Below are 55569 nucleotides of genomic sequence, written 5' to 3'. Positions count from 1 at the left end.
CGCCCGCCCGTCGTCGCCTTGCTTGGTGCGCCGGACCAGGCCCTCCTGCTCCATGCGGGTGACGAGACGGCTGACGGCGCTCTGGCTCATGGTCAGCGCGTTGCTGAGGTCCTGCTGGACCACCGCCCGCCCCTCGTTGGCGGTGAGGACCGCCAGCGCCTCGAACCAGCGCAGAGGCATGCCGCACTCGCGTTGCAGATTCTCGTCCAGCGTGCGGGTCACCGCCGCGTGTGCCCGGGAGAACTCCTGCCAGGGCTGATATCCCAGGGTTTCCAGCGCTGCAGACTCCATGGGGTCATCGTAGTGCTTGTGCATGCATCCATCCAGGCTGTACGGTTCGGCGTTATGTGCAACCGCATGCATCTTGTTTGTCCCTGGGGCCGGTGAGCCGCCGACCGACGCCGTGCCTCACCTTCGACCGGGAACCCGTGCCGCCGGACGGCCCCCTGACGAAGCGGGCGGACGTGCTGCTCACGCCACACGTGGCCTTCCACTCCGAACAATCCTTGATCGAACTGCGCCGCCGTGCGGCCGAAAGCGTCGTCGAGCACGCTCGACGGAAAGGGACCTGACCCATGCGTATCGGAAATCTGGCGGGCGTGCCGGTCCTGCTGAGCGAGGCCGGCGCCTTCGACCTCGCCGCCGCCTCGGACGGCGCGTACCGCGACGCCCAGGCGATCCTGGACGACTGGGACGGGTTCCGCACCTGGATCGACGGGCGGTCGCCGAGCTGGGAACCGTACGACGCCGAACTGCTGGAGGCGCCGGTTCCCCGCCCGGGGCAGGTCTTCGGGGTGGGGCTGAACTACGCCGGCCACCTCGCCGAGGGCGGCCACGACACGACCCACCGGTCCCTGCCGCAGGGGTTCACCAAGTTCCCCAGCTGCGTCACCGGGCCCTACGGCCAGGTGGAGCTGCGCGGGGACACCGTCGACTACGAGGTGGAGCTCGTCGCCGTCGTCGGCCGTCACGCGGACAACGTGCCCGCCGCCCACGCGCTGGAGCACGTGGCCGGATACCTCGTGGGGCAGGACATCAGCGACCGGGCGGTGCAGGGCTCCGGCCAGCTCAGCCTCGCCAAGTCCTTCCGCACCTACGCCCCGACGGGACCGTGGCTGGTGACGAGCGACGAGATCCCCGACCCGCAGGCGCTGAGGCTGCGCTGCCGGCTCAACGACGAGCTCGTCCAGGACGGCACCACCGCCGACATGGTCTTCGGCGTCGCCGAACTCGTCGCGCTGCTCTCGGCCGTCACGCCGCTGCGCCCCGGCGACCTCGTCTTCACCGGCACCCCCGCCGGTGTCGGCGTCTTCCGTGACCCGCCGGTGTTCCTCCGCGCCGGCGACGTCGTGCACACCGAGATCCCCGGCATCGGATCGCTGCGCAACGTCTGTGTCACGGCGCCGGATCCGGCCGACGACCTCGGCCGGATGTGGCGCGACCTCACCCTCCGGTAGTGACAGGAGGCACATCCCACGGACATGACGCCGGTCCTGGCCGGGCCGCGCCCCTCCGGGGCGCCCTCCTGGGCGCGCCGGGAAGGTGAGCCTAGGAGGAGGCCGGGGCCGGGCGCAGCACCCGGGCGGCGCCCGCGATCAGGGCGGTGGCCAGGATCCAGCCGGAGACGACCAGGGTCCAGGCCAGCCATCCGGTCCAGCCGACCGGCTCCCACGCTCCGCGCTGCTCGAAGACGCTCACCGGGGAGAGCAGGTCCAGCGTGTAGACGAACGGCTGGAAGCTCCTGATCTGGTCCGGGTCGATCTGCCGGGGAGGAACGGCGGAGAAGGCCAGGGTGCCCGAGGTCAGCAGCACCACCGCCCACAGGCCGGCCAGCCAGGGGCGGTAGCCGTACCCCACGACGAGGTCGAGCAGCCTGCCCCAGATCCTGCCGATCGGCCTGAGCGTGGGGCGGCGCCGGCGCTGCTTGGCCAGCAGCACCCGCCGGGCGTCGGGCTCGTGGCCGATCCGGCGGAACCAGGCGGCCAGCTGCTCGTACGGCTGCGGGCGGTAGCCGTAGGGATCCTTGTCCACCCATGTGAGGCGGTCGGCCACCGTCCAGTCGGCGCCGCGCAGCGCCTCGTAGACCAGCCCGTTGAGGTACACCCCGTCCGGGTAGCCCGACGGGCTGTCGAGCAGGACCCCGATGCGGGAGTAGGCGAGGTTGACCTCCCCCTTGATGGAGGCGGGCCGCAGGATCAGCTCCTCCACCTGGGCGTGGCTCAGGTGGAGGACCCGGCCGGGGGCCTCCAGCGTCGCCCCGTCGAAGGACAGGACGCCGTTGATGCGTGAGCTGCGCATCCGGACCGTGCCCGTCGCGGTGAACCCCGCGCTGAACTCCGCGGCCCCCGACTCCACGAAGTCCGCCTGGACGGCGTACTGTCCCGTGGCGGTGATGACCGACCTCTGCAGGTAGATGCCGCCGCGGAACTTCGCCCCGATGAACCGCAGGCCGCCCTCGATGGTCATGTCCTGCATGAAGGCCCCGCCCTCGACGGTCAGGCCGCCCGCCCACAGCGCCCACCGGCTCCGGCCGGGCCGCGGCTCCTGCGGCTCCGTCTCGCGGGGGGTCCTGCGCACGTCCTGCAACTTGCTCTCCGACCCCCGCGGTTCTTGCGGCGGGGCCGACAGCCGCACTCCGTTGAGCTGGAACTGACCCTTGACCTGGGCGTTGTCCAGCCGGATCCCGCCGTGGACCGTGGAACCGTCGAAGTCCATCAGGCTGTTGACCGTGCACCTGGCCGCCCTGACCCGCCCCATCTCGCATCCCCGGAAACGCACGCCCGAGGTGGTGGCGTCGGTGAGGGAGACCCCTTCGGGGAGGTGACAGTTGAGCAGGTGCAGCTTGCCGGTCAGGGTGGCGTCCGACATGTCCAGCAGCCCCGTCACCCGGGCGCCCGCCAGCCGCAGCCCGGCGGTCCTGCCGGGCTCGGCCTCCCGCGCGCCGAGCAGCAGCGCCGCGAGGATCTCCGCCCTGACCGTCCGCTCGGGGCCCCACTCCGCCCCGTTCACCGGGTCGTCGGCGCCGGGTTCCCCGGTCCGCAGGTCGACCCAGGCGCCCGACGGGTAGGCGTCCCAGACCCGCCGTTCGGCGGGGCTCAGCCGCCGGAAGGGGCGCGCCAGTCGCATGGGGATCTCCTCGGGGGGTTCGCGGGCGCGGCGGCCGTCGCGGGGGGTGGGAGCGGTCGGGGCGGGTGGACGGCTCCCCGGGGATCCGGCCTCTCGCGGTGCGGGGGCGGCCGGTGCCGCGGTGGGACGTCCCGGGAGAATCTATCCCGTGAAGATCTCCGATGGTTTTGAATTGTCCGTCGGCGACCACGTCGCCACGTTACGGATCGACCGTCCCGGCAAGCGCAACGCGCTGAGCGCGGCCATGTGGCGGGCACTGCCCGGCATCGTCGCGCCGCTGGCGGCCGATCCGGCCGTACGCGTCCTCGTGCTCACGGGCGCCGGCGGTACCTTCTGCTCGGGAGCGGACATCTCGGAGATCGCCGGGCTGGCCGACGGCGACGACGACACCGGTCTGACCGTCCTCGCGGAACGGGCGCTGGCGGAGTTCCCCAAACCGACGATCGCGATGATCGAGGGCTTCTGCGTGGGCGGCGGCTGCCAGCTCGCCGTCGCCTGCGACCTCCGCCTCGCCGCCGAGGACGCCCGCTTCGGCATCACCCCCGCCAAGCTCGGCGTCGTCTACCCGCTGAGCTCGACCCGCCGCCTCGTCGACCTCGTCGGCCCGTCGACCGCCAAGCTCCTGCTCTACTCGGCGGAGTTCGCCGACGCCGCCACCGCGCTGCGCACCGGGCTGGTCGACGAGGTGCACGCGCCGCGGGCGCTGCGCGAGCGGGTGTACGGCCTGGCCCGCACCCTCGCCGGTCGCTCCCAGCTCACCCTGGCCGCCACCAAGGAGGTCGTCGACGGCCGGGCCGACGAGGCGCGGTTCCGCCACTGGCAGCGGGAGTCGCGCGAGGAGACGGCCGAGGGCGTCGCCGCCTTCCTGGAGGGGCGGCCCCCGCGGTTCCCCTACCGGCTCCCGGGAGGTCACTCGGAGGACATGACCTCGTAGAGGTTGCGGACCTCGTCGACGAAGAACAGCCCGCGGGGGCGGAGCGGGTGGTCGATGCGGCCGTTGTCGGGGTGGGCCGGGTGGTTGCCGTACGGCACGCCGCGCTCCCGGAGACGGGCGAGGATCCCGTCGAAGGTCGCAGGGTCCACGTCGAAGGCCAGGTGGTGCCCCCGGGGATCGTCGACGGTCATGTAGTCGAGGGTGAGGGAGGTGTTCACCCGGACCGGGGCGAAGTGGCCGCGGGCGCCCGCGGGCGGCAGGCACTCCAGCCCCATGATGTCGGCGAAGAACCGGGCGGCCCTCTCGTTGTCGGCGGCGGGGACGATGGTGTGGTTCAGCGTGACGGGCATGACGGTCCTCTCAGTTCGCGGCTCGGTTCAGGGCGCCGTGGACGAACACGTCCACGAGGTCGGCGGTGCTCAGCTCGGGGTCGCCCGCCGGGTGGCGGGTGGCGGAGAAGACCAGGTTCAGGAAGAGCGCCGCCAGACGGTCGGGGTCGAGGCGCAGCTCGTCGCGCTCGGGTTCGAACAGCTCGGCCAGCGCCTCGCGGGTCTCCTTGAACGAGGCGGCGCGGTCCAGGGGGGACGTGCCGAGGCGGCCGGGGGAGGGGAGGCGGCCGCGCCGTTCTCCGGCGGTCTCCGGAGCCGGGCCGTCCGGCGCGCTCTCCCGGGCGGAGTCCTGAGCGGAGTCCCGGGCGGGGTCCCGGGCGGGTTTCCGGGCGGGGTCCGGGACGAGGCGGTCGCGGGAACGGCGCCCCGACGCGTGCAGGGCGCCCAGGACGGCGCCGATCCGCGTCGCGTGCGCCCGCATGGCGTCGGTGGCCTCGGCCAGGCGGGCCGTCAGCGGCCGGTCGAGGGGGATGGCGGCGAGCTGCTCCAGCACGTGGTCGGGGCGCAGTGCCTCCACCACGCAGGCGTCCAGCAGCTCGTCCTTGTCGGTGAACACGCGGAAGATCGTGGCCTCGCCGATCCCGGCGGTCCTGGCGATCTGCGCGGTGGTGACCGCCGCGCCGTGCTCGGCGACCAGCGGGAGCGCGGCCAGGACGATCATCTGACGGCGTTGCTCGGGACTCATTCCCGGCGCGCGCCGCCGCGGCTGTGGTGTCGTCATGCCACCCATGATGCGAAGTGAGTACTCACTCCGTCAACGGGTTTTGGGGGAACGGCGAACGGCCGCCCCTCCCGCGAGGGGAAGGACGGCCGGTCCGAGACGGTTCCGCCACCGGGTGGCGCGCCGCCGGTGTGTTCTAGCGGTCGACGATCTCGTTCTTGCCGATGACCACGATGCCGTTGCCGGTTACCGCGAAGCGGCTGCGGTCGTACTCGGGGTCGAATCCGATCCGGGCGCCGTCCGGGATGACCACGTTCTTGTCGATGATGGCCTTGCGGACCATGGCGCCCCGCCCGATCTTCACGTTGCCCATCAGCACCGAGTCCTCGACCCGGGAGTGCGAGTGCAGCACCACGCCCGGGGACAGGATCGAGCGTTCGGCCAGGCCGCCGGAGACGATCACGCCCGCCGAGACGAGCGAGTCGATCGCCCGGCCCACCCGGTCGCCGTCGTTGTGCACGAACTTGGCCGGGGGCAGCGGGTCGTGACCGGTGTAGATCGGCCACTGGCTGTTGTAGAGGTTGAAGACCGGGTGTGCCGCGATGAGGTCCATGTGGGCGTCGTAGTAGGCGTCGAGGGTTCCGACGTCCCGCCAGTACGCCCGGTCGCGCTCGGTCGAGCCGGGCACGACGTTGTCGGCGAAGTCGTAGACCTCGGCGGTGCCCGACTTCACCATCATCGGGATGATGTTGCCCCCCAGGTCGTGCTTGCTGGTGGGGTCGAGCGCGTCCTCCCGCAGCGCGTCGAGCATCGCCTGCGTCCTGAAGACGTAGTTGCCCATCGAGGCGTAGATCTGGTCGGGCGCGTCGGCCAGGCCGACGGCGTCCTTGGGCTTCTCGCGGAAGGCGACGATCCGCCGTCCCGCCGGGTCCGTCTCGATGACGCCGAACTGGTCGGCCAGCGATATCGGCTGCCTGATCGCCGCCACCGTCACGTCGGCGCCGGAGTCGACGTGCTGCGCCACCATCTGCCGGGGATCCATCCGGTAGATGTGGTCGGCCCCGAACACGATGACGTGCTCGGGCATCTCGTCGTAGATCAGATTCAGGTTCTGGAACAGCGCGTCCGCGGATCCGGAGAACCAGTGCGGCCCGAGCCGCTGCTGCGCGGGCACGGGTGTGACGTAGTTGCCCAGCATGGACGACAGCCGCCAGGTCTGGGAGACGTGCCGGTCGAGGCTGTGGCTCTTGTACTGCGTCAGCACGACGATCTGCAGGTAGTGACCGTTGGCGAGGTTAGAAAGCACGAAGTCGACGAGCCGGTATATCCCCCCGAAAGGTACCGCGGGCTTGGCCCGGTCAGCCGTCAGCGGCATCAGCCGTTTGCCTTCGCCGCCGGCGAGCACAATCGCGAGGACTCTCATATCAGGACCCTAACCAGACGCGCGGAAACGAAACACTAGGGTGATCGTATGCGCGTTGATCTGCTGAGCCGTGAGTATCCCCCGGAGGTCTACGGCGGGGCGGGGGTCCATGTCGAGTACCTCGCCCGGGAGCTGCGGCGCCTCGCGGAGGTGCGCGTCCGCTGCTTCGGCGCGCCGCGTGCCGAGGACGGCGTCGAGGCCTACCGGGTCCCCGGCGGCCTGGCGGCGGCCAACGCCGCGCTCCAGGTCCTGGGCGTGGACCTGGAGATGGCGGCGGGCTGCGAAGGCGCCGACCTGGTGCACAGCCACACGTGGTACGCCAACTTCGCGGGCCACGTCGCCAAGATGCTCTACGGCACGCCCCACGTGGTCACCACCCACAGCCTGGAGCCGCTGCGGCCGTGGAAGGCCGAGCAGCTCGGCGGCGGCTACACGCTGTCGTCGTGGGCCGAGCGCGGCGCCCTGGAGACCGCCGACGCGATCATCGCCGTCTCCGAGGGGATGCGGCGCGACGTGCTCGCCTGCTACCCGGGGATATCGCCGGAGAAGGTCTCCGTGATCCACAACGGGATCGACACCGGCGAGTACGCCCCGGACCGGGGCACCGACGCCCTGGCCGGGCACGGGATCGACGCGGGCAGGCCGTACGTCGTGTTCGTCGGCCGGATCACCCGGCAGAAGGGCCTGGTCCACCTGCTCCACGCGGCCAAGGACTTCGCGCCCGGCGCGCAGCTCGTGCTCTGCGCCGGAGCGCCCGACACCCCGGAGATCGCCGCGGAGGTCACCGGGCTCGTGCGGGAGCTGGAGCGGGAACGGGAGGGGGTCGTCTGGATCTCGGAGATGCTCCCGCGCCCCGAGGTGATCCAGATCCTCACTCACGCCACGGTGTTCGTCTGCCCCTCGATCTACGAGCCGATGGGCATCGTGAACCTGGAGGCGATGGCCTGCGAGACCGCCGTCGTGGCCACCGCGACCGGCGGCATCCCCGAGGTGGTCGCCGACGGTTCGACCGGCCTGCTGGTCCCGATCGCGCAGTCCGCGGCAGACGGCACCCCCGACGACCCCGCGCGGTTCGCCGCCGACATCGCCGAGCGGGTCAACCGGCTGCTGGACGACCCGGCGCTGGCCGCCGAGATGGGCGTGGCCGGGCGGGCCAGGGCCGTCGAGCACTTCTCCTGGGCCCGGATCGCCGAGCGGACGATGGAGCTGTACCGCTCGGTCGGCGGACTCTGACCGATCGGCCGCCCGTTCCCCGTTCCCCTGTTCCCCGTTTTCCCCGTTTCGCCCGCCCGTTCCCCGTGCCCGGCCGACCGGCGGGCGCGGACCCACGGTCCCACCGGGTGGACCCTGTCCCTCCGCGTCCCTCCGCGTCCCTCCGCGTCCCTCCGCGTGCCCGGCGTTCTCCCGCGTGCCCGGCCGACCGGCAAACTCCGGGTGGACGGTGCTTGCCCGCGCGTGTGACCTGCGGCGGATGTCCTGGTGAAGCCTTCAGGGTTGGGGAGGTTTTCCGAGAGCGGGATCAGCTCAAGATCCACGATATGGCGACGGCTGAGTTTTTCCGCGGGATGACAGTGCGGGACCCGCTCTCGTGTGGACGTGCCGACGGCTCCCGCGCGAGGACTCACGGGGGCCCGCGGGGGCGGGGGAGAACGCCCTGCCGTCCCGCGGGAGCGCGCCTCGCGGCGGCCCTCGGACTGCTGGCGGCCCTCGCCGCGCTCGAGGTCCCGGCGGTCGCGGCGGTCGCGGCGGCCCGGCCGGCCGCCCCCTCCACGGTTCCCGTCATGGCGGCACCCGGCTCCGCCGCCCTCTCCGCGGCGGCGTGCGATGCCTCCGGACGGGGAGGAGCAGGCGGGGGAGGCGGCGATCAGGGCGTCGACGTGTGCGGCGGCGGCGTACCGTCCCGCAGCGCGCAGATCTCCAGCGGCTGGACGGTGCCCTGGGGGGTCGCGTGGCTGCCCGACAGGCGCACCGCCCTGGTGACCGAACGCGACAGCTTCCTGGTCTTCAGGGCCACGCTCACCGGTGCCAGGAGGGAGGTGGGAGAGGTTCCCCAGACGGTGACGACCGACGGCGAGGGCGGCCTGCTCGGCGTCGCGGTCGATCCGGCCTGGACGAGCAACCACTACGTGTACTTCATGCACACCGCGCAGGAGGGCAACCGGATCGTCCGGATGACCTACGACGGCGAATCGCTGAGCGGTTACACGGTCCTGGTGCGGGGCATCGCCAAGAACCGCTACCACAACGGCGGACGCCTCGGCTTCGGCCCCGACGGCTACCTGTACGCCACCACCGGCGACGCGCAGAACCCCGCCGACGCGCAGGACCCCGACTCGCTCAACGGCAAGATCCTGCGGATGACCACCGCGGGCGCGCCCGCGCCCGGCAACCCCTTCGGCACGCTCGTCTACAGCTACGGCCACCGCAACCCGGAGGGCATCGCCTGGGACTCCCGGGGCCGCCTCTGGGAGGCGGAGTTCGGCGCCAACGCCTTCGACGAGCTCAACCTGATCAAACCGGGGCTCAACTACGGCTGGCCGATCTGCGAGGGCTACTGCGACACCCCCGGCATGACCAACCCCAAGCGGACATGGCCCGTCTCCACGGCCTCGCCGAGCGGCATCGCGATCGTCCGCGACGTCGTCTACATGGGGGCCCTGCGCGGCCGGCGGCTCTGGCGCATCCCGCTGTGCTCGGGCGAGGGCACCGCCACGCCCGAGGCCTACTACGTGGGCACCTACGGCAGGCTGCGCACCGTGAGCAAGATCCCGGGCGCCGACCGGCTCTGGATGACCACGAGCAACACCGACGCCAACGGGGGACGACCGCCCGGCTTCGACCGGATCATCCGGGTCACCATCTCCTGATCCGCCCTTCGTCCCCCGGGCGGAGCGGCCGGATCACCGTCCCCCGATCCGGCTCCACTCGGTCCCGCCGCGGCCCCGGCCGGGGCTCAGGCGCCGCTGATGAAGTGCAAGATCACGTTGTGCACGTGGTGGGCCTTGTCGTTGCCCCGGAACTCCACCTCGTAGGTGTGGGTCCCCACGTGGATGGCGATCGCCCCCGAGGAGAAGAACGAGCCCGCGAAGGACTTGTTGCTCACCACGCTGACCGCCGAGACCTTGCTGTACGGGATGCTCGTGATCGCGACCCGCTTGCCCACGAAGGACTTGTCCTGCACGATCACGCGCTTGTCGGTCAGTCCCAGGAAGCCGGTACCGGCGCCGATCGCGTCGTAGACGGCGATGATCTGCTCGCCCGGGAGCAGTCCGCTCTCGATCTGCTGAAGCTGTTCTCTCCGGTCATATGCGACCTTTGTCATGACGCTCCCAATCTGCAGGGGATCTGTCGCTTCACATAACGAGTGCGCCGAGAAGGCGGTTCCGTCGATCGGTAAGGTCGGGGCCGTGAACTTTCAGATGAGGATCACCAACCGCCACGGCGGTACCAGTGCGGAGCCGTACGGCAGCCGCAACCTCGGAGGCCTGTGCGGCGACGACCCGGAGGCGGTCGCCGCCAACCGGGCCAAGACCGCGGCCGAGTTCGGCCTGGACCGGACCGTGTTCATGCGGCAGGTGCACAGCGCCGACGTCCGCTACGTGACCGAGCCGTTCGGCGACGACCCGCCGCCGCTGGACGGCGTCTTCACCGACGTCCCCCACCTCGGCCTGGCGGCGCTCTGCGCCGACTGCGCCCCCGTCCTGCTGGCCGACCCGGTGGCGGGCCTGGTCGGGGCCGCGCACTCCGGGCGGGTCGGCACCGTGCTCGGCGTGGTTCCCGCCCTGGTCGAGGCGATGGCCGGACACGGCGCGGACCCGGCGAGGATGACCGCCCTGATCGGCCCGATGGCCTGCGGCAGCTGCTACGAGGTGCCCGCCGGGATGCGCCGCGAGGTCGCGGAGGTCCTGCCCGAGGTCTGGTCGATCACCCGCGACGACACCCCGGCGCTCGACCTGCGGGCCGGGATCACCTCGCAGCTGGCCAGGGCGGGGGTACGCGACGTCACCCACGACACCCGCTGCACCATCGAGACCCCGGACCTGTTCTCCCACCGCAGGGACGGGCGCACCGGCCGCTTCGCCGGTTACGTCTGGCTGGAGGCCTGAGCCTCCCGGCCGGCCGGGACCGCGGGCGCGCGACCGGCCTTGCACCGGCCCGCGTGTCACCCCCATCGTCGTGGGGACACGAGGGTCACGAAGGGACCCGCTCCAGCACGACCACCGGGATCTCCCGGTCGGTCTTCGTCTGATATTCGTCGTAGGGAGGCCAGGCCGCGGTCATGATCGGCCAGAGCTCGGACTTCTCCCCGGGGGTCGCCGTGCGCGCCCTCGCCCTGAACCGGTCGCCCAGCACCTGCACCTCGACGTCGGGATCGGCCCGCAGGTTGAGATACCAGGTCGGCGGGGCGTCCGCACCGCCGTTCGACGCCACGACGAGGTAGTCGTCGCCGTGACGCTGGTAGATGAGCGGCGCGTCGCGTTTCTCGCCCGTCCTGCGTCCCGTGGTGGTCAGGATCAGGGCCGTGGTGCCCTGCCAGTCGTGTCCCTCGGCGCCGTCGGTCGCCCGATAGCGCTCGACGTGCTCTTTTCCGAACAGCATGATCGATCCCCTCTGGTGGTGGCCGTACCAGGCGAATACCCGCCCGAGGGGATCTCTCACGTCAGCCCGCGGCCAGGACGCTCCCGTAGGCGCGGGCGGCCAGGTCGGCGATGAGCCCGTGCGAGCCGAGCGGGTCGGCGCAGTCGGCGCCGATCCGCGACGCCGCGGCCTCCGCCAGGCCCGGGGCGATCTCGGGACCGATGGCGCACGGGGACAGTGCGATGCGCAGCGCGCCGATACCGCGCAGCCGGTCGGCCGCGCCCGTGACGTCGGGCGCGCTGTCCAGCGAGGCGACCAGGACGGGCAGCGTCAGCCGGGAGGCGAGGAGCACGGCCGTCGGCTGCGCCTCGGCCGCCGCGTTCTCACCGCCGATGGTGACCATGACGACCGCGTCGACGGGGCTGGAGACGTTGAGCAGCCGCATCCGGTCGGCCCGGGCGAGATCCTTCTCGGCGAGGCGGATGTGCAGCGCCTCGGCCAGCAGCGGGTGCGGTCCCAGCGACTCCGTGACCGTCACCGTGACACCGCTCGCCGCGACGGCCCTGGCGATCAGGCGGTCGGCCACCGGGTGCGGCCCGGTCAGCAGAGGCACCACGACGGCGGCGGTGCCGTCCGCAGGACGCACCCGCGCGGCGTCCTCCAGCTCGGCGGTCAGCTCCTTGCCGTCCTCGCCGAGGCCGGCGAGGCGAACCTCGATCTGCGGGTTGTCCCCCTGGACCAGGGCCGCGAGCTCGGCGGCGACTCCCGAGGCGTCGCCGAGCGTGGCCAGCACCAGCGCGGGTGCCTCGGGCGGGAGGTGGGAGGGCACGGGTCTGCGGTGCCGCCCTGAAGGCCGCACGGCGCGTCCGCGCACGGGGAGGATGGAACTCTCACTCACATGCGCGGACTCTAGGCCCATTTCACGCTCTTTGGAGCCGAAAAAGGCGGCAATTCCGTCACGACATCTCCGGAAGGGGATTTCCGGCTCCGTGGCGGGCCCGTAGATCCCTGAGCTGAGCCAGGCTCAGCTCCTTCCAGTAGGTCAGACCGAGCGCGCGGTGCGTTTCGAGGGCGGTCTCGGCGTGCTCCAGCGCGGCGGCGGTACGGCCCAGCCGGTCGGCCAGCCCGGCCAGCACGTGGTGCGCCGAGCCCCAGCCCACGCAGCCCATGCCCGCGACGATCAGCTGGTCCGCCTGCGGCAGCAGCCTGTCGTAGAGGGGCGCGGGATCGGGGACGCCGAGCCCGGCCGCCACCAGCCCCCAGACGGGCAGCAGGAAGTCGGCGATCCAGTTCTCTCCCACCTCGCCGCCCCAGCGCCCGGCCAGCTCCCGCGGGAGGTCCTCCCGGCCCGCCTCGAACGCGGCCAGCACCGTGACCGGCCGCAGCGGGACCATCGAAGACGGCGATCATCTTGCCGTCCACCGTTCCGTAGGGACGCCGGTTCCACACGGTGAGCCCGCCGAACACGGTGACCGCGGAGGCAAGCGCCGCGCGGTCGCCCGTGCGCAGGGCCAGGTCGATCGCCTCGTCCAGGTCACGGAAGGCGCGCTCGGGGTCCCCCAGGGTACGGCGGGCCTGCCCTGGTTCGGTCAGCACGGCGCACCTGCCCGCCTCGTCGGCAGGGGGCAGGCAGGCCGGCGGGAGTCGGCACCGGTGGCCGGTGGGCGGGCCGTCCGGTGCCGGGACCGGGGCTCTCGGCCGCTCAGACGAGCCGGTATCCCTCCCACTCGTCCTCGAGCGCGGAGTGGACGACGGAGTCGCGCCAGGCGCCGCGGGCCCGCACGTGGTGCCTGATCCTGCCCTCCTCGACCATTCCGGCGACCAGCATCGTGAGCTGGGCGGCGGTGTTGGCGGGGGAGCGGGCGCCCCAGACGCGGTGCAGGCGCAGGTGCCGGAAGCCGAGCACCAGGATCAGCCTGACCAGGTCGGTGCCGATGCCCCGGCCCCAGTGGTCGGGGCGCAGGCCCATGCCGATCTCCGCGCTGTGCGGGTGGTCGGCCTCGATGTGCAGCCTGGCCACGCCGATGGTCCGCTGCTCCTCCAGATCGACCACCGCGAGCACGTACAGCCGCCGGGGCTCGGTCTCGGCGGCCCGGATGGCCTCGGCGACGATCCCCTCGACCTCCTCGCGGGTGCGGGGGTCGAACGGCAGGTGCTCGGTGGCCGTGGAATCGCCGTAAACGGCGTGCAACGCGTCCACGTCGTCGACGGTGACCTCCCTCAGACGGAGGCGGGTACCGGAGATCTCAACGTGGCGCATGCGCAGACGGTAACGCCTCGGGAAGTTTTCCCGCTAGGGATCGTTCCGTATGACAACTGTCCCGCGGGTAACAAATACGGTCGGCCGCCCGGCGATTTTTTGCCAAAAAGGACAAGCTACTTGAAACGATGGCAGAGGCGTAAGTTTCTCTGCAATCTCCGCGTCTCATGGCCAGACGGCGCTGGTGGGCCTTTCGGCCGCCCGGGTTCCGGCCGCCCGGGTTCCGGTCGCCCGGGTTCCGGTGGCGCGGGCTTTGGCGGGGCGGGTTCCGATGGTGCGGGCTTTGGCGGGGCGGGCGCGGAGGCGGACGCCGCCCCGGGAGGTCAGCCGTCCTGTACAGGGGAGAGCGGGCGCCAGGGGACCGGGCTGGACAGCACCATCATGCTCGACGGGTGACCGTACGGCGCGAGCTTGTCGATCAGCTCCTCGAAGGCGATCATCGAGGAGGCGGCGACCCGCAGCAGGCAGCACGTGTCACCGGTCACCCGATGCACCTCCAGGATCTCCGGCCAGGCCAGCGCCTGCTCGTCGCGGAGCACGCAGCGCGGCCCGTAACACGTCATCCTGATCAGCGCGGCCACCCCCCGCCCCGCCAGCGCCGGGTTGACCCGCGCGTGGTAGCCGGTGATCACCCCGGTCTCCTCCAGCCGCCGCACCCGCTCCGCGACCGCCGGGGCCGACATGTGCACCCGCCGGGCGAGCTCGTTGTAGGACAGCCGCGCGTCGCCCTGCAGCTCGGCCAGGAGGGTCCAGTCCATCGCGTCCACTATCACGCTCCGCTATCCGCCAACCAGATCAACTCCGGAGCCTTCTGTTCCAAAGGCCCCAAGCCCGAATCGCCTTCCTAGCATATTTCCATACGGGTCAATCGGTCGCCGGTCACGGATGTCCCTCGCGGCCGGCCGGCCGCGGTGATCCGTGCCCCAAGGCGCGGCAAAGCGACACGACACAGCCTTCCTATCACATAAAGTGATCGAATGATGACTCTAAGCCTCTGTCGGGGGGAAGGCGCGGGCGGCGGTCAGCCGGAGATCGACGAGCGCAGGGCCCCGGTGAAGGCGGCGAGCGCGGGATGGGCGGCGGCCCCCCTGCGGAAGGCGATCTGCGTACGGCGCCGCATGGACAGCTCGGTGAGCCGGACGTTCTCCGGGGGATCGGCCGCCCCCAGCTCGGGCACCATCGCGACCCCCTGACCCGCCGCCACCATCGCGAGCACGGCGGCGAAGTCGTCGATGTGGTGCCGGATCCTCGGGGCGAACCCGGCGGCCTGGCAGGCCCGCACGGTCATCTCGTAGCAGAGCGTGCCGGGCTTGGAGACGATCCAGGAGGTGTCGCGGCACCGTACGAGCGAGTCGCGGCCGTCGCCGGAGGCGAGGTACATCGGCTCCTCCAGCAGCGGCTCGGTGTCCAGGGCGAGGTCGGGGGCCGCGGGCACGAAGTCGTACTCGTGGACGAGGGCCACGTCCAGGTCACCGGCCCGCAGGCGGGGGGCAACCTCGGCGGGGTCGATCTCGTCCACCATCGGTTCGAGACCGGGGTGGTCGCGGCCGAGGGCGGCCAGGGCGGCGGGCAGGATGGTGCGGGTCGCGGTGGGGAAGGCGCCGATCCTGATCGTCCCGACCAGGCCGGTGCGGGCGGTGGCGAGCTCGGCGGAGGCCTGCTCCAAGCGCTCCAGCACCGCCTCCGCGTGCCCGACCAGCGCGATCCCCGCCGGGGTGAGGGTCACCCGCCTGCCCGTCCTCTCCAGCAGCGCGACTCCGGCCTCCCGCTCCAGGGCGGCGAGTTGCTGGGAGACGGCCGAGGGGGTGAACAGCATGGCCTCGGCGACCGCGGCGATCGTGCCCCGGTAGGACAGTTCGCGGAGCAGGCGGAGACGTCGCACATCGAGCATCAGTCCAGCTTAATGGTTTCGGAAGAAAACAGAACTGGACCTGCACGGTCGTCGACCGCGACCCTGGAAGCATGACTCTCAGCGGTGTTTACCTTCCTCTGATCACCCCGTTCGCCGAGAACGGCGAGATCGCCCTGGCGGCGCTCGAAGACCTCGCGCACACCGCGCTCGAGGAGGGTGCCGCCGGACTGGTCGCGCTCGGCACCACGGCCGAGGTGGCCATGCTCGCCGAGGAGGAGCGGCGGGCGGTCGTCGAGCTGTGCGCGAAGGTGTGCCGGGGGCGGGGGGCCGAGCTGATGGTCGGGGCCGGGTCGAGCGACACCCGGACCTCCGCCGAGGCGCTGCGCGCCCTGAAGGCCTGGCCCGAGGTGACGGCCGCGCTGGTCACCGTGCCGTCCTTCGTCCGCCCCTCGGAGGCGGGTGTGCTCGCCCACTTCACCGCGCTGGCCGAGCAGACCCCGGTGCCGATGGTGGTCTACAACATCCCCTACCGGACCGGGCAGTCCGTGGGCGCGGCCACCCTGCGACGGCTGGGAGAGCTGCCCATGGTCGCCGGGGTCAAGCACGCGGTCGGCGGCGTCGACCAGGACACCGTCGCGCTCCTGGCCGACCTGCCGGAGGACTTCGCGGTGCTGGCCGGGGACGACCCGTTCTTCTCCGCGCTGCTGGCACTCGGCGGCTTGGGAGGCATCCTCGCCTCCTCCCACCTGCACACCGGCCGCTTCGTCGAGCTGGTCGAGGCGTGGCGCTCCGGAGAGGTCGCCCACGCCCGCGCCCTGGGCCACCGCCTGTCCGTCATGTCGGCCGCCATGTTCGCCGAGCCCAACCCCACCGTGATCAAGGGAGTGCTGCACGCCCAGGGCCGCATCCCCACCGCCTCGGTCAGGCTCCCGCTGGTCCCGGCGAGCCAGGACTCCATCGAGGCGGCGGCGCGGCTGCTCTGACTGGGGGGTCCGGCGGCGATCAGGCGGCCTGGCAGCCCGGGCACCAGAAGAGGTTGCGGCCCGAGACCACCCCGGTCCTGACCTCCGAGCCGCACAGGAAGCAGGGCATTCCGGAGCGCCGGTAGACGTACACCTCGCCGCCGTGCTCGTCGACCCGGGGCGGGCGGCCCATCGCCTCCGGGGTGTGCTCCGGCCTGACCGTGTCGATCCGGCCGACGCGCACCCCGTCGGCCATGAGCAGCACCAGGTCGTCCCAGATCGCCGTCCACTGCTCGCGGGTGAGGTCGCGTCCCGGACGCGCGGGGTCGATCCCCTGCCGGAACAGCGCCTCGGCGCGGTAGATGTTGCCGACCCCCGCCACGACCGACTGGTCCATCAGCAGGATCCCGATCGGGGTACGGCTGCGCCCGATCCGTCGCCAGGCGAGGTCGGGGTCGGCGTCCGCGCGCAGCGGATCGGGGCCGAGCCTGGCGTGCAGCGTCTTCTTGTCGGCCGGGTCCAGCAGCTCACAGGTGTTGGGACCGCGCAGATCGGCGTACTCCTCGGCGCCGCTCAGGCGCAGCCGTACCGCGCCCGTCGGGGGCGGGGCGGGCGCCGGGCCGAAGGCGTACTTGCCGTAGATGCCCAGATGGATGTGGAGCCAGCGGTCGTCGTCGAAGCCGAGCAGCAGGTGCTTGCCGTGCGCGTCGGTCTCCTGGAGCACCCGCCCGTCGATCTGGCGCGCCCCGGCGGCGAATCTCCCCTGCGGGCTCTCGGCGTGGACGACCTCGCCGCGGAACATCCGCCGGTGCGCCTCGGCCAGCCGGTGAATGGTGTGTCCTTCAGGCATGGTCCGCTCATGATACGGCCTGCCCGCCGGTCGTCCCGGCGCTTCGGCGGACGCGACGGGTACGGCGGGCGAGCGCGTGTGCCGCCGCGGCCAGCGCGGCTCCGGCGGCGTAGGCGGCCAGGTCACCGACGCCGAACGTACTGCCGAACACCAGCCTGGCCAGCACACTGGCCTCCGACAGCGCCGCGGGGACGGGGGTCAGCTGGGCAAACTCGATCGTCCAGCTGACGGCCAGGGCCCAGGCGGCGGCCAGGCCCGGTGACAGGCGCGGCCGGACGAACAGGACCAGGGCGTAGACGAGCACGGTGTAGAGGGCGTCCCCGGCGTACTTGGCGAACCAGCCGCCGGTCACCGCGCGGACCGTCAGCCCGGCGGCGACGGTCGCGACGGCCGCCGACGCGGCGGGCAGCCGGTCGCGGACGGCGGGTGGCAGCCGGGTGAGGAGGGGTTCGGGCACCCGCCCACGATAACGATCGGACACGCCGCCGCCGAACCCGTTCCGCCCGGGGAGAGACCGGAGGCGGCGCCCACGCCCGCCGTCCCGGTCACGCGGTCCCGGTCAGGCCGCCGGGCCGTCTCGGTCAGGGCAGCGGCGGGAGGCGGGAACCGTACAGCCACGAGGTGAACAGCCCGTCGAACGAGTGCGTCGTGTACTGCAACGCCAGGTCGAGGAACATGTCCGTGGTGACGTTGCGGTGCCGGTTCGCCGTCGTCCACTCGCGCAGCAGCGCGAAGAACGCCAGGTCGCCGAGGACCCGCCGGAACGCGTGCAGGGTGAGCGCGCCGCGCTTGTAGACGCGGTCGTCGAACAGGCGCCGCGCCCCGGGGTCGGCGAGCACGAAGTCCTGGGGGAGCGCGGACAGGCGCCGGTGCCAGCGCACCGCGTGCTGGTCGGCCGGCTCCCCGCCGGAGGCCTCCGACCAGATCCACTCCGCGTAGGAGGCGAAGCCCTCGTGCAGCCAGATGTCCCGCCAGTCGGAGATCGTGAGACTGTTGCCGAACCACTGGTGCGCCAGCTCGTGGGCGACCAGCCGTTCCTCACCCCGCCTGCCGTCCACGTGGTTGAGGCCGAAGATCGACATACCCTGCGCCTCGACCGGGATCTCCAGCTCGTCGTCCACGACCACCGCGGTGTAGGAGCCGAACGGATAGGCGCCGAACCGCTCGCTGAAGACCGCCATCATCTGGTTCTGCCTGCCGAAGTCGTTGCGCACCTTGCTCGCGAGCCCCGCGGGGAAGGCCAGCCGAGTCCGGGCGCCCAGCTCGGCCTGCTGGTAGCGGCCGATCTGGACGCTCGCGAGATAGGAGGCCATCGGCTCGCGCTGCTCGTAGACCCACGTGGTCGCCGACGCCGCCCGCCGTTTCGCGGTCAGCTCGCCGTTGGCGATCACGGTGTACGGCGACGCCGCCGTCACCGAGATCCGGTAGACGGCCTTGTCGTCGGGCCGGTCGTTGCAGGGAAACCACGACGAAGCCCCGATCGGCTGGCTGGCCACGATCACCCCGTCGGTGAGCTGTTCCCAGCCCAGCTCCCCCCAGTGGCTGGTGACGGGCCGGGGCGAGCCCGCGTAGCGGACCTCGACGGTGAACGGCCCCGGCTCCACCCGCCGCGCGGCCTTGTGGGAGACGTGGAGCTTGCCGCCGCGATGGACGAACCTCGCCGCCCTGCCGTCGAGCAGCACCCCGTCGACCCGGAAGGCGCCCAGGTCCAGCGACAGGCGGTTCAGCGGGCGCAGCGCCCTCCCCGAGAGCCGGGCGACCCCGCCGAGCCGGTTGGGGCCGACCCGGTAGTCGAGGGACAGGTCGTAGTGCTCGACGCGGTATCCGTCGTCACCGTGCGCGGGGAAGTAGGAAGGGCGGGAGGTGCTGGGAACCACGTGTTTCCTCTACGACGTACTGCTGTGTGCTGCTATGTGCGTTTGTGCCATGCCGCGATCGGGTTGCCGAACCAGCGGGTCCCCGGCGGCACCGACTCGCCGCGCATGACCAGGGACGCCGGGCCGACCGTGGTGTTCTCCCCGATCACCGCCGCGGGCAGCACCACCCCGTGCGGGCCGAGCGTCGATCCGTCCCGCAGGACGACAGTATCGATGCTCATGACCCGGTCATGGAACAGGTGGGTCTGCAACACGCAGCCCCGGTTGACCGACGCCCCGTCGCCCAGGGTCACCAGGTCGATCTCCGGCAGCCAGTACGTCTCGCACCACACGCCGCGGCCCACGCGCGCGCCGAGCGAGCGCAGCCACAGGTTCAGCGGCGCCGTGCCCAGCCACGGCTGGGCGAACCAGGGGGCGGCCAGCACCTCCATGAAGTTGTCCGCCAGCTCGTTGCGCCACACGAACGAGCTCCACAGCGGCCGGTCGCCGGCCGAGATCCGGCCCAGCAGCGCCCACTTGGCCACCGTGGTGACCGCCGCGGCCAGCACTCCGGCGCCGGACAGCACCACGCCGCTCAGCAGCGCCGCGACGGCGAAGCCGTACGCCCCGGCCAGCCACAGCAGGCAGACCGCGACGAGCACGCCGACCGCGACCGTGCACATCGCCGGGACGATCCGGCACATCTCGACGGCGGCGCGGGCGGCCCTCAGCCGGAACGGCGGGTCGTAGGTGCGGCTGCGGTCAGCGTCCTCGGCCGTACGGCGCAGCTCGACCGGCGGCATGCCCAGGTAGGACGAGCCGGCCTTGGCCTTCTTCGGCGCGGCCGACAGCACCGCGACCAGGCCGTCCTTGGGCACCTTGCGCCCCGGCGCGGTCATCCCCGAGTTGCCGAGGAAGGCGCGCTTGCCGATCCGCACGTGCCCGACCCGGAACCGCCCGCCGTCCAGCTCGTACGGCGCGACCATCGTGTCGTCGGCCAGGAACGCGCCGTCCCCGACGGAGGTCATCGACGGCAGCGCCAGCACCGTGGACAGCTCCACGTCCCTGCCGACCTTCATGCCCAGGGCGCGCAGCCAGACGGGGGTGACCATGCTGGCGTACAGCGGGAACAGCCAGACCCGCGCCATCGACATCAGGCGCCCGGTGGACCACGCCTGCCAGGCCTGGCGGCTGTGCACCGGATGGTGACCGGGGCGCAGGCCGATCGCCAGCAGCCGGACCAGGACGAGGATCGTCAGCGCCAGGGCGGCCATCGAGGTGACGGTGGCCAGCGGCACGCCGTACAGCAGGCCGGTCAGGGAGGTCACGTCGCCGCGCAGGAGCACGGCCAGGCCTGGCAGCGCCGCGGCCACCGGGACGAGGCCGAGGACGAGCGCGGACAGACCGTAGATGGTGACCCAGCGGCGCGAGCGCGGCGGCCGGTCGGCGGGCTGGCGGGCCTTGCCCATCCGGATCGCCGGAGCCCCGGCCCAGCGCTCTCCGGACGGGACCGCCCCCGCGACCGCGGAGCCGGGCGCGACCTGCGCGTTCTTGCCGATCCTCGCGCCCGGGAAGAGGGTCGTGCGGGCGCCCACCGTGGCGGAGGCGCCGATCTTGATCTCGCCGACGTGCACCTGGTCGCCGTCGATCCAGTAGCCGCTCAGGTCTACCTCGGGCTCGACGGCGGCGTTCTTGCCCAGCTTGAGCATCCCGGTGATCGGCGGCGCCGAGTGCAGGTCGGCGTCCGCGCCGACCTGCGCGCCGAGTGCCCGCGCGTAGTGGGTGAGCCAGGGAGCGGCCGACAGCTCGGCCACGCCGAGACGCTCGGCGAACCGCTCGGCGAACCACAGCCTCAGGTGCGCCGAGCCGCCCCGGGGATAGGTTCCCGGCCGCAGCCCGCCCAGCAGCAGCCGGGCCGTCCCGGCCGACAGCGCGATCCGTCCCGCGGGGGAGACGAACACGAGGGCGCCCAGCAGTACCGCCCACCACGACACCGTGGGCACCCCGGGCAGCGCGACCAGGTTGGCGAGCACGGCCAGGCCGACCAGCCAGCGCAGCGCGCCCGCGGCGAGCAGCGGCACGGTGAGCGCCGCCTGCGCGAGTGCGGCGCGGCGCGGCATCGGCGCGACGGTCCGTCCCGTCGTCACGACCTCCGTCGCGTCCAGCGCGGACAGGTACGCGGCGAGCTCGCGCAGCGTCGGGTGGTCGTAGACGTCGCCGACGGTGACGGACGGGTGGCGGGTGCGCAGCGCGGAGACCAGCCGGGCCGCGGCGAGGCTGGTGCCGCCCTCGGCGAAGAAGTCGCCCTCGGTGCCACCGAGGACGTCCTGCCAGCACTCGGCGACCCACGGGTCGACGTCCGGCCGCTCCTCCGTCCTGTCCTCCGCCTTGCCGAGCCGGGGCAGCGGCCACGGCAGGGCGTCGCGGTCGATCTTGCCGGAGGTACGGGTCGGCAGTTCGTCGATCAGGGCGAGGCGCGGGACCAGTGCGGCGGGCAGCGCCTCCCGCAGCCGGTCCCTGGCACCCGCCTGGTCGAATCCCTCGCCGGGCACGACGTAGCCGACGAGCAACTGGTGCCCGCCGCCGGTCGTGCGGACCGCCGCGGCCGCTCCCGCGACCCCGGGCAGCGCCTGCAGGGCGGCGTCCACCTCGCCCAGCTCGATCCGGCGCCCGCCCAGCTTGATCTGCTCGTCCGCCCGCCCGACGAAGATCAACCCTTCGGGCTCGGCGCGGACCAGGTCACCGCTGCGGTAGGCGCGCTCCCAGCCGAGGGAGGCGAGCGGGGCGTACTTCTCGGCGTCCTTGACCGGGTCGAGGTAGCGGGCCAGGCCCACCCCGCCGATGACCAGCTCACCGGTCCCGCCCACGGGCACCGGCTCGCCGTCGCCGCCGACCACGGCCAGGTCCCACCCGGCCAGCGGCAGCCCGATCCGCACCGGGCCCTCCCCGGTCAGCGGGGCCGCGCAGGCCACCACGGTCGCCTCCGTCGGGCCGTAGGTGTTCCACACCTCCCGCCCGGGTACGGCCAGCCGCTCGGCCAGCTCCGGCGGGCACGCCTCACCGCCGAAGATCAGCAGGCGGACGTCGTCGAGCGTCTCGACCGGCCAGAGCGCCGCCAGCGTCGGCACCGTGGACACCACCGTGATGCCCATCTCGATGAGCCACGGACCCAGGTCCATGCCGGTGCGCACCAGCGCGCGGGGCGCGGCGACCAGGCAGGCGCCGTGCCGCCAGGCCAGCCACATCTCCTCGCAGGAGGCGTCGAAGGCCACCGAGAGCCCGGCCAGCACCCGGTCACCGGGGCCGAGCGGGTCCTTGGCCAGGAAGAGTCCGGCCTCCGCGTCCACGAACGCCGCCGCGCTGCGGTGGGAGACCGCGACGCCCTTGGGCTTTCCCGTCGACCCCGAGGTGAAGATGATCCACGCGTCGTCGTCCAGCCCGGGCCGGTGCGCCCGGCCGCCTTCGCGCTTCCCGCCGAGGCCGGAACGTGTCCCCGTCCCCGCCTCCGTCCCCGTTCCGGCTTCCGTCCCCGTTCTGGCTTCCGCCTCCGTCCAGGTCTCCGTCCCCGTCCCCGGCACCGTTTCCGACTCGGTCTCCAGGATCCTGCTCAGGGTGCCGAAGACCGTGATCTTCCCGCCCTCGCCGACGACGGCGCTCACCACCGCCTCGCCGAAGACCAGCTCGGCGCGCTCGTCGGGGTCGTCGGCGTCCACCGGCACATAGGCGGCGCCCGCGGTCAGCACGGCCAGGATCGCGACGTAGAGCTCCACGGTGCCCGACGGCACCCGCACCCCGACCCGGTCGCCGCGACCGATCCCGGCCTCGCGCAGTTCGTCCGCCATCCGGTTCACCCGCGCGCGCAGGCCGGTGTAGTCGAGCCTGGTGCGCCCGTCGTCGAGAGCGGCGGCGTGCGGATGGCGCCGGGTGGTCTCGTCGAGGATGTCGATCAGGGTGCGGGCGGGGGCGGCGGCCTCTCCCGCGAAGATCGCCGGTATCGGGGCGCGCTCGATTTCCACCGTAATCGGATGCAAGATCTCTCCAGTCGGACGACCGTTGGCTTGCGTCGGATTACGCTCGCCGCATGTGGCTCTCCGTGACGCCACTCTTTGACGCCGTCATCCAACGATCCTAGAACACCCGCTATTCCAGCATTTTTTAACTTTTCACGTTATTGCTGGTCACGGGGGTCGCTACTCAGAGTGAGCGCGGGCCGCGCAACCGTACGGCGACTGTGATCCCGGTCACTTTCGTCGCCAGGGCTTGCGGGCCGGCGATTCGCCGTTATCCCAGCTCCGAGGCCTGATCCGCACTTTCCGCCGATCGTCCGGATCCGTCCTTTCTCTGTCGGTCTCTCGGCGGACCCCGGGGAACTTCGGCGTGTGCCGGGAGATGTGGATTCGTCCCCGTCCTTGAGCTGCCGCTGAAATCGTTTGTTTATTATTTGTAAAGCAAAAATTCACCAAAGCTGGGCGTGGGGTGATATTTCCCGATATGGGGGATTGGGGGCGTCGTTGCACTGTGCCGGTCGGATGCTTCCCGAACACCCCGGAGGCTCCGGTGGCGCGGGAGTGGGTGCCTGTTGACGCCTGTCGGACACGTAACTAATCTCAACAAGTAGTGAATTATCCATGGTCCACACCGGCCGCTCGCGGCCGATGTGCGATCGGAACGCGGGGAGGGACACGATGCGGAGAACGCCCGCCGCCCTCGGAAGCGCCGTCTTCTTCGCCCTGGCGCCGGGCACCGTGGCCGGGCTGGTGCCCTGGCTGATCACCCGCTGGGAGACAGGGGAGGCGCTACCCGGCGCGCCGTACTGGACCCAGACGGCACTGCGTCTGGCCGGAGCGGCGCTCGTGGTCGCGGGCGCCGCCGTACTGGTCAGGTCCTTCGCCGGGTTCGTGGTCGAGGGACTCGGAACCCCCGCCCCGATCGCGCCGCCCGAGCGCCTGGTCGTCGGCGGCATGTACCGCCACGTCCGCAACCCGATGTACGTGGCGGTCCTCACGACCATCGCCGGACAGGCCCTGCTCCTCGGCAGGCCCGTCCTGCTGCTGTACGGCGCCGCCGTGGCCGTGCCGGTCGCCGCCTTCGTCCGCTGGTACGAGGAACCGACCCTGCACCGCAAGTTCGGCGCCGAATACGACAGATACCGCGCAGCCGTCCCCGCCTGGTGGCCCCGCCTCCACGCCTACGAGCCCTGACCTCAGAGCAGGCCCGGCGGATCCCCGACGGATCTTCGTGGGATGGCGGCGTGATCCATGCATTCGATCAGGGCCACGCCACGAGCTGGAACCAGACCGACTTGCCGTAGGGGTTGAGGGTCCACCCCCAGTCATGGGAGAGGTCGTGGACGATGGCGAGGCCCCGGCCCGAGGTCTCCAGCGGATCCGGATGGCGCATGTGGGGGAGCGCTGTGCGGGAGTCGTAGACATCGACGGTCATCAGCTCCTTTTCCCTGCCTACCGTCACGCGAATGGCGCTCGCCCGGGGAATGGCCGCCGTACCGTGCGCGATCGCGTTGGTGACGAGTTCGGAAACCAGGAGCTCGGCGATTTCCGGGACCTCTCCCGCCGCGTTCCAGTCGGCCGCCGTATCACGCACGAACCGGCGGACGGACGCCACACTTCTCTCCTCGCGGAGTATCCATTTCTCGCCCAGCACGGAAACGGCGGGATCCAGCGTGTGACGATATTCGGTCAGCACCACACTCGCCTTGACGGCCTTGTCCATGAATTCTCTTCCTCTGTCTCGGATTTCGTGTGTCCAGAATGCCGAGCACGGCTACGCTTGGTGGCGAAACGATTACCAGGGGCGAGCGTTGGGGCTCGTGTCATGGCCGTTGAATTCCGGCAAGGAGGGCATCGTGGTCAACCTCTACACGCCTCAGGCGATATGGGGCCGGGAGCTGCGCCACTACCGGAAGGCCGCCGGCCTCACCCAGGGCCAGCTCGCCGAGAAGGTCCACTTCAGCGAGTCACTCATCAGCGGCGTGGAGACCGGCCAACTCCCGGCCAGCCCCGAGTTTGCCGAGACCTGCGATGAAGTTCTCGGCACGGGCGGAGCCCTTCAGCGGCTCCTTGACTGGAGAAAGGGAAAGGTCTTCCCTGCCTGGTTCGGCAAGTGGCGCGACAAGGAGCAGGCGGCGATCACTCTCCGGACGTACCAGCCGCTGGTGTTCCCGGGTCTGCTGCAGACCAAGGCATATGCTCGCGTGCTGCTTCGGGGGAACGAGGCCGCGGTAGAGGCCCGCTTGGACCGCCAGTCCATCCTTGTCCGAGAGGATCCGCCACCGCCCATCCTTCGATGCGTGATCGACGAGGCTGTTCTCTATCGCCCGATGGGTGGCGCCGAGGTTATGTGTGAACAGTTGAACCGTCTGCTCGCAGCCATCGGTCCCCGCCTGAGTGTGCAGTTGGTTCCTCACGGAATGAACTCGGGCTTGATGGGAGGGTTCGTAATCGCGACTCTAGATGGAGGAAAGGACCTACTGTATGCCGAGACGGCCGTGCGCGGTATAACCAGCAGTGACGAAGAAGACGTCGCCATGGCCGTAGAGCGGTTCGAGGCCATTCGGAGCGAAGCGTTACCGATAAACATGTCCATCGATCTCATCCAGAAGGCGGTAGAGGAAAAATGGACCTGAGTGACGTCAGGTGGATCAAGTCCAGTCTCTCCGGCGACAACGGCGGGGAGTGCATTGAGGTCGCGGACCTCAAGGACGTTGCCGGTGGCCCCGATCACAAGGTCGGGCACACTGACCTGATCGCCGTGCGGGACTCCAAGGACCCCGACGGCCCCAAGCTCTTCTTCACCCCCGCCGAGTGGGATGCCTTCCTCAGCAGCGTGAAGGCCGACACCTTCGATCCCCGATAGCCCGCGAAGCCCCCGGTTGTCCAAGAAGGATCATTTCGGACAGTCGGGGGCTTCTGCTTGAAGAGATCAGTTCAGTAGACCGAAGACGGTGTGCAGAGCTTCGTCCATCTCTTCGATCTCGGCCGGGTCGAGTCGGCCCGCGAAGTCGCCCAGGCGATGTGGGGCGACGGCCATGGTCTGTTCGACCATGATGCGCGTCTGTTTGCCGAGAAGGTCGACTTCGGGACGGAACGGGGCCGGTGGCGCGCTGGCCGAGGTGGGGGCGATGAGCACCGTGGAAAGACGGTTCAGGAAGTCCGACTGGAGGATCACGGCGAAACGTTCGCCTCGCTGCTCATGCCCCATCGCATCACGGGGAGCGCGTAGCCGATACACGTCACCACGCACGCAGATGCTCCGTATCCTTCATGATCGCCTCTGCCTCGGCCCTGTCTGCGGGGTCGTGGGCCAGCCTCTCGGCCGAGACGCGGGCCGCCTCCAAGCGGTGGAGGCGCTGGGCGATGACAAGTGCTTCACGGACGACTTCGGTCGGGGAGCGCCCGTCGGAGGTCAGCTCACTGAGAGCCTTCTCGGCCTTGGCGTCGAGATCAACGGTCAACATGGCCATATCCTCACTGTACGACGGCAGGTCTCGCGGGCCTTTCAGTGAAATTCGTGATCGATCAACTCCTTAGAGTGATCACGGTAGATCGAGAGACGAAGACTGTGATCTATCGGCCTCGTTGGACGGCGGGTGGGGGCGCCCTCTCCCGCCGACTGCCACTGCGCACACCGCCACTGGCTGACCGGACACACTCTCGTTCCGGCCTGCCGGGCATACGATGCTCGATCTCCACACCACACTCGGACACCGCCGGGACCGGCAGTCGTGGCCACGACGTCGGGAAGAGGGGCGACGGATGAGTAACTCGGGGATCACCGCTGTCCGCTTGGCTGTCGCCACCCGGTAACAGCGCCATAGCATCCGGGCATGGACATGTTGTCTGATCATGGCTCCGCGCTGGACGACCTGTACGCGGTCTTCTCCCGATATCCGCTTCCGGCCCGGACCGATGTGTGCGACCACTGCGTGTCACCTGAAAGCGTTCAGGCGGCGCGGGCCGTACCACTCCGTATGCTCACCGCGTCCGCGCTGAGTTCGTACGCTTCGCACGCCGTGTCCACGTGGGGAGACTTCGAGGAGTTCAAGCATTACCTGCCCCGGCTGCTGGAACTGCTCATCCTCGAAGAGCTCGATGGCTTCCACGCCGTCACTGTGATGCGCTGGGTCGGCGCCGGTTGGCAAAGCCTGAGCCAGGTGGAGCAGGAGGCCGTCGTGGCGGTCGTCGACGCGTGGTGGCGGTGGACCCTGCACGACTATCCGCGTGACGTCGACGTCATGGTGATGATCGAGATCATCGCGGACGATCTCGATCTGGATCTGGCTCCCTACCTGGCCGAGTGGGAGACACTCAACGCGGAGACGGCGGCCCGTCATATGGCATGGCTCGTGGAGGACTTCACTGTCCACTCTGTTAGTAGAACTGACTGGTACGCGGGCTTGGAGGCTTGGATGAACGGGTCGGCACCCGCGACGATCCTGAGAGCCGGGCTCGCCTCCACCGACTCACCCGAAGTCGCTCAGGAGCTCTCGAACGCGCTGGAGATTCATCGCGCTTGGAACAGGTAGAGCGGTGACGTCGCGGCGGGGCGAGGCGGCCGGGATGGTCAGGTTGGCGGAGGTACGCGTGGTCACGCGGGAAGTTCGCCTGTGGCCACTCGCGTCGCCCATGAACGCAGGGCGTCGATCACCTCGGCCAGGCGAACATCGTCAGCCGACCCGGCCGGTGCCCACGGCTCAGTCCTCAAGTCGTTCTCCATGTCGAGCTCGGCCCACAGCCATTGGAAGGAGTCTCTGATCCCAAGCTCACGGGGATCCGACGCTTCGAACAGTCCCCGAAGATCTTCAACCAGCTTGGGGAGCGATGTCTGGCTCGAGGCGTACAGGTCGAGGTGCTCGACCATGCGGCCGATCAGCGCTCGCTGGTGGTCCTCCACAAGGTCACATTTTTGATCGTCACACGATCAGCGTGCAATCAGGCAGGCGACTCCCATCACCTGCTCCACTTCTTCAGCCAGCCTGACCAGGCGCCCTCTCAAGCCTTTTCACTTGCCGACCCCGGACCAGACGGACCCGACACGTCGAGCGAAACCCCGCTCGGTTCGGCGACACCCCTGAACGGTCGATCAGTTTCCCAGGTCTCCCGTAACACCGAACCAGGCGGAGCGGGGCAAACGGGTGCCTTGCCGCCTTCGGTAAAGGGCTTCCCGCTAGATCACGGCGTGGATGTGATCGGCGATCTGTCGAAAGACGGTCCTGTGCTGGGCACTTCAGATCCGGCTGAGGTCTGAAGCGCCCAGGAGCAGGCCACATCGAGATCCTGGAGCGAATGGCCGTACGGGGTGGTGTGTCCGGTCCGAGGACGGACAATACGTTCATTGTCTCCTGCGGCACCAACTTATCCCGCATCGGAGAAACGGAGAATTCATCGCGCAGCGGTGTCCGGTTGGAGTCGGTTTCCCCTTGGCGGTCTCTTTCATGCTTTCTCCCTCTGTCTCGGGTTTCGTATGTTAAGAATGTCGGCGCACGGCTGTGTTCGGGAGTCGAACGGCTACCAGGGGCGAGCTTTGAGGTTCGCTTCGTGGCCGTTGAATCCCGGCAAGGGAGACGTCTTTATCGAATCGTATGCGTCTCGGTCGTCAGGGGGAGGCAGGGACGGTTTCGTTATCGGTGGTCGGCGGCCCTGGCCCGGAGCTGTTCTCCGGAAAGAGCCGGCCCGGTGAGCCACCCACCCCTCCACCCTCTTCCGTGCGGGCCCAACCTCACTGTTCTCCGATACGCGATCGGTGAGATGGCTCTCTGTCGCCTGACGGGTACGGATTCGCAGCCGTTTCTCTTCCAGTTGCTCTGTCCACTCTATGAATCGGAGGTTTGGTGTCCGACCCGAATGTTCCCCTGGACGCGCTCCCGTCGGCGGACCCGCCGGAAAAGGAACTCATGCCTGCGGAGGTTAAGGAGGCTCGGCGCCTCATGTGGGTACAGTCGTTCCTCGGAATCCAGGGTATTCTCTTCGCCCTTTTTCTCTACGCCCTCAACACCGGGCACATGCCGTGGATCATCTGGCCCCTCGCCGTTCTTCCGATGCTGACGGGTCCGCTATCGCTTCTGCTCGGGACGCGGATGAGGTGGGTGCTCGCCATGGTCCTCGTGGTCGAGGGGGGCTCGATTCTGGAGTTCGGCTACTGCCTGCTTCTTATGCAGGCCATGGGAATCTTCATGTTCGCCTACATCATCCTGGGGGTCGTCGTGATCGCCAGACTGGCAAAAGTGCCGCCGGGGAGCTGGTTCGATCGATAGGAGCAAGCGGAGCGGGGCGGCCTTTCAAGAACAGGCCGCCCCGTTTTGCTGTCACCCGTGTACCGCTAGGGACTTCGTGTGTCGCTGGTGCGCCAATTTGTAGGGGTTTGTACACCAGATTTCCGATGTGGGCGACTTCAATCTCAGATCTTGATCCTCCGTAGTCTTGTGTGGGACTCTGGCGCATTGTGGCGGGGAGTGCGACGGGGGAACTGGAAGCCGCGTTATCGCGGGTCGTACGGCTGGGGGCGGATCACGCCTCGATGCTCGATTCGTGCGCGCGATGCATGGCCGCGCACGCCTGGGTCGGTGGGGGAGCCTCGGCGTTCACGCAGGCTCTCGCGGAACGGCGCGGAGCTTTGCAACGAGCCTTCACGTCAGCGGCCGAGCTGATAGCGCAACGCGTCAGACAACTCGGTGGACAGGCACATGTGCCGTCTTTCTCGACACCGATGACTACAACGACAGCGGCACCTAACGCCTTTTCCGGAATGGATGTCGCCGCCGTAACTCGCATGGTGGCCGACCTGCAACGGGCCGGGCAGGATCTGTCCAGGGCCGGGCAGCGGCTCGGCGCCGAACTGTCGACACTGTGCATTCCCGCGTCGTCGGGTCAGCAGGTCATCGATGTGGGAGTGTGGGCGGACGAGCAAGTGGCGGACCTGAGGCGGCGGCTGACGACGATCCAGCAGACGCATGATGTCCCCACAATCACCCAGGCAACGGCCGCCTTCGGGCTGTTCGGGAAATACGCACCTGACTGGGGCGGGATCGCCGATCTGACGGCCGCCGCGGGGAAGGGGGATGCCATGGCTTTGAAGACGCTGGTGGACATGCAGAACAGCGGCAAGAACATGACCTTGGCCGCTCGCCTCAACGCGTGGTGGGGGCAGCTGAGCCCCGAGGCCCGGAATCGACTGATAGCCACGTCCCCGAGTCTGGTGGGCAGCTTGGACGGTCTCCCCGCGACGGTGCGTGACCAGGCCAACCGGAAGTTCCTTGCCGAGAGCAAGGCTGAGATCGCCGACGAGCTGAGCCGTCTGCAGGCCTCTTCGGAGGAAGCGACGAAGGCGATCGAAGGGCTGAAGCTGAAGATGCGGCAGATCGCGTCGGTGGAGAAAGGGCTGGCACGGGGTGGGAAAGACGGCATTCCCCCGGCGCTGCTCCTGCAACTGGAACTCGAGGGGCGGGGCAAGACCGCGATCTCCTACGGCAATCCCGACGAGGCCGACAACATCGCCGTCTACGTTCCCGGCACCGGCACCATACTGGACGGTTTCGGGGACGACGACGCCGAGCGTGCCACTGTCATGTGGCAACAGGCGCACAAGTTTCAGGAAAGCAAAACGCATGCCACCATCGCCTGGCTCGGTTACGAGGCCCCCCAATGGGGTGTGAGTTTTGTGATGCCAAACGAATCGCCTGCCGCGATGTTCGCCGCCTTGAACGGTGCTCCGTTGCTGGCCAGTTTCACCGACGGCCTGCGAGCCGCGCACAAACCGGCTTCCAGCGCACGGCTCACCGTGCTGGGACACAGCTACGGATCAACGGTAACCGGTGCGGCCGCCCAGCGTCGTCCTCCGGGCGCCTTCGCTGATCAGGTGATCTTTGTGGGAAGCCCGGGGGTAAGCGCCACGAAGGCGAAAGACCTGGGAGTGAACGCCGTATGGGTGGGAGAGGCGCCCAACGACCCTGTGGGTGATTTTGGGTCTATTCCATCTGTGCCCGTGCACATCTCGAAGGAAGGGGGGATGAAGCTCTACTCAAAGGAGAGCGCCGTACTCGGCATCGATCCCAGCGATTCTGCATTCGGTGCGAAACAGTTTTATGTTGAGGACAGCGGAGACTCCCTCAGCAGCTTCAAAGCTCACTCTCTCTATTGGAACCGTCGCTCCGTGTCACTCATGAACATCGGACACCTGATCAACGGCCAGTATGACGCCCTCGTCCCTTTTCCCAAGCCGGCTCCAGTCGTGACACCTCCTCCTCCAACCGCTCCACCCTCCCCGGCGCCCCGACCGGTGCCGACTGAAAGTCCCTCACCTCATCCACTGCCCTCGCCTTCGCCGGCTGGAGAATAGATGTCACGTCTTGTCGCGATGATTGTTGTGGTCGTTGTTCTCGCCGCAGGATGCGGGCAAGGAGGATCCATGAGTGGCCCCACGATGACCCAGGTGCAGGCGCTGGCCCGGGTCGAGCAACTCATCGGGGAGACGGTCGCTGTGATCACGCCCAAACCCCGCTTGGACCTTGACCGCCCCAGTCTCACACCCGACAACTGTCTCGACCCATCCGACGGTGGTTCCAAGGATCGCATCGTGATCGACCGTGGATATTACCTGCGTGACATTCCCAAGGATCAGGCAAGAAAGGTCGCCGGTCAGATCAAGCGCTACTGGGAGCAGCAGGGGCATCACATCGAAGGGGTTTCCCCGAATGGCCTTACCGTCGCTGGGCGCTCCAGGCCTGACGACTTCCTGCTCTCGCTTACGTCGACTGGCGATGACAATGTGCTGCTTCTTGGAATCTCGTCTCCGTGCATATGGCCGAACGGAACGCCGGAGCCTTCCTCTAGTTCCTGATATGTTCGGTGTGAACGCTCACTTCCCGTGCGATCGGTGTGGTTTTCTCTGCTTCCTCTGGACGTTTTCTTGCCGTTCTGAGATGATCACCCGTCGGTGGCGCGCCAGTGAGGGACGTGATCAGTGACTGACGGAGAACCGGTCCTGCGGCACATCGAGGCACTGCCTCCCGGCGACCCCACGGACATCGGCCCCTACGGGGATAGGGGCTCGACGGGTCAGCTTGCCGTCCGAGACGGGGCCAGGCGACGGAGGGTGGCATAGGCCAGCAGTACCAGCACGACCGCGTCGATCGTCAGCGTCACCAGCGACCGCAGCACCAGCCAATCGCCCAGCGTCGCGACCAGCCCGGCCGCCACCAGCCCCATCGCAGCCAGCAGCCCCAGTCGCACCCCTGGGCCCGGCTGGGGTACCGGCTCGCTCAGTGGCCTGCGCCACAGCCACCAGCAGGCCCAGCCCAGTGCCGCCAGCGTGATCAGCGAACCCACCAGATGCACCCCCTCGTCCTCCAGCAGCACCGGGTCCCCGGCGGCCGCCAGCCACTCATCCACCAGGCGATCCCACACCAGATGGGTGGCGACCCCGACGGTGGCGGCCACCGGCCACCACGCCCAGTGTGCCGCCCGCGCCCGGCCGTGACGCCCCACCCGCCGGGCCAGCGTCTGGGGTAGCAGAGCGCGGGCCGGGGCGGCGCACACCGTGATCACTCCAGCCGGCGCCAGCGCCAGCACCACAACGGCGGCCAGCGCGTCCACCTGCACCCTGTGGGTGTATCCGGCATCCAGCAGCTGCCACCAGGGCCCGAGGGGGATCACATCGACGATCCCGTAGGGGACGAAGTAGGGAAGGTCGGGGGCCATCGCCCCGGCGGCCAGCGCCACCGGCGGCAGAATGCGACGCAACGGTACCGCGACAACGGGATGAATCAGGGTAAATGGCACGGCATGGCACACTATCGGCCACATCAACTGGGTGTGGGGCCTAGGTCAGTCCGTAGCCAGGCTCCGGCGCACCAGTGCTTCACCTTCGTTGTCGGGGGCGTCGGCGGGGAAGAAGGCGGCTGCTTTTTGAGGACGGGGGTGCACTTGTGTCGGAAGCGGCGATGATTCTCACCCACAGGCGCCTAGGCATCTGTCGCCTGGAAGCCCCGTTCTAGCCGACAGACGTCGATTGACCGAGGGTGAGCGGCCCTGACAGGCTCTGAGCGTCCGCACAGCAAGGAGAGCCATGACGGACCACCAGGATGCCGACGCGATCGTCGTCGGTGCGGGAATCTTCGGCGCCGCCCTCGCCTACCATCTGCAGCAGCTGAACGTCGGCCGCGTGGTCATGCTCGACGCCGGCGAGCCCGGCAGGGCGACCTCCGGCTCGGGCGCGGGTTTCGTCGGTTACTGGACGGCCGGCTACATGCCGATCCCCTCGACGGACGACCTCGCCCTTGAGGACTACGGGGTGCGCTTCTACCGCTCGCTGTCCGAGCGCGGGAAGCCGATCGACTACCGGGGCGGCGGAAGTCTCTTCGTCGCGACGTCCGAGGCCGGCGCCCCGCGCGTGGCGAAGCTGGCCGACCACCCGCTCGCGCCGTCCGGCACCCGCGCCCTGGATCCGCTGGAGACCGCGAAGGTGACCGGGAACCTCCTGAGCGCCGACGCCGTCACCACCGCCGTCCTCCATCCCGGCGGCATACAGATCAGCGCCGGCCGGGCGACCCGTGCGCTGGCCGCGCTGGTCGGCGACGAGGGTGTCGACATCCGGCCCGGCACCCCGGTGACCAGGCTTCTGGTCGACGGCCGCGGTGTCCGCGGCGTCAGCACCTCGGCCGGTGACCTGCGCAGCCGTACGGTGATCCTGGCGTGCGGCGCCTGGACCAACCATCTGCTGAGCCCGCTCCAGGCCACCGTGCCGATCGCGCGCGTCATCGCGTCCCGTGTCGTCTCGCCGCCTTCCGGCGTCGCTGAGACGTCGCCGACCGTCATGGTCCCGGAGTGGAACGGTCTATGGCTGCGTGAACACCGCGGCGGAATCACCTGGGGGAACACCGACGGCTACGCGCCCCTGTCGGAGTACGCCGACCGGGTCGAGACGGGCGGCCACCCCCAGGTCAAGGAGCTCGTCGACGCGATGAGCGCCGCGCTGGGGCCCCGCCTCGACGTGCTGGTCAACGGCCACGACCGCTCGGTCGCCGCCTGGACCCAGGGCCTGCCGTGCTACACGCCCGACGGGCGGTTCATCGCCGGCCCGGTGTCCGAGGTGCCCGGCCTGCACGTCATGGCGGGCGACAACGAGGCCGGGGTGACCCACGGCCCCGGGCTCGCCCGGATGGTCGCCGACCTCGTCGCCGGCAACGCGGTGGACTACGTCGACCCGTCCGTCTACGCCGTGGACCGGTTCGAGCGCGGGGAGATGACCGAGGAAGAGATCCTCAAGGCCGCACCGGAGTACGAATGAGCGCGCCGACCTCGGGGCAGGACCTGCCCGACCACCTGCTCCGGCTGGCCGCGGAGCACTACGACGCCCTCGGACGGTCGAGCCACGGCGTCCCGGCGAGCGCCGAGAGCCTCACGGTCTCGCCGGACGGCAGGCGGGTCGGCTTCACCGGGACCGTCGCGGACGAGGACGGCGGCACCGCCCAGGCCGCCTGCGTGCTCGACCTGGAGACCCGGGCGCTCCACGTCGCCCCGGAGAGCACGTCGGAGACGACGCTGCCGGTGTGGTCGCCGGACGGCACCCGCCTCGCGTGGGTGGTGCAGGACCCCGCCCGGCCGTCCGTGCTCGTCGGTCCCTGGGACACCGGCCGTCCCTTCATCGGCGAGGTGCACCCGCTGCCGGCGGGCGTCGTCGAATCGCTCGCGTGGTCCCCGGACGGGAGCCGGCTGCTGGTCGGCCTCGCCGAGCCGGGCGCCAGCCTCTCGGACGCCTTCGGCTCCGGCCGGATTCCGTCCCAGCGGACAGAGGACGACGCGTGGCGCCCGATCCTGAGTCCGCAGCACGACGGCGACGGCCCGCGACGGGCCCTTGTCCTCGATCCGGCGACCGGGGCGATCGTGAAGCCGGTGGACGACAGGACCGTGTGGCAGGCGTGCTGGGCCGGTGACGGGGCGCTCCTGTGCGTCGTCTCCGCCGACCCCGACGAGTCCGCGTGGTACACGGCCGACCTGGTGCGCGTCGACCTCGAAACCCTGCGTTCGACCCCGCTCCCGCGCCCCGCGGAGCAGGTGGCCCGGCCCGAGGCGAACCCGTCCGGGAGCCGGCTCTCCGTCGTGGCGGGCCTGATGAGCGACCGGGGCCTGGACTCGGGAGACCTGTACGTTCTCGATCAGGCCGACGGCGACTGGCAGGTAGTCGACGCCCAAGGGGTGGACGTCAGCGACCAGCACTGGATCGACGAGACCACCCTGGCCTACGCCGGCCTGCGCGGCCTCACCACCGTGATCGCGACGTACGACGTCGCCGGGGGGCGGACCGTCACTCTCTGGGAGTCGCAGGAGACCTGCGGCGAGCCGGTTCCCATCTTCGCCGCCGGAGGCGGGACCGTCGCGATCACCCTGCACGGCTACGGGCGTCCGCCCGCGCTCGCCGTGATCGAGGACGGCGACGCCCGCGTCCGCCTGGACCTGCGCGGACCCGGTGCCGAGGAGGTGATCGCCCGCGCGGGGGCGATGCGTCCCGTGGAGTGGGAGGCGCCGGACTCGACGCTCGTCCAGGGACTCCTGGCGGTCCCGGACGGCGACGGGCCGTTCCCGCTCGTCGTCGAGGTGCACGGCGGCCCGGTCTGGGCGTGGCGGAACTCCTGGATGACCGGCGACGCGCTGACCCCGCTCCTCGTCTCGGCCGGCTACGCCGTGCTGCACGCGAACATCAGGGGCAGCACCGGCCGCGGTCAGGAGTTCGTCCGGGCCGGCCTGAAGGACATGTGCGGAGAACGGGACGTACCCGATCTGCTCTCCGGCGTACGGCACCTGGTCGACATCGGCCTGGCCGATCCGGATCGCGTCGCGGTCTCCGGCCTCAGCTATGGCGGCCTGATGGCGGCCTGGCTCGTGACCGCCACCGACGTCTTCGCGGCGTCCGTCTCGAGGTCGCCGGTCACCGACTGGGTCAGCCAGCACTACGCGTCCAATCTGCCCGGCTTCGATCGGATGTGCCTGGACGGAGATCCCCTGGACCCGTCCTCGGACTACCGGACGCGCAGCCCGCTCCACCGTGCCGCGCTGGCCGGCGCGCCGGTACTGCTGATCGCCGGAGGCAAGGACCTGGCGACCCCGGCCGAGCAGGCGCTGATGTACCACCGGGCACTTCGTGAGCACGGCGTCGAGTCCGAACTGGTGATCTATCCGGAGGAGGGGCACGGCGTCCACGACCCGCGGGCGCTCGTCGACCACGGGGCCCGGATCCTCGATTTCCTGGCCCGGCGGCTGAGACCCGGAATACCCGGTGACACGGGTGAGGCCCAAGGGGCGCGGCAACGGTAACAGCACGACGATCGTCGACAGCAGGCCAGCGAACAGGCATCGAACATCGATTTCCGTCCCTCGGCCGGTCAACCACAATCTCCACACATTCCGTGTTCGGCACGCGACGTCCGCTGATCCAGGAGGCAGACGCATGAGACTCCGATCCACATTGATCGCCGTGGCCGGGATTGTCGCCCTGGCCGTCGGCTGTGGAGGCCAGGGCGCCCCGGCGACGACCGGCAAGGGCGCCGTCGACTCCACGGCCGATTCCACGGCGACCTCGGCGAAGCCCGAGCGCGCCGATCTGAAGGTCGCCGTGCCGAGCAAGATCGACAGCATCGACCCGCTGATCGCGTCCGGCGTCACCGAGATCCAGGTCCTCCGCCTGGTCGCGGGCACCCTCTTCACCCTCGACTACGACGGCAAGGGGGTGACGCCGGGCCTCGCCAAGTCCGGCGAGTTCGCCGCGGACGGCAGGTCGTACAAGGCCACCCTCAAGGAGGGCCTCACCTTCAGCGACGGCAGCCCGCTGACCTCGGCCGACGTCGTCGCCACCTTCGAACGGGCGCGCGCCTTCGAGTCCAATGTCTACGCCGGCGAGTACGCGCCGGTGCGGAAGGCGACCGCGGTCGATCCGGCCACCGTCGAGTTCGCCTTCACCCGGGCGTTCCCGTCGTTCGAGACGATGATCTCGTTCCCGGAGTTCTCGATCCTGAAGAAGTCGGAGATCGGCGCCAAGGGAGCTATTCCCCCGTCCCCGACGCTCGCCGGACCGTACGTCGTCGAAGGCGACGTGCACGGCAACTCCTACGCGTTGACCCGCAACACCGCCTACTCCGGCCCCGAGCCGTCGGTGAAGAAGATCTCGTTCTCCGTCGTCCCGGACGCCTCCGGCCGGCTCACCCAGGTGCGCGGCGGCCAGGCCGACCTCGCCGTCGACATCGGTGTCCAGGCGATCTCGCAGTCCCTCTCAGGGGTGAGCGTGCACGCGAACCCGTCGATGATCATCACGCAGCTGACGTTCAGCGCCAACACCGCTCCGCTGACCGACGTGAACGTGCGCAAGGCCATCTCCGCCGCGCTCGACCGCAAGAAGATCAGCCAGATCGCCTGGGCGGGGGCGATGCCGCCGAACGCAGGCCTGCTCCCGACCGGGTCGATCGGCGCCGCGCCGGGCAACGCCGGCGCGGACCCGGCGGCCGCCAAGGAACTGCTCAAGGGCACCGCATGCGAGAACGGCTGCTCGCTCTCACTTCTCCTGGACGGAAGCTCGGGATGGCAGTCCTCCTCGGCCACGATCATCGAGCAGAACCTGAAGGAGATCGGCATCACCGTCTCGATCCAGCCACTCGAGACGATCACGCTGTACGACCGCCTCGGTAAGGGGGACTTCCAGCTCGCGACGGGCTACTTCGGCGCCTACGCCGACCTCCCGGACGCGACGCCGCAGTACTGCCTGTCACACTCCTACGGCTTCCTGTCGTGCTACACCGGCTACAAGTCGGCCGAGGCCGAGACCGCGGTCGGCAAGGCGGTCACCGCGACCGACGAGGCGGCCCTGAAGGACGCGTACGCCGGGGTGAACGCGATCTTCGAGAAGGACGCTCCGCTCGCCACCCTCACCGACTACGCGGCCGTGTGGGCGGTGCGGGACGACGCCCGCGGCTACGCCTCGATCGGGGCGACCGCCTTCATCACCATCGCGCCGAAGGGCTGAGAACGATCGTGCCGCCGGCAGTGAAACGCCCTCTTCGAGCACTGCGCGACGTCGTCGCCGTGGTGCTGCTGGTGGTCACGTTCACCACCTTGCTGATGCAGTTCGCCAAGGGGAGTCCCGGCCGGGCGATTCTCGGCCCGCGGGCGAGCCAGGAGCAGGTCGACGCGTTGAACCACACCCTCGGCGTCGACCGGCCGGTGATCGAGCAGATCGGATCGAGCCTGACCGGCTACCTCCACCTCGACCTGGGCCACTCGTTGTCCAACCCCGCGCAGAGCGTCGCCGGCCTGGCCGCCGGCGCGCTGCCGGTCACCGCGGCCATCATCGGGCTGACCCTCGCGATCTCGCTGGTGGGCGGTGTCCTGGCCGGCCTGGCCGGTGCGCTCTCGCGGCCCTCGGTGGACCGGGTGGTCAGCGTCGCCGCGGTGTCGATCCTGTCGATCCCGCCGTTCGCGCTGGCGCTGCTGCTCATCGTCGGCGTCGCCATCGGGCTCGGGCTGGCGCCCGCCGGCGGCTGGGCCGGGTCGTGGCCGGCGAACCTCTCCTACGCCTGGCTGCCCAGCCTCGCGCTCAGCGGTCTCCTGCTGCCGCAGATCGCGCGGACCGTCCAGCAACGGGCGCGTGAACTCGCCAACGAGGAGTTCATCGAGGCGGGGGAGGCGCGCGGGCTCTCCCGCGCGCGGCTCACCTTCCGGCACATCCTGCCCAACGCGCTGCTCCCGGTCATCACGATCGTCGGTTTCAACGCGTCCTTCCTCATCGCCGGCGCGGTCGTCGTGGAGGCGGTGTTCAGCGCACCCGGCTTCGGCCAGGTCCTGTCCACCGCGGTCTCCGAACGTGACTACCCGGTGATCCAGGGACTGGCGCTCCTGACCGCCGTGGCGGTCGTGCTCATCAACTTCCTGTGCGAGGTGCTGTACGTGCTGGCAGACCCCCGAACCAGGGTGGCGTCGTGAGCGCGACGCAGCCGCCGGTCCGGCTGGCGCGCCTCATCCGGGTGCCGGGACCGGCGAGCCGGGCGATGTGGGCCGGCCTCGCGTTCATCGTCGCGGTCCTCGCCCTGAGCTTCCTGCTGCCGGTCGTCACCGGCCACGGGAGCGACGAGTTCGTCGCCGAGCCGCTGCTGCCGCCCTCCCCGGAGCACCCCTTCGGGACCGACCAGTTCGGACGCGATCTGCTGGTGCGCACCATGGCGGCCGCGCGCGTCGACTACCTGATCGGCGTCGTCGTCATCGTCTGGTGCGGCGTCGTCGGCAGCCTGGTCGGCGTGCTGATGGCCACCACCCGGCGGGCCGGCGCCGACTGGGTGTTCAGCCGGATCATCGACGCGTCCATCGCGTTCCCGCTGACCATCCTGGTGATCGCGGTCGGGGTCATCCTCGGCCCGGACTTCACCGTTCTCGGCCTCCCTCGGGGCCTGCCGAGCGTGCTCATCGTCTACGCGCTCATCGGCTGGGCCTACTACGCGCGGCTGGCCCGGTCACAGGCCCTGTCGCTGCGCTCACGTGACTTCGTGCGGGCCGCTCGCACCATGGGTTACTCGGACATGCGCATCACGATGCGCCACCTGTTTCCCCAGGTATCCATGGTCACCATGGCGTACGCCGTCGGCGACGCGATCGTCGCCATCGCGCTGACTTCGTCGCTCGCGTTCCTCGGAGCCGGCGTGGCTCCGCCGACGCCCGAGTGGGGCCAGATCATGTACGAAGGGCGCGACCTGATCTCCACGAGCTGGTGGATCGTCGCATTCCCGGCGACGATGCTCGCGCTCAGCGGCATCTCGCTGGCCGCGATCGCCAACGGCGTCATCAAACGGATCGAGGGGTGAGAGCGTTGCGGAGCACGTCCCCGGAGGCCGGGCCGCGTCAGCGGGGCGGCGGCGACATCGGTGAGGCCGCCGTCGAGGCCGCCGTCGAGGTCGAGCGGCTCTCGGTGCGGCTGGGCGGTCGTGAGCTCGTCACCGACGTGAGTTTCAGCGCCCGGGCCCGCGAGTGCGTGGCGCTGGTGGGGGAGTCCGGATCGGGCAAGACCCTGACCTGCCGGGCGCTGCTCGGTTCGCTGCACCGGATCGGCGCGACCATGACCGGTGCGGTCCGGATTCTCGGGCGCGACATGTCGGCGGCCTCCCAGAAGGAGTGGCAGGCGGTTCGCGGGACGACGATCGGCTTCGTACCGCAGGCCTCGATGGCCGGCCTCGACCCGGTGATGAGGATCGGCAAGCAGCTCTCGGAGACGATCCGCCTGCACGACCGGGAGGCCGACCATCGCGGGCGGGCGCTGGAACTGCTGGAGCATGTCGAGATCGCCGACCCGGCGTCGGCGTACCGGTCCTTCCCGCACCAGCTCTCCGGCGGGATGCGTCAGCGCGTGATGATCGCCTTGGCGCTGGCCGGCCGCCCGTCGATCCTCGTCGCCGACGAGCCCACGACCGCGTTGGACGTGACGGTGGAACGCGCGATCCTCGACCTGCTGGCGCGGCTCTGCGTCGACCAGGACATGGCGCTGTTGCTGGTCTCCCACGACCTGGCGGTCGTCCGCAGCATCGCCGACCAGATCAACGTGATGTACGCCGGGACGCAGATGGAACGTGGCGCCACCAAGGACGTGCTGACCGCGGCACGGCACCCGTACACGCGGGCCCTGCTCGCCGCGGACCCCGCCGCCGCCCCGGCCGGCACCAGGCTGTCGGGGATCGCGGGCGGCGTCGCCGACCCCTCCACCTGGGATGTGACCTGCCGCTTCGCCGGCCGGTGCCCGCACGTCACCGAGAGCTGCCGAACCGCCGGGCAGGAACTCGTTCAGATCGGCACGGGCGCGGCGGTCCGCTGCACGCGCTGGGAGGAGCTGGCCTAGATGTCAACGTCCACAGGCGTCCCGCTGCTCGAAGCGGAGTCGGTCGACCTGGCCTACCCGGGCGGTCCGGCCGTCGTGCGCGACGCGTCGCTCGTGGTTCACGCCGGCGCGGCCATCGGCATCGCGGGGGAGAGCGGATCGGGCAAGTCCACGCTGGCCCGGGCGCTGCTCGGTGAGATGGACCCCGTCCGCGGCACCGTCCGGGTCAACGGGCGCTCCTGGCGTGACGTGAAGCGGCGCGACCCCGAGCGACGCGTCGCCCAGATGGTCTACCAGGACCCCTACAGCGCGCTGAACCCGCTGCTGTCCCCGCGCCAGGCGGTCGAGGAGGCGCTGGCGGTCTGTCGCGGTATGTCGCGAGCCCGGCGGCGGGCCGAGGCCCGCGAACTGCTCGGGTCGGTCGGTCTCCCGGAGCGCTCCTTCGACGTCCGGCCCAAGCGGCTCAGCGGCGGGCAGCGGCAGCGGGTTGTGATCGCCCGGGCACTGGCCTGTGAACCCCAGGTACTGATCGCCGACGAGCCGACCTCGGCCCTCGACGTCTCCGTCCAGGCCCAGATCCTGAACCTGCTGCTGGACCTGCGGGAACAGCGGGATCTCGCCCTGGTCCTGGTCAGCCACGACCTCGCGGTCCTCAACCACATGACCAGCACGTGTCTGGTGCTCTACCGTGGCGACATCGTCGAAGCCGGCCCCACCGCGCGGATGCTGTCGGAGCCACAGCACCCGTACACCCGGTCGCTGGTGAACGCGCGCGGCGCCGTACGGCACGGGCCACAGCCGCCGGTCCCGGCCGTCGGCGATCACTAGGGTTTGTCGCGGACGGGGAGGTGCAGCGATTCGTACGCCGGAGAGCTTGCAGGAGATGGTCGACAGCCTGGCGAACAGGCTGCAGCGCTCGGTGGCGATCGACGACCGGCAGATCCGGCTCATCGTCGCCAGCAAGCATTTCGGCGACGAGGACCCGGTGCGGGTCAAGTCCGTGCTCGGACGCGGGGTCGAGAGCGGCATCCGCGACCACGTGCTCTCCCTGGGCATCGACCGGGCGACCGAGCCGCAGCACATCCCGCCGTTTCCACCGCTTCAGCTGAAGGCACGGCTTTGCGTCCCGGTCCGGTACAACGAGGTCCTGCTGGGCTACCTCTGGCTGATCGAGGAGAAACCGCTCACTGCGGAGGAGATCAACGCCGCGTCGGCGGTAGCGGAGGCCGCCGGTCTCATCCTCTACAAGACCGATGTCGCCTTCGAACGCCGTCAGGCCGCCGCCGACGCCCTCCTGCGCGACCTGTTCGCCGACCGTGCGGCCTCGCGCAGTTCGGCCCTCGCCGAGATCCGGGAGGAGGGCCTGCTGCGGGACTTCAAGCAGGTGCGGGTGATGCGGGTGCGCGTCCTGCCGGCGGCGCAGTCGGAGACGCCGGATCCCGACGGGGTCGAGACCGCGATCCTGCAGATGTGCCGCCGCCTGCTGGGCTCCTATCCCGAGGGCGGCGCGATCGTCCAGGCGCACCGCCGGCAGCTGACCCTGCTCGTCACCGGCGGTACCGCGACGCGGGTCCAGTCGGTCCGGGACGCCGCCACCTGGGTGGTCGCCCATCTGAGCGAGACCACGGGGCTCCGCTGCGTGGCCGGTCTCGGGATGAAGCAGCCGAGTCTCCGGGACGCGCACATCTCGCATGAGCAGGCCCGGATCGCGCAGAAGACGGCGCAGATCCTTCCCGCGCTCGGCGACATCGTGGGCTGGGAGGACCTCGGCGTGTTCGCGCTGCTGGCCAAACTGTCGCCGGACGATGTCAGCCTCGCGGCGTACCCGCCGGCGCTGCTGAGGCTGGCGGCGGACCGCAACGCCGAGGTACTGCTGGCGACCGTCGAGACCTACCTGGACCTGGCGGGCGACGTCCAGGCGACGTCGCAGGCGCTCCACGTGCACCGCGCGACGCTCTACCAGCGGCTGTCCAGGATCGAGGTCGTCTCCGGCCTCAGCCTGCGCGACGGCACCAGCCGCCTGACCCTGCACCTGGGCATCAAGCTGGCCCGGCTCACCGGCCAGTACGACGACCTGGTCAGCATCGAGAGAGCTTGATCACAGCTCCGGCCGTCCGGATCGACGCCGGTCGACGCGGGTCGACATCGGGGGCCGGATAACCCGTCGATTGCCCATGTTCCCGGGCCCGCGCCTCTCGCGATCCTTGCCCGGGAGCCCCGAATCGTGGCTCCCGGCTGACGGGAGGAAGGCATGGCACACGAGACTCATGACGCGATCGTGATCGGCGCCGGTGTGATCGGCTGCTCTGTCGCGAACGCGCTGGCCGCCGACGGGCGATCGGTGGTGGTGGTCGAGCGGGGCGCCGGCGCCGGATGCGGCTCGACCAGCGCTTCGTCCGCGGTGATCCGGTACAACTACTCCACGCGCGTCGGAGTCGCGGTCGCCTGGGAGTCGGCGCAGGCCTGGACCGAGTGGGCCTCGTTCGCCGGTCCCGACGACGCGGGCCTGGCCCGCTTCATCCGCACCGGGGGACTCACCCTGGAGTCTCCCGAGCAGGACTTCGACCGGGTCGCGTCGCTGTTCGCCGACGTCGGTGTGCCCTACGAGATCTGGGACGCGGCGGCCATCAGGCAGCGGATGCCGATGATCGACCCGGGCCGGCACCACCCGCCCAAGGCACTGGAGGACGCCCGCTTCTGGGACGACGCGGACGGTGTCCTTCGCGGCCTCTGGACCCCGGACAGCGGGTTCGTCGACGACCCGCAGCTCGCCGCCCACAACCTGATGGCCGCCGCGGTACGCAACGGGGCGACGTTCCTGTTCCGCAACGGTGTCACCCGGATCGAGCGCGACGGCGACAGAGTCACCGGCGTGCTCTGCGAGGACGGCAGCGTGCTGTCGGCCCGCGCCGTCGTCAACGTCGCCGGACCGCACTCCGCGGTGATCAACCGCATGGCGGGCGTGGAGACCGACTTCAGCGTGCGCACCCGGCCGATGCGGCAGGAGGTGCACGAGGTCCGGGCGCCCGACGGCTACGGTCAGGACGGGCCGGGGCCGCTGGTCGCCGACATGGACCTCGGCGTCTACTTCCGCGGCACGCCGGGCGGCGGCCTGCTGATCGGCGGCATGGAGCCGGAATGTGATCCGCTGGAGTGGCTCGACGACGCCGACGACTATGACCCGCAGCCGACGAAGCCGCGGTTCGACGCCCAGGTCATCCGGACCGCGCGACGGCTTCCGGATCTCGGTGTGGTCGACAGGCCACGTGGGATCGCCGGTGTGTACGACGTGTCCGATGACTGGATCCCGATCTACGACCGGACCTCGCTCGACGGGTACTACGTCGCGATCGGCACGAGCGGCAACCAGTTCAAGAACGCCCCGGTCGTCGGCGGGATGCTCGCGGCGATCGTCGACGCCTCGGAGAACGGACGCGACCACGACGCCGATCCCGTGCACCACGTGCTGCCCAGGACCGGCCTTGAGGTCAATCTGGGCCACTACAGCCGCAACCGCGTGATCGAGCCGAGCAGCACCAGCTTCACGGTGATGGGGTGACGCCGGTGGCCGGGCCCACCGGAGAGGAACAAGGACCCCGGTCGTCTTCAAGGCGGCAGCCGGGCCCGCTGAAACCATCCAAGCCGAAAGGAACTGATCGATGACTTCGACACCGGCCCCGTCCGTCGCCTCTTCGCGGTTGGAGATGGGGTTCACCAGGGACCAGTACCTCGACCCGGCCTGGTTCGAGCACGAGCTCGACGTCCTGTTCCGGCCGACGTGGCAGTACGCCGTGCACGAGTCCGAGATCCCCGAGGCGAACTCATATGTCGCGCTCCGGATACTGGGGGAGAACATCGTCGTCACCCGGGACGTGGAGGGCCTGATCCACGCAGTCTTCAACTCCTGCCGGCACCGGGGCGCCACGCTCTGCGACCCCGGTCCGGGCCAGGGCCGTCGCCTGGTCTGTCCCTACCACCAGTGGTCGTACGGCATGGACGGCGCGCTGCGCACCGCGCCGGCGATGCCCAAGTCGATGAACCTCGGCGAGTACGGCCTGCGCCGCGCCCACGCCGAGAGCTGGAACGGTTTCGTCTACGTGAACCTCTTCGGGGACGGGCAGCCGAGCGTCGCCGACCTCCTGGAGCGGAAGGCAGCCGAGTTCGCGCCGTACGACCTGCGTAGGGCGAAGGTCGCGGCCACGATCAGCTACGACGTCGCGGCGAACTGGAAGGTTGCCTACGAGAACTACCTCGAGTGCTACCACTGCGCCGCCAACCACCCGGAGCTGATGGAGGTCTTCGATCTGCAGACCTTCTTCTCCAAGACGGCCAACCGGGTGCGGGCCGAGGCGACGGACTCCTTCTTCCCACTGCGGGCCTCGGCCCGCTCGTTCACCACCGAAGGTGATTACTCCTGCACGAAGCTGCTCGGCGGCCTCGACGCACCCCCGGAGGGCTGGACCATCGAGTCGGCCATGCGGGTGGCCGAGCCGAACCTCGGCTCCTCGCTGCTGGTCTTCCCCGACTACGCGATCATGTTCGTGTTCCGGCCGATCGCCCCCGAGCGAACCGTCGTCGAGTGCCGCTGGCTGGTGCACGAGGACGCCGTCGAGGGGACCGATTACGAGACCGGGTCCCTGGTTCGTCTGTGGGACGTCACCAACCGCCAGGACTGGCCGCTGTGCGAGCGTACCCAAGAGGGGATCCGCTCGCGCGCCTACGTGCCGGGCCCCCGGCACCCGGACCGCGAGCCGTACGTCGCCGAGTTCACCCGGCTGTACTGGCGCGACCTGGACACCGCCCGCTCGTAACTGCGCCGGTCCGTCGGAAGGGACATCAGGGGGCGAGTCTTGCTCGGCCGGGAGCGTCCGAGATGTCCGATCGCCTGGCCGTCCCCGTCGGGCGATCGGACACCGCTGACGAAGGTCAGGCGCTTGTGCTGGTGATGGCGGCGAAGCGGGCGCCGTTCGGGTCGGCGAAGATCGCGAAGCGGCCGACGCCGGGGATGTCCGTGGCGGGCACGACGACGGTGCCGCCGAGTTCTCCGGCCAGGGCGACGGTCGTGTCGCAGTCGGGGACCTCGAAGTAGGGCAGCCAGTGCGGCCTGTCGCCCTCCTGGAGCGGCATGAAGCCGCCCAGGTCGGGGCTGGCTCCCGTCGAGGTCGACGCCACGATGTAGGTCATCTCGCCGAACGGCATGCCCTCGATCTTCCAGTCGAAGACGGCCTGGTAGAAGGGGCGGACGGCGTCGGGGGCCGGGACGTACAGCTCGGTCCAGGCCAGGGAGCCGGGGGCGGTGACGAGGTCCAGGCCCTTGGTCGTGCCGGGCTGCCAGACGGCGAACTCGGCGCCGCCGGGGTCGGTGAATCCCGCCATCCGGCCGTTGGTGAAGACGTCGTCCGGCGCGAAGCGCACCGTGCCGCCCGCCTGCTCGACCGCCTTCGCGGTGGTGTCGGCGTCGTCGGTCTGGAAGTACAGCGTCCAGGCCGAGGTCGCTCCCTCGTCGAGGAGCGGGCCCACGGCGGCGACAGTTTTGCCGTCGACCTGGAGGAATCCGTATCCCCCGGCCTGGGGCCCGGCCGACTGGAAGCTCCAGCCGAAAAGAGAGCCGTAGAAGGCGACGGAGGCCTCGATGTCCGGTGTGCCCAGGTCGATCCAGTTGGGAGCGCCCGGGACGTAGTCGGTGGTGAGCATGACGTGCTCCAGAGAGGGGTTCGTGTGGTCGATGGCCCGCCCTCCGGGCACGCGTCATGGAAGACAACGCCCCTCGTCGGGCTGTCCGATCAGCCTTTCAGAGCCCACCGACAGTTTCCGATCCTCCCGAATACGGCGCACCCTCCCGAGTACGGCGCGGCGTGGGGCGCGGACGACGGGCGCCCTCACACCGTCCAGGTCCGCCTGTAGTCGATGTGCAGGAAACCGGAACAGCGACGCGGAGGCGGCACCGGCCAGTAGCGGGAGTCGAGCTCGGCACAGAAGTGACCGTCCGGCCACCGCGCCATGTGGGCAGGGCCCTCGGTGACCAGGGGGCGGATGTCGGAGGCCCCTGTACGCCGGAACGCCTCGGGACCGCCGACGACGAACAGCGTCCTGGCGGCGAGGTCGAAACGGAGATGGTCGCGATACCTCCGGGTCCGGATCCTGTCGTAGTCGATCGTGTCCGCCTCGGGGAAGACGTCCTCGGGGAGCGTCGCGGTCTGGAGGTGCCCGCCGCCCAGCCTGGCCCGTACGGCAGGCCAGCGCGACGCCTGGAACTGCACGGAGTGCTGCACCAGCACCAGGTCCAGCGGTTCGAGGGGCACGGACTCGCATCCGTGGCGGGTCAGGCCCAGGGGAGGGGTGTTGGCCCGCATGGGCAGATAGATCAGTGAGTGGCGGGACCGCGAGGCCAGCCCCCAGGCCATGGCCAGTACGGCCGTCGCCTCCCGGTCCACGTACATGTCCAGGCTCCACCGCCCGTCGTCGAACAGGAACGCCCGCCGCGGTGGCCGGTCCGGCCGGATCACCCGATAGTCGTCGCCGCCGAGCCGTACACGACTGACCCGCATCCGCTGTCTCACGCCATGACCCTCACCTGTCCGCCGCCCGCCTTGATCGTCCGGGAATGCTAGCCAGCCGCCTGGAGAAAACGCATCCGCTTTTCCACCGGGGTACGGCACGGCGTGACGCGGGTTCCACCGGCCGTGGGCAACCAGCCGCCTGATCGACTTCTGGCCCCGCCGGCGGCCGCGTGATGGGATGGCCCGATGGGCGTCGGCGAGATCGGGCGAGACGTCGCCTGAAGACGTGGAATCGCCCTGAACGGGTGCGGGCCGTCGAACGGAGAAGGCAGTGAATGAGAGGCGGCGGCGGTTCGTCCGGCATATCCGGCAACGGCGTTACCTGGAGGTGTACGCCGCGATCACGATCATCTTCGTGGTCAGCGTGCTCGGCCTGTTCGGCATCGGGGAGACGGACAAGCTCGCCGCGGCCGCCCTGCTGGCGGTGGTGCCGGTCACCATGCTGCTGCTGGAGATCCTGGACAAGCTGGAAAGCCAGGGCGACCGGAGCAGCACCTGGCTGCGCACCTCGTGGCCGCCCGAGCTGGAACGGCGCATGCACGCCGCGACGGACGACGTCGTGCTGGTGGGGGTCGCGCTGCCGCGCATGCTGACCAACTACGTCTCCCACCTCGAACGGAGGGTCAAGGCGGGCCGCTCGGTCGGCGTCATCCTGGTCGATCCCGAGGGCGTGTACGGACCGAACCTCACCACGCGGCGCGAGTCCGGCAGGCCGAACGCCGACAGGAACCGCCAGGTCATCAGGACCAGCATCATGACGATCGACGACGCGTTGCGCTCGGACCCCGAACTGGCCGGGCGGGTGCGCCTGGTGCTGGTCGACTTTCCGATCGGAGCCGGAGGCGTCCTGTTCGACGCCCGGATGGTCGCCGACGCGAACGGAGGGACCGAGCTGGTGCTCGGCCGCGATCCGGAGATGTACATCGAGCGCTACCCCTTCGGCGTCGGCGGGTACGAGCACGAGCACCTGGTGGTGACCCGAGCACACCCCCACTGGCTGGACCACTTCCGCCGGGAGTTCGAGAACACCGCCAACGCGGGCCGTGTCTCGACGCCCCCCGCCCCTGGCCTGGAGCAGTCCGCGGGATAGCAGGCGCCGGTGCCGGTGGCCGGGGCCCTACCCGCCTTCCTGGTCGGGTGCGTGGCCCTTCCCGGCGCGGTGGACGCTGCGGATGGCGGCGACGTCCGGGTGGGGGGCGAGAAGCGGTACGGCCGCCGCCAGGTGGTTGAGCTCGCGTTTCACCCGGGAGGCCATGCCGCCTCCCAGTATGAGCCTCGTCGGGGACGTCGCTCGCCGCGCGCCGTCGAGCAGGTGGAGCGCGCCCCGGCTGGTGATACCCGTGTGGGTGAGGTCGAGGTGCGCGAGGCGGTGTGGCGTCTCGCCCAGTGTCCGCGCGATATGCGCCGCGCCCGTGTCTCCGAGGCGGTTGTCGGCCGCGCCGAGGTAGCCGGCCGCGCGGACCCGCCCCAGGTCGAGCGTCTCGACCCCCGCCGCGGCCGCCGCCGCGACGAGCTTCGCCGCCGAGGTCCGGTCGATGCCGTTGCTGGCCACGGAGAGCCGCCGAAGCCCGCGCGGCCGTCCGGACCGCAGCGCGTCCGCCAGGATCGCGGCCCCCTCGTCGCCGATACCGGCCGCCGAGACGTAGAGCTCCTCAACCCCGTCGGCGTCGATCAGCCGGGCCAGTTCCCGGGCACCCTCGGGGCCCAGCGGATTACCGCCGACGAACAGCCGCCCCGCACCTCCCGACGCCAGGAGGTGATCCACCAGGGCGGCCGCACCGGGCGCGTCCAGACCCGTCTGCACCAGGTCGATTGTGGTCAGCCCGGTGCGGACCGCCTCGCCGACGATCCGGCCGCCGTCGGGGCCGAGCGGGTTGCGCTTGAGCCACAGCCCCCGCACGATGCCGGGGGAGGCGATCAGCCGGTCGGTGATCCGGCACGCCCCGGCCGCGGTGATCGTGTTGCAGCCCAGATAGAGGGTCGAGGCCCCGGAGGCCGTCGCCCCGGCCGCTGCCGTCTCCGCCCCGTCGTCGCCGAGTCCGTCCGTGCCCAGCAGCAGGTGCCGTACGGGGCCGCCCTCGGGCAGCGCGTCGGCGACCAGCCGCATGCCGTACGGGCCGAGGGCCTGTTTGCACAGGTCCAGCCGCCCGTCCGGCATCGCGCTGCCCACGGTGAAGTCGGTGCGGCGGGTCACGGGCTCGCCGCCGCGCAGCCACGCGAGCAGGTCCTCCGGCGGCCCGGTCACCATGGCGCCACCTCGTAGTTCTTGAGCAGGACGCCGTGCACCGGATGGCCCGCCTCACCGCGCACGATCGGATCGTAGACGCGGGCCGCGCCGTCGATCACATCCAGGGGAGTGCGCCGGTCGAGGCGGTCGCGGACGGGGGCGGGCTGTTCGTCGGTGATCCAGCCGGTGTCCACGGCGCACAGGTGGACATCTTGTGCGGCGAGGTCCGCGGCACTGGTGCGGGTCAGCATGTTCAGGGCGGCCTTGGCCATGTTGGTGTGCGGGTGGCGGCCGGTCTTGTTGGTGACCGCGAACTGCCCCTCCACCGCCGACACGTTCACGATGTAGCGCCGTTCGCCCCGGGCCGCCAGCATGAGCGGCAGCAGCCGGTCGATCAACAGGAACGGCGCGACCGCGTTGACGAGCTGCACCTCCAGCATCTCCACCGGGTCTATCCCGCCGATCCGTGCCGTCCACGAGTTGGCGGGCGACAGGTCCGGGAGCAGCCCGGACACGTCCGGCAGCCCGGCGGCTTCCTCCTCGGCGGGGACCACACCGGAGGGGACCGCCGCCCAGCCGGGGGTCAGCTCACGGCGCTCTTCCCCGGCCAGCGCGGCATAGGCGGAGGCCGGGCGGCGGATGGTCTGTGCGGCGTTGTTGACCAGGATGTCCAGCGGATCCCCGTCACCGAGGAGCCGGTCGGTCAGCGCGACGACCTGGCGCGGGTCGCGAAGGTCGATCCCGACGATCCGCAGCCGCCCCGCCCAGTCGCCGGTCCCGGCGAAGCGCCGGGCGGCGTCGTCGGGGAAACGGGTGGTGATCGTGACATGGGCGCCGTCGCGGAGCATCTTGAGCGCGACATGATGGCCGATCTTCGTGCGCCCGCCGGTGACGAGTGCGCGCCGCCTGGTCAGGTCCGTGCGAGCCGTACGGCGGGCGGTCCCAGAGGACGCGCACGACGGGCAGAGCAGGTGGTAGAGGCCGTTCACCGTCCGGTAGGCGGCCTTGCAGACGTAGCAGATCCGGCGCCTGCCGAGCGTGCCCACGGTCGCGACGCCGGGCTCCTCGACCACCGCGTCGGCGATCCGGCCGGGCGAGCCCATCGCGGTGGCGGCCAGCACCGCGGCGTCGGCCCGTGTCTTCTCCCGCTCACGGTCTCGCCTGCGTCGCCGCTGCCCGTCCCTGACCAGGGCGAGGGCGGCGTGTTCGAGACGGAGGCGGTCGGGATCGTCCAGCGGAAGCTCACGGGCCTCGCCCAGGCGCCGCAGTACGGCGGAGACGTCCACCTTCCCGCCTCCCTCCGCGTGCTCCGGCACGGCGCGCTCTTCTCTCCGGTGGGGCCCGGCTGGACTCGAACCAGCGTCCTCCTCCTTGGCCAGGAGGCGCGACGGCCGACTGCGCTACGGGCCGCTCAAAGGAGGGCGGGATCCAGCCGGATTCGAACCGGCGTCCTCCTCTTTGCGAAAGAGGCGCGACGACCTCTGCGCTACGGACCCCGCCTCGGCCAATGTAGCGGGGGTGATCATCTCGTGGGCGGAATCAGGCGGAATCAGGCGGAATCTGGTGGAACGGTCGTGAAACCATCCGCCGGATCAGAAACCGTGCACGCCACCCCGGTTCGCGACCGATGCCGAACGGCCGTGCGCCCCGGTCAGCCCGGAAACCGTAGGAAGGAGGGCGGGACGTGGTCGGTCAGCCAGACGCCGTTGGCGCTGAGGCGGAACTCGTGGCCGGCGGCGCGCATCGCGGCGGCGTCCACCACGAGCACGACCGGCCTGCCCCTGCGGGCCCCGACGCGGGTGGCCGTCTCCCGGTCGGGCGACAGGTGGACGTGGTGGCGGTTCATCGGCCGCAGCCCCTCGGCGCGGATCGCCGTCATGTTCGCCGCCACCGTGCCGTGGTACAGGAACGCGGGCGGCTCGGCCACCGGGAGATCGAGGTCGACGGCCACCGAGTGGCCCTGGCTGGCCCGGATGCGGTTTCCCTCGATCGCGTATCTCCGCTTGTCGTTGTCCGCGACGACCCGCTCCAGTTCCTCCCGGGAGACGGGGAACCCGTGCGCGGCGGCCGCCGCCAGGAGGACGTCGATCTCGACCCAGCCGTGCTCGTCCAGTTCGATCCCGATGCGCTCGGGCTGGTGCCGCAGGTGCTTGGCGAGGTATTTCGAGATCCGCACCATCCGCCGCTCGTCCATCACAGCCTCCTTTCGGCGATCATCGGCGAAGTTCGGGTGCCGGCGAGCGGAGCCAGGGCTCGCCGAACGTCGGTTCGGCGCCGATCAGCCGTGCCGGCGCGGTGCGGACCTCACGGCTGCGCCCCTGCTCGACGATGGCGACGGCCTGGGCCAGAGCGGTGAGTGTGCGGTCGTCGCGGGCCGGGTGGGTGACCGACTCGCCGGCCCAGCGGGTACGCCGGAAGGACAGCGTGAGCTTGTCCTGCTCGTCGCCGAGATAACGCCACAGCCAGGGCTCGATGGACACGTTGGCGATCGCGCGGTGGGGCAGACGGCCGGTCCAATGGGCGTCCTGCCGGCAGCGCCAGGTGTTCGGGCTGGTCTTCCCGCGGGCGGTGATGCCGAGGAAGCGCACCTTGAGGTGGATCACCTGGCCCATCATGGCGATCACGGACAGGGGCGGCATCCCGTTTTCCCGGGTGGCGGGCGGGCCGGGAACGGTGATGTCGCGGGTGCGGGAAGGGGGCGTCGCCGGGGCGTTCCGCCGATCCCGGGGAGCCGATGCCTGGGAGCTGATGCCTGGGAAAACAGAAAATCCCAGGCCTTCGGCCTGGGATGACTGTGGTGGACGATACAGGGATTGAACCTGTGACCTCTTCCGTGTCAGGGAAGCGCTCTCCCGCTGAGCTAATCGTCCTCATGAAAACGAGAGGTGGAGACGGGATTTGAACCCGTGTACACGGCTTTGCAGGCCGTTGCCTCGCCTCTCGGCCACTCCACCGGAGTGAGAGCCCGAAGACCCTTCGAGCGGAAGACGGGATTCGAACCCGCGACCCTCACCTTGGCAAGGTGATGCTCTACCACTGAGCCACTTCCGCGTGTTTTCGCTGGGTGTTTCCCCTGCGGCAACGAGAGAACTCTAGCGTGTTTTCCGGATGCTTGCGTAACCGTGGGTCAGCCAGACCGGCGGAGCCTGCGGGCGACGCCGCGCTCCACGGCCGGGAGGGTGAGGAAGATCTCCAGGATCCGGGTGAGGCGGTGCACCTCGATGCGGTGGAAGGCCGGGCCGTCCGTGCGGGCCAGCAGCAGGGTCAGAGCCAGCGGGGGCAGGGGCGCGGCGATCACGTGGAGACCCGGGCCGAGGGTGGCGGCCGTCGGGCGGGGCGGCGTCTCCGGAAGGAAGGGGATCTCGGCGGGGGCGCGCCAGCTGGAGTGGACGACCACACGCGGATCCTCCTCGGTCCCGGCCGCCGCCCAGTCTGCGCTGAACAGCACCGGCATGGAGTCGATCAGCGTGGCCAGCGCGCGGTCTCCCGCCGTGGTGATGTATTTGAGGATCTCCAGTTCGGGGTAGGTTCCCGGGGCCTCGCGCGTGCCCCACACACCCTCCACGCTCACCCCGGGAACACTCTCCAGGCTCTCGACCAGGGGCCCCCTCGGGGCGGAGTCGGGCCAGAAGACGGTGATGTCGTCGACCGCCCGTCCGTCGCCGCGTTCCAGCACGACGATCTGGGTGATGTCGGCACCGGCGGTGCCCAGGGCGCGGGTAACGTTTCCCAGCGACCCGGGCTGGTCGGGCAGTGCGATCCGCAGCCGCAGGAACATCCACGACCTCCGCCTGTCACGTATGACGTACGCCAGAGCCACCCTACCCGGGGATGATTCGTCCCGCCGAGCTCGGTGCGGTAAAAACACCAGGTGGAGTCGTTGAAACTGGGATCGCTCGAGGTCTGGCCGCCGGTGGTCCTCGCCCCCATGGCCGGTATCACCAACGCGCCGTTCCGGACCCTCTGCCGCGAGCAGGGCGGCGGGCTGTTCGTCTGCGAGATGATCACGACGCGGGCGCTGGTCGAGCGCAACGCCAAGACGCTCAAGATGATCCGGTTCGACCCGAGTGAGAAGCCCCGGAGCATCCAGCTCTACGGCGTCGACCCGGTGACCGTCGGCAGGGCCGTCCGCATGATCGCCGAAGAGGACCTGGCCGACCACGTGGACCTCAACTTCGGCTGCCCGGTGCCCAAGGTGACCCGGCGGGGCGGCGGCTCAGCCCTGCCGTACAAGCGGAACCTGCTGCGGGCCATCCTGCGCGAGGCGGTGCGCAACGCGGGGTCGCTGCCGGTGACGATGAAGATGCGCAAGGGCATCGACGACGACCATCTCACCTACCTGGACGCGGGGCGGATCGCCGTCGAGGAGGGGATCGCGGCGGTGGCGCTGCACGGCCGTACGGCGGTGCAGCACTACGGCGGGACCGCCGACTGGCAGGCCATCGCGCGCCTGAAGGAGGCGGTCACCGAGATCCCGGTCCTCGGCAACGGCGACATCTGGAGCGCGGCCGACGCGCTGCGGATGATGGCCGAGACCGGGTGCGACGGCGTCGTCGTCGGCCGGGGCTGCCTGGGGCGTCCCTGGCTGTTCGCGGACCTGGCGGCGGCGTGCGAGGCCGGGGCCGGCGGCGAACTGGCCCGTCCGGCGCTGGGCCGGGTCGCCGAGACGATGGAGCGGCACGCCACGCTGCTGGCCGAGTGCTTCGGCAGCGAGCAGCACGCCGTGGCCGACTTCCGCAAGCACGTCGGCTGGTACCTCAAGGGCTTCACCGTCGGCGCGGACCTCCGCCGCCGCCTGGCCACCTCCGAGACCCTCGCGGACCTCAGGCAGGGCCTGGCCGAGCTGGACCTCGCCCAGCCCTGGCCCGAAGGGGTGGACGCGCCGCGCGGCAAGACCCACCCGCGTGACCGTGTCCACCTGCCCGCCGGGTGGCTGGACGACCCGTACGAGGTCGTCGTCCCGAGCGCCGACGCGGAGCTGGAGACCTCGGGAGGCTGAACCGCAGGCGGAGGGGACGGAATCGGGTCCCCTCCCTTCCCGCCCTTTCCTTTCCCCTTTTTCCGGAAATCGCCTTTCCGGCATTCTCTTTCCTGTCTTTTCCCGTGCGTTTCGCGACGGTCATCAGACGTCAATGTCGGAGCGTCGGTGGCGCCGAACGGGTCGTCCGATGACGATCCTGACCTTTGACGGGTCTCACCCCGTAACGGAATCCCAGGTCAACCGGGGCCGTCCGTGTCAATGCCACCGGAAACGAGAATCCCCGGCCGTTCCTCAGGGATGAATCTCATAAAGGGGAAAATCTATATGAAGCTACTTTCGCGTGCGGCGCGATGGCTCGCCGTCGTCGCCATCGCGCCGGTCGCGGGGGCGCTGCTCGCCGCTCCCGTCCACGCCGGTGCGCCGGAGCCGGAGCCGCAGTCGGAGGCCGGCGCCCATGCCCGAAGCGCGATACCGACCCTCTGCCTCAACGCCCACCTGGCCGACCTGGGCTGGCAGGGATGGCGCTGCGGAGCCGGGACGTGGGTCGTCGCGGGGACGACCGGGCAGAGCCGTGCCATGGAGGCACTGCGGATCCTCTTCAGTGACGCGGGCTTCATGTGCGCCGAGGCGCACCTGGCCGGCATCGGCTGGCAGGGGGCCGTCTGCGGAACGGCGGGTCAGATCATCGAGGTGGGCACGACCGGACAGGCCAGGCAGATGGAGGCACTGCGGATCTACAGCTCGACCGCCAGCCTGTGCTTCGACGCGCATCTGGCCGACGTGGGCTGGCAGGGAGCCGTCTGCGCGGCGGCGCCCGGGGCGGTCACCCGTGGCACGACGGGACAGTCCAGGCGGATGGAGGCCGTCTCCCTCCTGGCCTGGTAGACCTCCCACCAGATCCGCCTCATCTTCCGGCCCGGTGGACATCCCGGCCCGGTGGACATCCCGGCCCGGCGGACGTCCTGGCCCGGCGGACGTCCTGGCCCGGCGGACGTCCTGGCCCGGCGGACGTCCTGGCCCGGTGGCCTCCGTACGGCGGGCCGTACGGAGGCCCC

54 protein-coding genes and 5 tRNA genes (1 of these 59 only partly in view) are annotated in these 55569 nt (G+C 70.5%); 26 read left to right on the top strand and 33 right to left on the bottom strand.

All coding sequences use genetic code 11. The features are described 5' to 3' along the window. Positions 1 to 291, bottom strand: the 5' end (the start) of a protein-coding gene (locus AB0N02_RS39650; RefSeq protein ID WP_363958031.1) for an FCD domain-containing protein. It extends 660 nt beyond the left edge of the window; the window shows 291 of its 951 coding nt (coding positions 1-291); the start codon lies at positions 289 to 291; its stop codon lies off the left edge, out of view. 284 nt (positions 292 to 575) lie between these two features. Between AB0N02_RS39650 and AB0N02_RS39645 the strand changes: the two genes are divergently transcribed. After that, positions 576 to 1457, top strand: a complete 882-nt coding sequence (locus tag AB0N02_RS39645; protein ID WP_363958028.1) for a fumarylacetoacetate hydrolase family protein — start codon at positions 576 to 578, stop codon at positions 1455 to 1457. Between the two features lie 91 nt (positions 1458 to 1548). Here the strand turns inward: AB0N02_RS39645 and AB0N02_RS39640 are convergent, their stop codons facing one another. Next, complete coding sequence (locus tag AB0N02_RS39640; protein ID WP_363958025.1) at positions 1549 to 3126, bottom strand: pentapeptide repeat-containing protein; 1578 nt, start codon at positions 3124 to 3126, stop codon at positions 1549 to 1551. A gap of 148 nt (positions 3127 to 3274) precedes the next feature. Here AB0N02_RS39640 and AB0N02_RS39635 point away from each other — a divergent pair, with 148 nt between their 5' ends. Continuing rightward, positions 3275 to 4060, top strand: coding sequence for an enoyl-CoA hydratase-related protein (locus AB0N02_RS39635; RefSeq protein WP_363958022.1), 786 nt, complete (start codon positions 3275 to 3277; stop codon positions 4058 to 4060). Here the strand turns inward: AB0N02_RS39635 and AB0N02_RS39630 are convergent. The 3 genes from AB0N02_RS39630 to glgC all read right to left on the bottom strand — a co-directional run bounded on the left by AB0N02_RS39630 (position 4036) and on the right by glgC (position 6533). After that, positions 4036 to 4410, bottom strand: a complete 375-nt coding sequence (locus AB0N02_RS39630) for a VOC family protein (RefSeq protein WP_363958019.1) — start codon at positions 4408 to 4410, stop codon at positions 4036 to 4038. The genes AB0N02_RS39635 and AB0N02_RS39630 overlap by 25 nt on opposite strands. A gap of 10 nt (positions 4411 to 4420) precedes the next feature. Next, on the bottom strand, positions 4421 to 5170 hold the full coding sequence (locus AB0N02_RS39625) for a TetR family transcriptional regulator (protein WP_363958017.1): 750 nt from the start codon (positions 5168 to 5170) through the stop codon (positions 4421 to 4423). A gap of 136 nt (positions 5171 to 5306) precedes the next feature. Then, positions 5307 to 6533, bottom strand: coding sequence for a glucose-1-phosphate adenylyltransferase (glgC, locus tag AB0N02_RS39620; RefSeq protein WP_363958015.1), 1227 nt, complete (start codon positions 6531 to 6533; stop codon positions 5307 to 5309). Positions 6534 to 6581: 48 nt separating this feature from the next. Here glgC and glgA point away from each other — a divergent pair, with 48 nt between their 5' ends. Continuing rightward, positions 6582 to 7766, top strand: a complete 1185-nt coding sequence (glgA, locus tag AB0N02_RS39615) for a glycogen synthase (RefSeq protein ID WP_363958013.1) — start codon at positions 6582 to 6584, stop codon at positions 7764 to 7766. A gap of 548 nt (positions 7767 to 8314) precedes the next feature. Continuing rightward, positions 8315 to 9400, top strand: a complete 1086-nt coding sequence (locus AB0N02_RS39610; RefSeq protein WP_363958010.1) for a PQQ-dependent sugar dehydrogenase — start codon at positions 8315 to 8317, stop codon at positions 9398 to 9400. An 86-nt stretch (positions 9401 to 9486) separates the two neighbouring features. Here AB0N02_RS39610 and AB0N02_RS39605 read toward each other — a convergent pair whose 3' ends face one another. Continuing rightward, positions 9487 to 9855, bottom strand: coding sequence for a PH domain-containing protein (locus tag AB0N02_RS39605; protein WP_363958008.1), 369 nt, complete (start codon positions 9853 to 9855; stop codon positions 9487 to 9489). 97 nt (positions 9856 to 9952) lie between these two features. On the opposite strand from AB0N02_RS39605, the gene pgeF reads away from it, so the two are divergent. Next, a complete protein-coding gene (gene pgeF / locus AB0N02_RS39600) occupies positions 9953 to 10639 on the top strand; it encodes a peptidoglycan editing factor PgeF (protein ID WP_363958144.1) in 687 nt (228 codons plus the stop codon). Between the two features lie 85 nt (positions 10640 to 10724). Here the strand turns inward: pgeF and AB0N02_RS39595 are convergent, their stop codons facing one another. From AB0N02_RS39595 to AB0N02_RS39570, 6 genes are all read right to left on the bottom strand, one after another. Continuing rightward, on the bottom strand, positions 10725 to 11132 hold the full coding sequence (locus tag AB0N02_RS39595) for a nitroreductase family deazaflavin-dependent oxidoreductase (RefSeq protein ID WP_363958005.1): 408 nt from the start codon (positions 11130 to 11132) through the stop codon (positions 10725 to 10727). Positions 11133 to 11193: 61 nt separating this feature from the next. Beyond that, entirely contained in the window at positions 11194 to 11940 is a 747-nt protein-coding gene (locus AB0N02_RS39590; RefSeq protein WP_363958002.1) for a hypothetical protein, read from the bottom strand. A gap of 127 nt (positions 11941 to 12067) precedes the next feature. After that, entirely contained in the window at positions 12068 to 12505 is a 438-nt protein-coding gene (locus AB0N02_RS39585) for a hypothetical protein (RefSeq protein ID WP_363957999.1), read from the bottom strand. Positions 12506 to 12813: 308 nt separating this feature from the next. Continuing rightward, entirely contained in the window at positions 12814 to 13371 is a 558-nt protein-coding gene (locus tag AB0N02_RS39580; RefSeq protein ID WP_363957996.1) for a GNAT family protein, read from the bottom strand. Positions 13372 to 13694: 323 nt separating this feature from the next. Next, a complete protein-coding gene (locus AB0N02_RS39575) occupies positions 13695 to 14129 on the bottom strand; it encodes an Lrp/AsnC family transcriptional regulator (RefSeq protein WP_363957993.1) in 435 nt (144 codons plus the stop codon). Positions 14130 to 14392: 263 nt separating this feature from the next. Next, complete coding sequence (locus AB0N02_RS39570) at positions 14393 to 15262, bottom strand: LysR family transcriptional regulator (protein WP_363957990.1); 870 nt, start codon at positions 15260 to 15262, stop codon at positions 14393 to 14395. A gap of 71 nt (positions 15263 to 15333) precedes the next feature. Here AB0N02_RS39570 and dapA point away from each other — a divergent pair, with 71 nt between their 5' ends. Continuing rightward, positions 15334 to 16206, top strand: coding sequence for a 4-hydroxy-tetrahydrodipicolinate synthase (dapA, locus tag AB0N02_RS39565; RefSeq protein ID WP_363957987.1), 873 nt, complete (start codon positions 15334 to 15336; stop codon positions 16204 to 16206). Positions 16207 to 16225: 19 nt separating this feature from the next. On the opposite strand, the gene AB0N02_RS39560 is transcribed toward dapA, so the two are convergent. From AB0N02_RS39560 to AB0N02_RS39545, 4 genes are all read right to left on the bottom strand, one after another. Then, the gene (locus AB0N02_RS39560; protein ID WP_363957985.1) at positions 16226 to 17035 is read right to left on the bottom strand and encodes a DNA-formamidopyrimidine glycosylase family protein; all 810 of its coding nucleotides are present in this window, start codon (positions 17033 to 17035) and stop codon (positions 16226 to 16228) included. 7 nt (positions 17036 to 17042) lie between these two features. Further along, positions 17043 to 17492, bottom strand: a complete 450-nt coding sequence (locus tag AB0N02_RS39555; RefSeq protein ID WP_363957982.1) for a DUF2809 domain-containing protein — start codon at positions 17490 to 17492, stop codon at positions 17043 to 17045. 124 nt (positions 17493 to 17616) lie between these two features. Then, positions 17617 to 18912 carry a M1 family metallopeptidase gene (locus tag AB0N02_RS39550; protein ID WP_363957979.1) on the bottom strand — a complete coding sequence of 432 codons (1296 nt, stop codon included), beginning with the start codon at positions 18910 to 18912 and terminating at the stop codon, positions 17617 to 17619. Between the two features lie 32 nt (positions 18913 to 18944). Then, positions 18945 to 22907 (bottom strand): Pls/PosA family non-ribosomal peptide synthetase, encoded by a 3963-nt coding sequence (locus AB0N02_RS39545; RefSeq protein WP_363957976.1) that lies wholly within the window; start codon positions 22905 to 22907, stop codon positions 18945 to 18947. Between the two features lie 669 nt (positions 22908 to 23576). Between AB0N02_RS39545 and AB0N02_RS39540 the strand changes: the two genes are divergently transcribed. Beyond that, on the top strand, positions 23577 to 24092 hold the full coding sequence (locus tag AB0N02_RS39540; protein WP_363957973.1) for a methyltransferase: 516 nt from the start codon (positions 23577 to 23579) through the stop codon (positions 24090 to 24092). 67 nt (positions 24093 to 24159) lie between these two features. Here the strand turns inward: AB0N02_RS39540 and AB0N02_RS39535 are convergent, their stop codons facing one another. Then, a complete protein-coding gene (locus AB0N02_RS39535; RefSeq protein WP_363957970.1) occupies positions 24160 to 24621 on the bottom strand; it encodes an ATP-binding protein in 462 nt (153 codons plus the stop codon). Between the two features lie 133 nt (positions 24622 to 24754). Here AB0N02_RS39535 and AB0N02_RS39530 point away from each other — a divergent pair, with 133 nt between their 5' ends. Next, complete coding sequence (locus AB0N02_RS39530) at positions 24755 to 25534, top strand: helix-turn-helix transcriptional regulator (protein WP_363957967.1); 780 nt, start codon at positions 24755 to 24757, stop codon at positions 25532 to 25534. Then, the gene (locus AB0N02_RS39525) at positions 25525 to 25764 is read left to right on the top strand and encodes a DUF397 domain-containing protein (protein WP_363957964.1); all 240 of its coding nucleotides are present in this window, start codon (positions 25525 to 25527) and stop codon (positions 25762 to 25764) included. Before AB0N02_RS39530 ends, AB0N02_RS39525 begins: the two co-directional genes overlap by 10 nt. A 66-nt stretch (positions 25765 to 25830) precedes the next feature. Here the strand turns inward: AB0N02_RS39525 and AB0N02_RS39520 are convergent, their stop codons facing one another. Together AB0N02_RS39520 and AB0N02_RS39515 are read right to left on the bottom strand one after the other, a co-directional pair. Next, entirely contained in the window at positions 25831 to 26151 is a 321-nt protein-coding gene (locus AB0N02_RS39520) for a type II toxin-antitoxin system PemK/MazF family toxin (RefSeq protein ID WP_363957961.1), read from the bottom strand. Next, positions 26141 to 26371, bottom strand: coding sequence for a hypothetical protein (locus AB0N02_RS39515; RefSeq protein ID WP_363957959.1), 231 nt, complete (start codon positions 26369 to 26371; stop codon positions 26141 to 26143). The genes AB0N02_RS39520 and AB0N02_RS39515 overlap by 11 nt, the downstream gene beginning before the upstream one ends. Before the next feature lie 363 nt (positions 26372 to 26734). On the opposite strand from AB0N02_RS39515, the gene AB0N02_RS39510 reads away from it, so the two are divergent. Then, complete coding sequence (locus AB0N02_RS39510) at positions 26735 to 27433, top strand: hypothetical protein (RefSeq protein WP_363957956.1); 699 nt, start codon at positions 26735 to 26737, stop codon at positions 27431 to 27433. 62 nt (positions 27434 to 27495) lie between these two features. On the opposite strand, the gene AB0N02_RS39505 is transcribed toward AB0N02_RS39510, so the two are convergent. Continuing rightward, positions 27496 to 27801 carry a hypothetical protein gene (locus AB0N02_RS39505; RefSeq protein ID WP_363957953.1) on the bottom strand — a complete coding sequence of 102 codons (306 nt, stop codon included), beginning with the start codon at positions 27799 to 27801 and terminating at the stop codon, positions 27496 to 27498. Between the two features lie 937 nt (positions 27802 to 28738). Between AB0N02_RS39505 and AB0N02_RS39500 the strand changes: the two genes are divergently transcribed. The 3 genes from AB0N02_RS39500 (at position 28739) to AB0N02_RS39490 (ending at position 31743) form a co-directional block, all read left to right on the top strand. Then, positions 28739 to 29161 carry a hypothetical protein gene (locus AB0N02_RS39500; protein WP_363957951.1) on the top strand — a complete coding sequence of 141 codons (423 nt, stop codon included), beginning with the start codon at positions 28739 to 28741 and terminating at the stop codon, positions 29159 to 29161. A 515-nt stretch (positions 29162 to 29676) separates the two neighbouring features. Further along, positions 29677 to 31242 (top strand): alpha/beta hydrolase, encoded by a 1566-nt coding sequence (locus AB0N02_RS39495; RefSeq protein ID WP_363957948.1) that lies wholly within the window; start codon positions 29677 to 29679, stop codon positions 31240 to 31242. Positions 31243 to 31311: 69 nt separating this feature from the next. After that, complete coding sequence (locus AB0N02_RS39490) at positions 31312 to 31743, top strand: hypothetical protein (RefSeq protein WP_363957945.1); 432 nt, start codon at positions 31312 to 31314, stop codon at positions 31741 to 31743. Positions 31744 to 31961: 218 nt separating this feature from the next. On the opposite strand, the gene AB0N02_RS39485 is transcribed toward AB0N02_RS39490, so the two are convergent. Then, positions 31962 to 32708, bottom strand: coding sequence for a DUF4184 family protein (locus tag AB0N02_RS39485; RefSeq protein WP_363958141.1), 747 nt, complete (start codon positions 32706 to 32708; stop codon positions 31962 to 31964). Positions 32709 to 32970: 262 nt separating this feature from the next. Here AB0N02_RS39485 and AB0N02_RS39480 point away from each other — a divergent pair, with 262 nt between their 5' ends. The 10 genes from AB0N02_RS39480 to AB0N02_RS39435 all read left to right on the top strand — a co-directional run bounded on the left by AB0N02_RS39480 (position 32971) and on the right by AB0N02_RS39435 (position 45557). Further along, the gene (locus AB0N02_RS39480; protein ID WP_363957942.1) at positions 32971 to 34191 is read left to right on the top strand and encodes an FAD-binding oxidoreductase; all 1221 of its coding nucleotides are present in this window, start codon (positions 32971 to 32973) and stop codon (positions 34189 to 34191) included. Beyond that, entirely contained in the window at positions 34188 to 36215 is a 2028-nt protein-coding gene (locus AB0N02_RS39475) for a S9 family peptidase (protein WP_363957939.1), read from the top strand. The genes AB0N02_RS39480 and AB0N02_RS39475 overlap by 4 nt, the downstream gene beginning before the upstream one ends. 133 nt (positions 36216 to 36348) lie before the next feature. Next, complete coding sequence (locus AB0N02_RS39470; protein ID WP_363957937.1) at positions 36349 to 37914, top strand: ABC transporter substrate-binding protein; 1566 nt, start codon at positions 36349 to 36351, stop codon at positions 37912 to 37914. Between the two features lie 20 nt (positions 37915 to 37934). Continuing rightward, positions 37935 to 38870, top strand: coding sequence for an ABC transporter permease (locus AB0N02_RS39465; protein ID WP_363957934.1), 936 nt, complete (start codon positions 37935 to 37937; stop codon positions 38868 to 38870). Continuing rightward, positions 38867 to 39742, top strand: coding sequence for an ABC transporter permease (locus tag AB0N02_RS39460; protein ID WP_363957931.1), 876 nt, complete (start codon positions 38867 to 38869; stop codon positions 39740 to 39742). Before AB0N02_RS39465 ends, AB0N02_RS39460 begins: the two co-directional genes overlap by 4 nt. Then, a complete protein-coding gene (locus AB0N02_RS39455) occupies positions 39739 to 40767 on the top strand; it encodes an ABC transporter ATP-binding protein (RefSeq protein ID WP_363957928.1) in 1029 nt (342 codons plus the stop codon). Before AB0N02_RS39460 ends, AB0N02_RS39455 begins: the two co-directional genes overlap by 4 nt. Further along, entirely contained in the window at positions 40768 to 41574 is an 807-nt protein-coding gene (locus AB0N02_RS39450; RefSeq protein WP_363957926.1) for an ABC transporter ATP-binding protein, read from the top strand. It abuts the gene before it with no gap. 55 nt (positions 41575 to 41629) lie between these two features. Next, complete coding sequence (locus tag AB0N02_RS39445) at positions 41630 to 42844, top strand: helix-turn-helix domain-containing protein (RefSeq protein WP_363958138.1); 1215 nt, start codon at positions 41630 to 41632, stop codon at positions 42842 to 42844. A gap of 153 nt (positions 42845 to 42997) precedes the next feature. Then, positions 42998 to 44305 carry an FAD-dependent oxidoreductase gene (locus tag AB0N02_RS39440; RefSeq protein ID WP_363957923.1) on the top strand — a complete coding sequence of 436 codons (1308 nt, stop codon included), beginning with the start codon at positions 42998 to 43000 and terminating at the stop codon, positions 44303 to 44305. A gap of 100 nt (positions 44306 to 44405) precedes the next feature. Next, positions 44406 to 45557, top strand: a complete 1152-nt coding sequence (locus AB0N02_RS39435) for an aromatic ring-hydroxylating dioxygenase subunit alpha (RefSeq protein ID WP_363957920.1) — start codon at positions 44406 to 44408, stop codon at positions 45555 to 45557. Positions 45558 to 45672: 115 nt separating this feature from the next. Here AB0N02_RS39435 and AB0N02_RS39430 read toward each other — a convergent pair whose 3' ends face one another. Next, complete coding sequence (locus tag AB0N02_RS39430) at positions 45673 to 46440, bottom strand: VOC family protein (RefSeq protein WP_363957917.1); 768 nt, start codon at positions 46438 to 46440, stop codon at positions 45673 to 45675. Positions 46441 to 46625: 185 nt separating this feature from the next. Next, on the bottom strand, positions 46626 to 47294 hold the full coding sequence (locus AB0N02_RS39425; protein WP_363957914.1) for a hypothetical protein: 669 nt from the start codon (positions 47292 to 47294) through the stop codon (positions 46626 to 46628). A 283-nt stretch (positions 47295 to 47577) separates the two neighbouring features. On the opposite strand from AB0N02_RS39425, the gene AB0N02_RS39420 reads away from it, so the two are divergent. Further along, on the top strand, positions 47578 to 48396 hold the full coding sequence (locus AB0N02_RS39420; RefSeq protein WP_363957911.1) for a hypothetical protein: 819 nt from the start codon (positions 47578 to 47580) through the stop codon (positions 48394 to 48396). A gap of 27 nt (positions 48397 to 48423) precedes the next feature. Here the strand turns inward: AB0N02_RS39420 and AB0N02_RS39415 are convergent, their stop codons facing one another. The 10 genes from AB0N02_RS39415 to AB0N02_RS39370 all read right to left on the bottom strand — a co-directional run bounded on the left by AB0N02_RS39415 (position 48424) and on the right by AB0N02_RS39370 (position 53311). Next, complete coding sequence (locus AB0N02_RS39415) at positions 48424 to 49554, bottom strand: ribonuclease inhibitor (protein WP_363957908.1); 1131 nt, start codon at positions 49552 to 49554, stop codon at positions 48424 to 48426. Next, positions 49548 to 50849, bottom strand: a complete 1302-nt coding sequence (locus AB0N02_RS39410) for an SDR family oxidoreductase (protein WP_363957905.1) — start codon at positions 50847 to 50849, stop codon at positions 49548 to 49550. The genes AB0N02_RS39415 and AB0N02_RS39410 overlap by 7 nt, the downstream gene beginning before the upstream one ends. A gap of 20 nt (positions 50850 to 50869) precedes the next feature. Continuing rightward, a tRNA-Gly gene (locus AB0N02_RS39405) sits at positions 50870 to 50942 on the bottom strand. 14 nt (positions 50943 to 50956) lie between these two features. Next, a tRNA-Ala gene (locus AB0N02_RS39400) sits at positions 50957 to 51029 on the bottom strand. Positions 51030 to 51184: 155 nt separating this feature from the next. Further along, a complete protein-coding gene (locus AB0N02_RS39395; RefSeq protein ID WP_363957902.1) occupies positions 51185 to 51727 on the bottom strand; it encodes an RNA 2'-phosphotransferase in 543 nt (180 codons plus the stop codon). A 19-nt stretch (positions 51728 to 51746) separates the two neighbouring features. Continuing rightward, positions 51747 to 52172 (bottom strand): hypothetical protein, encoded by a 426-nt coding sequence (locus AB0N02_RS39390; protein ID WP_363957899.1) that lies wholly within the window; start codon positions 52170 to 52172, stop codon positions 51747 to 51749. A 156-nt stretch (positions 52173 to 52328) separates the two neighbouring features. Next, positions 52329 to 52403, bottom strand: a tRNA-Val gene (locus AB0N02_RS39385). Positions 52404 to 52416: 13 nt separating this feature from the next. After that, positions 52417 to 52487: transfer RNA gene (locus AB0N02_RS39380), tRNA-Cys, on the bottom strand. Positions 52488 to 52512: 25 nt separating this feature from the next. Further along, positions 52513 to 52584, bottom strand: a tRNA-Gly gene (locus tag AB0N02_RS39375). A 76-nt stretch (positions 52585 to 52660) separates the two neighbouring features. Next, positions 52661 to 53311: an ACT domain-containing protein gene (locus AB0N02_RS39370; protein WP_363957896.1), complete on the bottom strand. Its 651-nt coding sequence runs from the start codon at positions 53309 to 53311 to the stop codon at positions 52661 to 52663. A 93-nt stretch (positions 53312 to 53404) separates the two neighbouring features. On the opposite strand from AB0N02_RS39370, the gene dusB reads away from it, so the two are divergent. Next, entirely contained in the window at positions 53405 to 54532 is a 1128-nt protein-coding gene (dusB, locus tag AB0N02_RS39365) for a tRNA dihydrouridine synthase DusB (RefSeq protein WP_363957893.1), read from the top strand. A gap of 306 nt (positions 54533 to 54838) precedes the next feature. Continuing rightward, positions 54839 to 55399 (top strand): hypothetical protein, encoded by a 561-nt coding sequence (locus AB0N02_RS39360; RefSeq protein ID WP_363957890.1) that lies wholly within the window; start codon positions 54839 to 54841, stop codon positions 55397 to 55399. Positions 55400 to 55569 lie beyond the last annotated feature (170 nt).

Origin of the sequence: Streptosporangium sp. NPDC051022 (genome assembly GCF_040683035.1) — a bacterium.
Taxonomy (GTDB): Bacteria; Actinomycetota; Actinomycetes; order Streptosporangiales; family Streptosporangiaceae; genus Streptosporangium.
Note: the sequence above shows the minus strand (reverse complement) of the source record. Positions and strands in the feature narration are given on the sequence as shown.

Bases quoted from the DNA above. Each gene is read 5' to 3' on its own strand.
- AB0N02_RS39575 (WP_363957993.1), bottom strand. From the start codon at position 14,129: ATGGACTGGACCCTCCTGGCCGAGCTGCAGGGCGACGCGCGGCTGTCC.
- AB0N02_RS39415 (WP_363957908.1), bottom strand. From the start codon at position 49,554: ATGGTGACCGGGCCGCCGGAGGACCTGCTCGCGTGGCTGCGCGGCGGC.
- AB0N02_RS39480 (WP_363957942.1), top strand. From the start codon at position 32,971: ATGACGGACCACCAGGATGCCGACGCGATCGTCGTCGGTGCGGGAATC.
- pgeF (WP_363958144.1), top strand. From the start codon at position 9,953: ATGAGGATCACCAACCGCCACGGCGGTACCAGTGCGGAGCCGTACGGC.
- AB0N02_RS39495 (WP_363957948.1), top strand. From the start codon at position 29,677: ATGGTGGCCGACCTGCAACGGGCCGGGCAGGATCTGTCCAGGGCCGGG.
- AB0N02_RS39515 (WP_363957959.1), bottom strand. From the start codon at position 26,371: ATGGCCATGTTGACCGTTGATCTCGACGCCAAGGCCGAGAAGGCTCTC.
- AB0N02_RS39540 (WP_363957973.1), top strand. From the start codon at position 23,577: ATGCGGAGAACGCCCGCCGCCCTCGGAAGCGCCGTCTTCTTCGCCCTG.
- AB0N02_RS39435 (WP_363957920.1), top strand. From the start codon at position 44,406: ATGACTTCGACACCGGCCCCGTCCGTCGCCTCTTCGCGGTTGGAGATG.
- glgA (WP_363958013.1), top strand. From the start codon at position 6,582: ATGCGCGTTGATCTGCTGAGCCGTGAGTATCCCCCGGAGGTCTACGGC.
- AB0N02_RS39525 (WP_363957964.1), top strand. From the start codon at position 25,525: ATGGACCTGAGTGACGTCAGGTGGATCAAGTCCAGTCTCTCCGGCGAC.
- AB0N02_RS39440 (WP_363957923.1), top strand. From the start codon at position 42,998: ATGGCACACGAGACTCATGACGCGATCGTGATCGGCGCCGGTGTGATC.
- AB0N02_RS39605 (WP_363958008.1), bottom strand. From the start codon at position 9,855: ATGACAAAGGTCGCATATGACCGGAGAGAACAGCTTCAGCAGATCGAG.
- AB0N02_RS39390 (WP_363957899.1), bottom strand. From the start codon at position 52,172: ATGCCGCCCCTGTCCGTGATCGCCATGATGGGCCAGGTGATCCACCTC.
- AB0N02_RS39490 (WP_363957945.1), top strand. From the start codon at position 31,312: ATGAGTGGCCCCACGATGACCCAGGTGCAGGCGCTGGCCCGGGTCGAG.
- AB0N02_RS39625 (WP_363958017.1), bottom strand. From the start codon at position 5,170: ATGACGACACCACAGCCGCGGCGGCGCGCGCCGGGAATGAGTCCCGAG.
- AB0N02_RS39560 (WP_363957985.1), bottom strand. From the start codon at position 17,035: ATGCCTGAAGGACACACCATTCACCGGCTGGCCGAGGCGCACCGGCGG.
- AB0N02_RS39645 (WP_363958028.1), top strand. From the start codon at position 576: ATGCGTATCGGAAATCTGGCGGGCGTGCCGGTCCTGCTGAGCGAGGCC.
- AB0N02_RS39470 (WP_363957937.1), top strand. From the start codon at position 36,349: ATGAGACTCCGATCCACATTGATCGCCGTGGCCGGGATTGTCGCCCTG.
- AB0N02_RS39430 (WP_363957917.1), bottom strand. From the start codon at position 46,440: ATGCTCACCACCGACTACGTCCCGGGCGCTCCCAACTGGATCGACCTG.
- AB0N02_RS39630 (WP_363958019.1), bottom strand. From the start codon at position 4,410: ATGCCCGTCACGCTGAACCACACCATCGTCCCCGCCGCCGACAACGAG.
- AB0N02_RS39360 (WP_363957890.1), top strand. From the start codon at position 54,839: ATGAAGCTACTTTCGCGTGCGGCGCGATGGCTCGCCGTCGTCGCCATC.
- AB0N02_RS39370 (WP_363957896.1), bottom strand. From the start codon at position 53,311: ATGTTCCTGCGGCTGCGGATCGCACTGCCCGACCAGCCCGGGTCGCTG.
- glgC (WP_363958015.1), bottom strand. From the start codon at position 6,533: ATGAGAGTCCTCGCGATTGTGCTCGCCGGCGGCGAAGGCAAACGGCTG.
- dapA (WP_363957987.1), top strand. From the start codon at position 15,334: ATGACTCTCAGCGGTGTTTACCTTCCTCTGATCACCCCGTTCGCCGAG.
- AB0N02_RS39425 (WP_363957914.1), bottom strand. From the start codon at position 47,294: ATGCGGGTCAGTCGTGTACGGCTCGGCGGCGACGACTATCGGGTGATC.
- AB0N02_RS39570 (WP_363957990.1), bottom strand. From the start codon at position 15,262: ATGCTCGATGTGCGACGTCTCCGCCTGCTCCGCGAACTGTCCTACCGG.
- AB0N02_RS39475 (WP_363957939.1), top strand. From the start codon at position 34,188: ATGAGCGCGCCGACCTCGGGGCAGGACCTGCCCGACCACCTGCTCCGG.
- AB0N02_RS39450 (WP_363957926.1), top strand. From the start codon at position 40,768: ATGTCAACGTCCACAGGCGTCCCGCTGCTCGAAGCGGAGTCGGTCGAC.
- AB0N02_RS39485 (WP_363958141.1), bottom strand. From the start codon at position 32,708: ATGTGGCCGATAGTGTGCCATGCCGTGCCATTTACCCTGATTCATCCC.
- AB0N02_RS39445 (WP_363958138.1), top strand. From the start codon at position 41,630: ATGGTCGACAGCCTGGCGAACAGGCTGCAGCGCTCGGTGGCGATCGAC.
- AB0N02_RS39640 (WP_363958025.1), bottom strand. From the start codon at position 3,126: ATGCGACTGGCGCGCCCCTTCCGGCGGCTGAGCCCCGCCGAACGGCGG.
- AB0N02_RS39395 (WP_363957902.1), bottom strand. From the start codon at position 51,727: ATGGACGAGCGGCGGATGGTGCGGATCTCGAAATACCTCGCCAAGCAC.
- AB0N02_RS39580 (WP_363957996.1), bottom strand. From the start codon at position 13,371: ATGCGCCACGTTGAGATCTCCGGTACCCGCCTCCGTCTGAGGGAGGTC.
- AB0N02_RS39595 (WP_363958005.1), bottom strand. From the start codon at position 11,132: ATGCTGTTCGGAAAAGAGCACGTCGAGCGCTATCGGGCGACCGACGGC.
- AB0N02_RS39610 (WP_363958010.1), top strand. From the start codon at position 8,315: ATGGCGGCACCCGGCTCCGCCGCCCTCTCCGCGGCGGCGTGCGATGCC.
- AB0N02_RS39510 (WP_363957956.1), top strand. From the start codon at position 26,735: ATGGACATGTTGTCTGATCATGGCTCCGCGCTGGACGACCTGTACGCG.
- AB0N02_RS39585 (WP_363957999.1), bottom strand. From the start codon at position 12,505: ATGGTCCCGCTGCGGCCGGTCACGGTGCTGGCCGCGTTCGAGGCGGGC.
- AB0N02_RS39535 (WP_363957970.1), bottom strand. From the start codon at position 24,621: ATGGACAAGGCCGTCAAGGCGAGTGTGGTGCTGACCGAATATCGTCAC.